Below are 57,671 nucleotides of genomic sequence, written 5' to 3' on the forward strand. Positions count from 1 at the left end.
AGCAATTTGAGTTTGCCCAATATGCGATTTTAGATAAGCATATAAAACCTTTGGATTCATTTTGTCAGAAGTTGTCCTTATCACTATCGCTGATCGGTTTACCATCCAACATCCATCACCTGTTGTTGGTACATCTTCGGGAACAATACCAAGCTTACCAGCAGAACCTTTTAGAATGAAAATTATATCATTTGGCTGTAAAAAACCTGATTGGTTCTTCGCACGCTCTGACTCTGATATGTAAGCCTTTTTAGTTGGTGTAGAGATATCACCAATGTCGTTTAGTTCACTAGCGCCCACTTCTAAGACAGTATAGTCACCTTCATCTGGCTTAACAGATAAGCCGCGCTCAAAACGAACGATACTATCAAGAGTGGCTGTCGTTGACTCGCTAAGAATTTTATCAACAGTCTTTTCTTCTGGATCCAACAGGTAACGTCCGATATTCAAATGATAGTCATTTTCTTGAATTGCGAACACTGGTACTGAAATTGCGCTATCTAGCTGCTCATTAGATGCTAAATACTCTAAAATAATATCTATATTTCTTAAGCTAAGTAGTCGTCTGGTTGTCTTTTTAATGAACGCTTCACCAGTTACATCTATAAATCTTACCGATTGGTTATGACCATTTGGCTCAATGATTAATAACGATGTCTTTACAGCAGTTCCTGTCCAGATCCCTGACGGTAAAGATATGACTGCTTTGAGCATACCGTTAGCAACTAAATGCTCTCTTAAGTCTTTTTCCATAGTGGAATATAAAAACCCTTCAGTTACTGAGACAATGACGGTTTCACGGCATTGTTTAAGCAAATGTAAGATATTAGCTGATTCTACTTTCTTAGTTGGTATGATAAATCGATCGTAAGTATCAATATTATCAGAGATATGCTTTGGTACTGTTACGCCCATTGGTGAGAAGCTGATACCATAATCAAAAGTCTCTAATTCGTTCTTGGACTTTGTATAACTAGGTTTATCTAATGCATCAGAATACGTTACCTCAAACTCATTTTCGCTCATCAATGATAAAGCATCTGCTATCATTCCTGACTGATTGATTGTCTCATAATAAACGCTTTCAGACTCTTCGCTAATTATAGTAACTAGAGGAAGTGAAGCAGGTGACATTAGATAGGTTGTCTTACCACTTTTATCACCTAATAAAGCATTTGCTAGCAGGTATACGCTGAAGTCTGCAAAACCTTCATTAGTCGAGGAGGTGAAGTTTGAAATTATTGTTCTGATTGAATCAACTGCTGGGCTTTCTAGAGTGATGTCTTCATACTTCAACAACGTATTTATCGCGCTATGAAGAAATGGTAATGGCAGATCCTCTAGAGCATTATCGTGTGAGAAAACTCGCTGTATCTGGCTATCCTCACTTGCTTTGAGAGCCTCCACAAGCGCTAGCCACTCGCCTTTATATTCCGCTAAACTTTGACTTAGCTTTAAACCCTTCGGAAGCTTACCTTCTTTTGATAACACTAAAATAGCCGCTAGCTTCAGTGCGATTTCGTTTTCATTGTGTCTTCTAATACCATATTGATGCATTAGATCATATAAGCTTATGACCAGCTCTTTAGTTTTATATTTTTGCATAAGATGAAATTACCTTTAATTTTTAGTGTTGAAAGACATGCTATTTAAAAGCAAGTCTTCGATCATAGCTGTCTAAGTTATAGGTAGTAATCAATGTGTCATTTTCAGAAACGACGACGACTCCACCTTTTTTTAAGATATTCTTCAGTGTCTTAATAGCCGCTTGAATCTCTTTGACATTAAGATCTGCGCCAGAACTTATTTTCTCATAACAGCTTAGTTTCATCTTACTCTCTCCTTTTTACACGCTAGAAGAAACTCGAATTCTACGAGTAGTTCTTTTGCGCGTCGCTTGTTCACAATGACCTTATCCCCGTTTACTTCTCCAAAAGCCATAACAATATCTAGTTCGGCTTTACCTATAGCCCGTTGACCCATCCTCGATACTAAATGCGTTGAAGCTTTCATAAGAATTTCCTTGCGATCATTATTTGATGCAAGTAGTGTCTCATATAAATTCAATAATGTAAATAGTATTGATATAATATTTTTATATTTTATATATAATTTTTTAGATATTGGTGGCTTTATAACTCTGTCAATAGGCTTATCTTCAGTTATCAAGCAAGGCTGTACAGGGTATTACCTAGATTATGAGAGGGTACGTTTGGAGAAGTATTTAGTAGACAAGGGTGATTTTATCGCTTTATATTTATAAGAAAAACATATCATTATTTGCATGCACAGTAAGAATTAGACGTGCTTCTTTGTCAGAAGGTCTCTTGGGTTGCTTAAGGCGGTAGTAAATAGTATTAAGCAATGAGGTAGAAAAATAGATATACTAGAAATGGTTTTTTGGTGATAATATATGTTTGAAATTAAATAGTTGATTGGAAATATCTTGATACAATTAATCGAGAGAAAATCCCATTATCTGCCTTGCCTCCAATACTGTGAAGCTGTTGGTCTATTTGATGGTCTAATAATTAGCTACAGTATATTAAATACATCTATATCAATAACTTAAACATATAGTTAGACTTCCTCCTTCACCGCCAATCTTATTCTATTTTATCCAGCCTTTGTTCTTACTATTCCTTTCTGCTTGATATCATCAAGACCTTTTACATTAAGCTGCTCATAAAAGTCATTTAGTTAAGCTGAGGCGGTACAGAATATGTGCCAACTACATGAGCTACCATATCGCTAGAACCTTCTGAATACAAAGAGACCTCACCTACTATTAGTGTGCGCCCTACTTTTAACAATTTACACTCGGCAATAATACGCGCTTGGGCTGAGGGTTTGCGTAAAAAGTTAATGGTAAGGCTCGTCGTTACAGTCAGCGGGACAATACCTATTTTGCCTAGTATCGCCACATAAATGGCGACATCAGCGATACTCATCAGTACTGGCCCAGAGACCGTACCACCAGGACGCAGCTCGTCTATACCGATGTCATGTGCTAAAGTTGCCCCTTTATCATCTACTGCTTCAATAATGCATTTGGTTTGGGGAAACTCCGATGTTATAAAAGCGACAATCTCTTCTTTGGTTGCAGACATATATCTTCCTTGAGTTTGATTTTTATTACCTTTCTGTCTTTATCTGAACGTTACTTTTCTCAATCATCATAACAAATTTTTAGATCATTACACTTAACTATCTGTTGTCGATGTCTTCGCTATTGTCACACCGCCCCAGGTAACAAGCGCGACACCAAGCGCAATTAGAGAGGCGCCCAATAACAACCCCTCTGGCGGTGCTTCACCTTGCAGAAGAATAGCAACAGGGACGCCAACGATCGCTCCTACTGCGCCTAATAAGCTCAATAAAACTGGACCGCCCGTTTTTTGTAGCAAAAACAGCAGTAAAAATTGGCCAGCAAAGATTAATGCTTGGATAGCGATTAACCAAAGCGACTTAGATTCTGTTAGCGGTACAATAATTGAAAAGTTAGACAACATGCTGACAATGCCAAGCATTATTGCAGCGGCAATGAGCATGCCTGGGGCAAGTGAGCTAGGAGATGCGTTATCTGGCCAGCGTAAGGTACGATAAAGATTGCCGATGGCAAGCAAAACTGGTCCACAAAGCGCCAATAAAATCCAAAATACACTGGCATCTGGTGTAGAGAACTTGCGTGCTGCCAACACACCCACACCCAAAAGTGCTGCCACAACTCCAATAGCACGGAGCGCATTAAAGCGCTCTATCCGCAGCACTAGAGCACCAAGATAAGTAAGCAGTGGCGGCAGAGCAATAATCAGAGCGACAAAACTTGCACCAACGTGTGGAATGGCTGAAAAAAAGATTAGATTGGATCCTGCAACGCTTACCAACGCTGCCACCAAGTAATACTCAAAACTGTGTTTATTTAAAGGCGGTAGCTCATTTCTTATAAAAGCGATGATGAATAAAATAATTGCGGCCCCTGTGATTGACCAAAACAAAAAAGCCAACGGCGTCAAATTAATGACGTTTGCGTATTTCGCTAAATTGGTAGACACTCCTATTAACACACCGCCAGCTAACAGGCATACTAGAGGAATAATCCATTTGGGCTGAGTATGTGATATTCCTTGTTGCCTGTATTCATTCATCGTTTATCCTACTCACTTGAAACATACTTGATTAATCAATGATCGTTAAAACTTTACCTGAATAACAACCAAGTAAAAACCAATACAATGAATATTTTACTTCTCTCTATTAAGGCCTATCATTAATTAGCACATCTATATTCATAGATATCTTAAAATAGTTAATTTTTTTAAAATACGACTTGGCCCTGTAATATTCATGGTCATTATTAGCTAACTATTATCTAATTACCCACCACTGATATGCTAATAATTATTTTTTAACATCTAAGTCGCTATCCCCCATATAAAGGTTTTAAGTCGTTTATTTATATATTAAAATACCTATAACAACTGTCACAAACTTTGTTGACAATAGATATATTAATAAACTATAGTTTGCATTTTTATTCTTATCGTGTATATTCGTTTTTATGGATATTAACGATGAAAAAAGGATGTATGGCAATGGAAAAAAGGGTACATGGCATATCACTCACTGATCATGAAGTATCTTTAATACATACTTCATTGAGTAACTTTCAACGAGATCTGATTAATCGTTTTAAATCATTAAAGGAGGTGACTGAAGAAGGAGAAGAGGTTTGGATTGGTGATTATGACAGAATGCAATTGGACGTCATCGATTCAATACAAAAAAAACTCTCAGAGTTTTGATAAATTTGCATATCATTGTATAGCGGTTGCTTTGCTACAATGATTAAACTTATTAACCATCACTCCCTGATTGGTTAATGAAGATATAAGAGTCTTAAAACCCTGCCTCATCCTGTGTCAGTGGACTAATCTTGATAGGTACCGCGAATAACCATGCCATACCAGCCGTACAATAAAAACCCTTGTCATCAAAAGACATAATGCGAGCTGTAAAGTCGTTGTCGACTTGATCTGACATAGCTTCTTCGTCACTATTATCACTCACTGCACACCATATTTGTGTGTCACCACGATCCAACATTGCACGTGTTAGTTCACTACCAGTTAATTCTTGATACATTCTAATTCCTCCTAATTACAGGTTAGGGTTATTAAACACTAAAATACTCTGTGGTTTAATACTTTTATCAACCTAAGTAGTTAAGCACACCTAAAAATACTTTATATAAAGAATATTTAATATAACAGTATTATAGATATATTGAATTTGAATGTTATAAGTTATTGTTTCTTTTATCTATTTATAATTGTATAAATGGTCCTTTCTTTGGTTCGAACGGTTGTTTGTAGTTGTGGCTACGATTATTGAATCAATATTACTCAAAATCCTATCTCGTTTTGACTCATCTCAACTCTACGAACAGGAACAGCATACTTCCATGGTTTTCCTTCATTACAAATAAAATAGTCATTTGTATAGGTAACAATAGGATAGATGCAGCTATAGTCAGCTTCATTAATAGCAGTCAGAGCTTGTCCATCACTATCATTACTTACTGCGCACCATACTTGCTTATTACCGCGACTTAACATTGCACGTGCTAGATCACTACCTATTAAATTATTGTTCATACATATATCCTTATTAATGGACAATCGTCGTTATTTCTAAGCATACCTTTTGTAATATCGATTTATGTTTATAGAATGTTCACTTTTGTGTCTTAGTTTTTTAGATACACTCACATTAACTATACAAAGCTTAAGCAGATAATTAAAAAATATAGATACTTAAATATAAACGCTTAAACAAATTAATTATTAACGTATAGATACGACTTATCTATATAGACAATTTCTATTAAGAGCAGTACACCTTAGGGAAGTTCTTGCCGTCTTTCAACCTTTAGATGTGGGTACAGAAAACCAATAAGTTTATTAATTTTAATAAATAGACAATAAAAACAGACAAAACACTCCTATTGACAGCCATTACTTAAGTTTAGATTGGTAGTGATATCAACTCGATATGAGTCTATTAATAAAAATCAGACATCACTTATTTAAGGAGTCTAGAATGAGACATATATTACTAAAATCGAGAGGAATCACACGGCTACTAGGAATAGCACTTGTTGCTACAGTTGTAGGAATGAGCGCTTGTAGTAGTGAAACAGAAGAGGCCAATGACACTGTAGCAGTAGATCAGTCTACTGCTAACGTAGAGACGTCAGCGATGACTAAAGAAGAAAGTGTCACCGAGGAGCCATCCGAACTTATAGACAATACTATGCCTGATAAAACAAATACCGAAGAGATGGCAACTGACTCTGCTGAGAACACATATATCGATAAAACAGATGCTGAGGGCTTACAATAAATGGCAATTGAGTAGTAAATAACCAATCGAGCATAACAACTAAAGAGGCATACAAGGTTACACAGTTGTCTGCCTCTTTATTTTAAAATTAATTATATTTTGCTTTGTCTCAGGCAAACGCATGGCAATTTTATTTACCTAACAATGTTGCTATCTATAGTATCTATCGATGTTGTTTGTTTATGAATTAATCTTTAGCATTTAATTGTTCTTTTGAGCGCCGCTCTTCCCAGTACAGGGCGTTTTTAATACCCAGTTTGTTAGGATCAAACGTATAGCGAGACACCCCTGCTTTACGCTGGGTCTCATAATCTTTAAGCGCCTTAAATGCAGGACGTGCTATGAAAAAGATCAGCAAGATGCCAACGATATTTAACCATGCAATCAGACCAACGCCAATATCGCCAACCGCCCAGATGTAGCCGGCCGAATTGAGTCCACCATACGCAATCATCGACATCGTCAATATTTTAACTAAGAATAATCCTATTCTATTGACCCTAGGACTAATAGAGCGTGTCAGATAGGCGACATTGACTTCAGCAATATAATAATTGGCTAAAATGGTAGTAAAAGCAAAAAAGAAGACGGCAACAGCAATAAACGTATTACCAAATGCGCCATAGACTGACTCCATTGCCAACTGCGTAAAAGCAGGAGAGTTGATTTCAGTACCTGCCATGACGTTTTGTACAAGATATTGACCCTCAGGCAACGTTCCTTGAATATTATAGGTTCCCATTGTCAAAATCATAAAAGCCGTTGCTGAGCAAACCAACAAGGTATCGATATAGACAGAAAATGATTGTACCAATCCTTGCTGCGCTGGATGATCGACCTCAGCAGCAGCGGCAGCATGAGGAGTCGTACCTTGACCGGCTTCACTTGAGTAGACACCGCGTTTGACACCCCAACCGAGGGCGGCTCCCAGTCCTGCCTGAGCGGTAAAAGCGTCACCAATGATTAGCCCAAATACTTGCGGAATCAGCTCAAAATTGATGAGCATGATTATTAAAGCTAAGACAATATAGCCGATTGCCATAAACGGTACGACAATTTCGGTAAACGTTGCAATACGCTTAATACCGCCAAAGATGATAATGCCAAAGACAATAAGGATTAGCGCTATTGCCCCAAGTCTCATGCTACTGACGTCTGTGCCTAAGATGTTTAGCGTAGTCCCCTCACCCATCACCTGTGTGACAGCATTGACCACGCCATTTGTTTGAATGCCGGGTAAAAATATACTTAAAGCGGTGATAGCAGCAATCGCAAAAACGATACCGTACCAGCGTTGTCCCAGTGCCTTTTCAAAATAGTAAGCCGGACCACCACGATACTCTCCCGTAGTCGCATCTTGTTCTTTATATATCTGTGCTAGTGTTGATTCAATATAAGCCGTAGTCGCGCCTAAGAATCCGACTACCCACATCCAAAACACAGCACCTGGTCCACCAAAGCCAATAGCCGCTGCCACGCCTGCTATGTTGCCCATCCCTACACGTCCCGCTAACGACAAGGTCAATGCCTGAAAGGAAGAGATACCATTACGACTTGCTTTGCCTTTGAATATGAGACGTAACATCTCTCCAAAGAGACGTACTTGTGCAAACCGTGTCACTATCGAGAAGAATAAACCTGCTCCTAAGCACAAGTAGATTAGCGCTGAGCTCCAAATGATGCCGTTTATTGTATTGACGAAATCTTCCATGTATCTGTTCCTAATACTGTTGCTACAAATATAAATATAACGGCAGTAGTGATTTGTTTGGCTTTTTATTTAATCGTAGACTTTTCATACCGTAAAGAGACTGCAATTTGGCATAGATTTAAAATAATTACTAGACAGTTTTTTCAACGATTGTGTTTGAATTAGCATATATTTAAGTTTGATGTCATAAAAATGCGCATGACGATAGCATTTCTTACCGTTAAAATATTCCATTCGCCGCTATCTAATGCAACAAGCCTACTGCCTTAACCATTTGCTAACCACACCAATGTTTGGAGTAAGTTATACTAAACACCCCACTCAACTCGACAACGCTTTCAAAAACAATAACAACGGATTGCTCTATGGTATTGGATATTTTACTCGTTATTCACTTTATATTATTACTGATCATATCTTTACGAGTACTTTCACGTCCTGAATTAACGTCACCAGCTAGGCTTGCTTGGTTGGTTGTTTTGTTCGTGCTGCCATACATTGGCGTGGTTGTCTACTGGATGTTCGGTGAAGTCCATTTAGGAAATGGCTTTGCACAGCATTATAAAAAAATCATTGACGATCTGCATCACAATAACCCTGAAGTACTCGGCTGCAAGGGCGCGCTAACAGAGGCTGTCAAACCGGAATACCGAGCTGCCTTTGCCTATTCAGCCAATATCACAGGCTTTCATACCACCTTAGGCAATCGGGCTGAGCTGATGAAAGATGCAGCCGATACACGTCAGCGTATGATTGCAGATTTCGATGCAGCGACCGATCATATTCATGTACTGTATTATATTTGGCTCATTGACGGAATGGGAGTTGATACCGCTAAAGCCCTGATACGTGCTGCTAAGCGAGGGGTTACTTGCCGGGCAATGGTCGATGGAATGGGTTCACGCAAAATGGTTGGCTCCAAGATATGGCAAGAAATGAAGGATGCTGGCGTACAAGTCAGCGTTGCCTTGCCGATTAACAATCCAATAAAGGTACTACTATTTAGCCGTATTGATTTGCGTAATCACCGTAAAATCACAGTCATAGACGGGAAGATTGGCTACTCTGGTAGTCGCAACTGTGCGGATCCTGAGTTTCGAGTAAAGCCAAAATTTGCACCATGGATAGACATTATGCTACGAGTTGAAGGACCTGTGGTTGCACAAAATCAAATGCTGTTTGCGAGCGACTGGTTGATTGAAAACCCAGATACTCCTTTTGACAGTTTTCCTTATTATACTGAATCTCATACTAAAACCAGTAACGAGTCTTATCTTGAGTATCAGGAAGATTCAAAACAAAATAGTTTTGCCGCGCAAGTCTTTGCAGATGGACCGACTCAGCAACATGGCTCAACCCCGCAGTTTTTAGGTGCCCTTATCAGTCAAGCTCAGCACACCTTAATTATCTCTACCCCTTATTTTGTACCAGATTATTCGCTAGTCAGTATTTTATGCGCGACGGCCTATCGCGGGGTAGAGGTCACGATGATTTTCCCAAAACACAATGACTCATTGGTAGTAGCAGCGACCAGTCGCAGTTACTACAAGCAGGGGTAAAAATCTATGAATATAGGCCAGGTTTGCTGCACGCTAAAACTTTGACTGTTGATGGTAACATCAGCTTAATTGGCTCGACCAACTTGGATCTTCGTAGCTTTGATTTGAATTATGAAAACAATATTGTGTTTAGTGATACAGCGCTAACTGCTGATATTATCGAGCGCCAAAACCAGTATATCGCTGATTCTGATGAGGTACAGCTTAAACAAGTCAAAGACTGGCCGCTGCCTTATCGGATTTGGAATAATATCGTCGCTACCATGGGACCTATATTATAAATTGACTAATCTCACGATAAAGTTGTGCGTTTTTTTAATACATATACCACAAATTTTGCTTCGGTTATAAATGGTGCGGTCTCAGCACTGGCCAGCAATGCTTGACGATTTTCAGGACGAGCGCGATAAGCATAAGGCGTCATGGTCAGTAGGTCTGCTAATTCACCTGCAGGTAAGCTTAATGATGTATTAATATTATGCGTGTCTACAAGCTCAAAATAAGGCGCTAAAGTGGGCAAAAACTTACTGGAGTCATGCTCACGTACGCTATCAAACAAGGCTTCACGTATACTCGCCAAGTGCCTGACATCCGGCTTGGCGATCAATAGATATCCCTCTTCTTGTAAAACCGTTGCAAATGCCTCTGGTAGAATCGGGCTAAATATACTACTAATACCTGTCATGCTATGAGGACGCAAAGGTAAATGCGCAGCGCTGGTCACTAATGGATAAATAGCTGCTATCTTAGTGTCAGTCTGTTTGCCATCGATATTTTGTTGATACCAAAGATAGTTTGCCGCTTTACTGACTTTAGCCAAGCTGGCAAGCGCAGGCTTACTGATATCGGCAGCGATTAAAGTATCCATACCAGTTTGCGCCATTGCCTGTGTGTAATAGCCTTCTCCGCAACCAATATCCAGCCAATTCATAGCAGTATCGTTTTGCCCCAGTAGCTGGGTCATCTGCTGGCAGATAAGCGTTTGTAGAGGCTGATAGTATCCTGCGTCCAAAAATCGCTTGCGAGCATCAATAGATTGCTGACTGTCACCCGGTGCTTTGGATTTTTTTTGTTGGACCGGTAGCAGATTGACATAGCCTTGCTTTGCCACGTCAAATGGATGCGAAGTTTGCTTAGGGTGTAGGCTACCATCACAGCGCCACGTATCTTTAGCAGGCTGCATAGGTGAGTGGCAAATAGGACAAGTAAATAAGGACACAGGCAACTCAAAATCAGACATAGTTGATGAGCATATTAGCAAAATTCAGCTGCAACGAACGAAATTAACTATTATTAAGTGATAAAAAAGCCATCTCGACAGATCAAAGATGGCTTGTTATTGGATAAATTAAGATTTTAAGTTAACGTAGCTTGAGAGTCATCAAACCTAATACTACTAACACAATAGCAATAATCCAAAAACGGGCGACCACTTGGGTCTCTTTCCAACCGATTTCCTCAAAGTGATGATGCAATGGCGCCATACGAAAGACGCGCTTTTTACGTAGTTTATATGAGCCTACCTGAATCATGACCGACAGTGCTTCAGCGACGAACAGACCACCCATAATAGCAAAAGCAATCTCTTGCCGCGTCATGACTGCAATCGTACCTAGCATCGCACCAAGCGCCAGAGCCCCCACATCGCCCATAAAGACTTGTGCTGGATGCGCATTAAACCATAAGAACCCAAGACCGGCCCCAATCATCGCACCGCAGACAATAATAACTTCAGAGTTATAGGCAATATAAGGCACATGCAAATATGCTGAGAATCTAACATCACCTGACACATATGCCATCGCACCCAAGCCTGCTGCGACGAGCACTATGGGCAAAATAGCCAAGCCATCCAAGCCATCCGTTAAATTGACTGCGTTAGAGGCACCATTAATGACAAAGTAGGTAAAAATAATAAAACCAATACCAAATGGCACTGCCGAAAATGGAATCGCTAAGTTCTTGAAAATAGGAATCAGCAGATCCTGCATCTCACGCGTCGTTGCCATGTCAGGCTGTAACGTAGCTATATAGTAAAGGGAAGCCCCGACAAATAATGCACCAACAGACAACCAAAAATACTTTTTACGGGCAATGAGGCCTTGAGGGTTTTTATATTTAATCTTTAGCCAATCATCTGCCCAACCGACAGCGCCAAAAATAATCATTACAATCAGCAAAATCCAAATGTAAGGATTGCTCAGCCTTGCCCATAATAGTGTGGCAACCCCAATGGAGGTCAGAATCAAAACACCGCCCATCGTGGGCGTTCCAGTCTTGATTAGATGCGACTGAGGGCCGTCATCACGGACCGCCTGACCATACTTAAGTGAGCGTAGATGACGGATAACCCGCCCGCCAAAAAACAAACTAACACTAAGCGCGGTAATGACCGCAAGTAACGCCCGTAGTGTCAACGAAGAAACCGCAAAAAACGGTGTGTAATACTGACCAAGCCATTCAAACAACCAAACTAACACCGTCTACTCCTCAACTAGCGCATCAATAAGTGTTTCCATTTGCATGGAACGAGAACCCTTGAACAACACGGTACAAGGCTTGGCTTGCTGCGCTTGCAAAAACGTCTGCAAGTATTCTAGTAGACTTTCTTTGTCGTCAAAGGCATGAGCACCGATCGCACTCACCTCTTTTGCACCGGCAACACTATAGGCTGCATATTCGCCCACACAGAGCAGTACATCGATACCCGTGGCACCAATAGTCCGTCCAAGGCTTTGATGCTCACTGACAGCGGCATCACCAAGCTCTGCGATGTCGCCCAATACCATGACCTGCGTACCTGTTTGTGCTGCTAATACTTTAGCAGCAGCACGTACTGAATGTGGGTTGGCGTTATAAGTATCATCGATGAGCCTATGCATACCTAAGAGCTGACTGTTTAAGCGCCCTTTAGCAGGTCGGGCATTTTCTAAACCGATGACGATATCGCTGACATCGATGTTCAACGCATGTGCACAAGCAGCAGCAGCCAGAGCATTATTCACATTATGCTCGCCTGCCAGAGGCAAATTAATATCATGAACCTGATTGCTCACATGCAGCTTAAACTCACTGCGCTCAGGCTCTACGTCTAAGTGGCTGGCACTGACATCAGTATTGCCAAAACCAATCACGTGTGAAGTATGCTTTTCGGCGATGCGGCGCAGTTGGTTGGTAAAATCATCTTTATCAGGAACAATAGCAAACTGAGCGTCCGTTAACGTGTGATAAATTTCAGCTTTAGTCTGACATATGCCTTCACGACTACCAAATTCACCTAAATGCGCTGTACCAATATTTAATATACAGGCGACATCAGGTCGGACAATCTCGGTCGTATAAGCAATCTCGCCGATATGGTTGGCGCCCAGCTCTAGTATGGCATAACGATGATGATCAGATAGCTCAAGCAGCATCATCGGTACGCCTAAATCGTTATTAAGATTGCCACGAGTAATAAGTGTCGGTGCCAAACGGCCAAAGATACTACCGAGCATCTCCTTACAAGTTGTCTTACCACTAGAGCCCGTAATAGCGATCACCGTCAAGTTTTGGTGCTGCTGACGACGATAAGCGGCCAAATGCCCCAAAGCCAAACGGGTATCACTTACTACCAATTGTGGAATACTAGTAGAAATCGGACGTGATACGATTGCTGCGACCGCACCTTGAGCAGCAGCGACATTAATATAGTCATGTCCATCAAAATTATCGCCACTTAGTGCTAAAAATATATCACCTGCTTTGATGGTGCGCGTGTCGGTTGTGATACGATTGCTTGTAACGCCAATCTTTGTGCCTGATTGACCTTGTTGCCAGTGACTGCTAAGCGCCTCTGTAGCCGCCAGCAAGTTATCTGCTTGCCAGACATAAAGTCCTTGCGACTGAATGGTGTTGTTGTTGCCAGCTGTCATAGTGATTGCCTTGTATGGTGACTACTGTAATTCGTTGTTTTTGATCGATTTGGCTTGGTGGTTATATTTGGCTAAGCAGAAAACCATATACTTATATGCGTCCCGCTTGTTGTAGCGCTTGCTGCAAGATGACGCTGTCATCAAAATCATGACGAACACCGTTAATCTCTTGGTAAGTCTCATGGCCTTTGCCCGCAATAACCACAATGTCATTGGCGCTGGCGTGACTCACTGCATACTCAATCGCCCGTTGGCGGGCAGGCTCGATATGCGTACGCTGATACTGCTCTTCACTCATGCCAGCCTGCATGTTTTGCAAAATGACATTGGGATCTTCAGTGCGCGGATTGTCGGCAGTTAATATTACTTGATCAGCACCAGACAATCCCGCTTGTGCCATCAGTGGACGTTTGCCAGCATCGCGGTCGCCGCCACAACCAAACACTGCCCATAGCTGGCCTTGGCAATGCGTTCTTAAGCTATCTAGCACTTGTGTCAAAGCATCAGGAGTATGCGCGTAATCCACGATGAAGCAACCATCGGTCGATGGCACGCGCTGCATACGTCCAACTGCACCTTTTAACTGTGGTACCAAGCTTGCAATGTGCTCAAGGCTAATGCCTAATGCTACCGCTGCTGCAATTGCCGCCAGCAGATTGGCCACATTAAAATGCCCTAACAAGGGGCTGATAATATTGATATTATTCACATCGTTACCTTGACTGTCACCTAGTACACTTCGTAAAGTAATTTTTACGCCTTGTAGACTAGGTTCAATCTTAGTAGCAACGAAATTAGCACCCTTTGCCTCATTATCAGCCTGCAAACTGTATGTCCATACAGTCAGATTACTGGCTTTAGCCGTATCAAGCATTACGTTCGCATGCTCATCATCGATATTAATAATCGCGTGCGTCAAGGTTGGAAAATGGGCTTTATCAAATAGTTTGGCTTTTGCAGCGACATATTCTGCCATATCTGCATGATAATCTAAGTGATCTCGGCTTAGATTGGTATAAATGGCAACTTTTATGGGTACACCTTGCAACCGCTTTTGATCCAGTCCATGCGAGCTGGCCTCAAGTGCTAGTAAGTCGACGTTTTGCTCACCCATATGATACAAAAACTGCTGCACTGCTAAGGCATCACCTGTGGTATGGCGGGCTTGTAACAATGCATCAAGCTTACCATTACCTGCTGTTCCCATGACCGCGCTATCGTGACCAGCCAGCTGTGCTAATTGTGCAACAAGTTGACTGATCGTTGTCTTACCATTTGTACCGGTGACAGCGACGACTGTTGGCAACGTTATGAGCTGCTGATATTGCAAACGTGCCTGTATTAAGCTTCCCAAAAAATGGCGAATATCAGGTACGTATAGGACAGGACAAGGTAGTATATCGGTATTATCAAACAGTGCTACTGGATTGATCTCTGAAAAGATAAGAGCAGCCCGTTTGCCAGCTTGTAATAGGTAATCATGAATTTTTTGTGGGTCTTGACCTTGCTGCGTCTGACTCTTTAATAGTATAAATGCATCATTGTCAGCAACATGACGGCTATCCAAACGCAATTTATTGAATGCAGTATTCGCTATCGCTTCTGGATTTTTAGCACTGTGTACCATCTTTGATAATTGCTGCCCCAATGCATTATTATTACTCTCTATAAGTTGTTGCAACGTAATAGCGTCATAGGCTGATGAGGTCATGGGCAAATCCTAAACGATTGAAAAAATGAAAACATAGCAAACATGCATAAGGAATGCTCTAAAACCGCAGGTGTCATTTATAGGTTATAAAAACGACACCTGTTTGCGTGGCTTATTTAGTTTGTAAAGGCTTATCTAAAGGCACATTATACAAGCGCAAAGCTTCTTTCATAACATTGTGAAAGACTGGGCCTGCAGTCAAGCCTGCATAAATTTGACCACGTGGGTCTTCAATCAGGATAACACCGACTAACTTTGGATTTGATGCAGGAGCCATGCCAGCAAATACGTTGCGATACTGGTCAGTATAGTAGCCACCATCTGGGTTAATCCGGCGCGATGTTCCTGTTTTGCCAGCGACGCGGTAACCATCAATAGCTGCAGCCTTCGCAGTACCACCTGGCTCTGTTACTGCCTCCAGCATCTTGACAATCGACATTGCTTGCTCATGCTCCATGATGCGCTTACTGGGCAGTGGCTTATCAGTCTTAGTCAAAGTCAGTGGATGCATTACACCGCCAGCGGCCAATGCTGCATAAGCTTGTGCTACTTGGGCAAGCGTCACTTGTAGGCCATAGCCATAACTGACTGTCGCACGGCGAGCCGTTTCTTTTTCTTTTGGTGTCGTCACCAAGCCTGCGCCCTCACCTGGAAATTCAAGCGGGGTTTTGGACCCAAAACCAAATTGTTTTTGCATGTTGGTAATGGCATCAGGCGGTAGAGACAAAGCAATCTTAGTCGAAGCCACGTTACTCGATTTCTGTAATAGTGTGGCCATGTTAATCATGCCGAGATTGTTATGGTCACGAATCGTATAACCACGGACACGGATCGAACCAGGGTTGGTATCGATTAAAGAGTTGGCTGTATATTTACCAGAATCTAACGCAGCAGCGACGGTAAAGGGCTTCATCACCGAACCTGGCTCAAAAACATCAAGTAGCGCGCGATTACGTTGGTTTTCACCAGTCATCTCATTAAGATTGTTAGAGTTAAACGATGGCCATGTCGATAACGCCAACACTTCACCAGTCTGTACATCGACCACCATACCAGTCGACCAACGTGCTTGCTGCAAGCGCCCTGCCTTTTCAAGCTCTTTATAAAGCAAATACTGCAAACGCGAATCAATGGTCAACGCCACGTCCTGCCCAGCGATTTCTGGTTCAACTTGTTTGATTTCTCTTAAACTGTTTTGTTTGGCATCTTTTAATACCAAGACCTTGCCATCTTCCCCTGCCAATGTTGTTTCGTACTGACGCTCAATACCTGCACGACCCTCGTAACCTCCCTCAGGATCGCTGGCATTTTGTCCCATAAACCCGAGCAGCTGCGAACTGGGCTGCGGCTGGGGATAGTAACGCTGAAAAAAGTTTTTTTCGTAAACACCAGGAAAATCAAGCGAGCTGACACTTTGAGCAATCTCAGGCGTAACCTTATTTAGTAATGGCAGATAATGTGAGCCAGCTCCCGATGGTAATGCCGCTTTTACCGCTTCTTCATCAGTGACATCAATACTGTCATCAATGGCGACTGCTTTTTCAAGCTCGCTGACTGGGATATTGGCGGCAGCTGCTAAGCGGGTTAGATCCATATTGTCTAAACGCTTTTGCATACGTGCTTGTAGCTGCGGACTATCAGGATTGGCGATTTTGACACGATTGAGCTCATAGTATTCGCGCGCATAATCATGCGGACTGAACGACACAGTCGCAAGCGGGGCGCTGACCGCTAGAGGCAAATCGTTGCGATCGGTAATCATACCGCGATAGGATTTTTGTGTACGCACACTCGTGATAAGCTCATTACCTTTATCTTGATAAAACTGTGCGTTGGCTACTTGTAGATAATAGGCGCGTGCTATCAACAAGCCTAATACGACTAAGGCAATACCCCAAATAGTGCGAAAACGGTTTTTGTCGTTTTCAAAACCACCACGCGAGGATGCGCCAGAGGCTTTGCTAAAAATGATCTTTTTGCGGTTTTTGACACTGGTGTAAGCGCCTTGATTATCGTTATTCTTTAGGCGTCCAAATAGCTTACCAGCACGATTGTTCGTACCTGTTTTGGAAGATTTCGTGTTTGAGTTTTTACTATCTGTTTTGGCAGTATTGGCACGGCGTAAAGGCTTAATGACTTTGCCACTGGCTGGTTTTTTGTTGGTGTTTTTTGCAGTGCTTTTTGGTTTTTTATCACTCATTGTCCCGCCTCCTCTGCTGGCACATCAGGAGACAAATCTGTAGAAGCTCTTGGTCCAACATTGTACGAACCATTCTCAGCTGAGTCAGTTACCACTGGTTCCAACGCAGTAGCGACGCCTGGCTGAATAATCAGCTTGTCTTCTAGCGTTGGTGAATACATACCCAGCTCAGCGACCGCACGACTGGCAATCTGCGGCGTGGCGCTAAAGGTTTGCTGCTCAATAAGCAAACGCTGGTGTTCTACCTGTAGCTTACGTTCTTGTTTTTTCATGTCTTGCAAGGTTCTATAGTCCTGATGATATTGCTGAACATTTTCAGCCGTTTTGATACCGCTCCATACGATTGCACCTGCCAATAGCAACAGTACAACCACATAGATACTGACGACATTGAATCGACGCGCGAATAGTTCGCCAACATCGGTCGTATTGGACATAGCGGCGTGGCGGTTTGCAGGTTTGTCAGATATTGCCATGACGATCTCAAAAAGTGGACTTGAAGTATAAAAGCGCTAACTGTTTTAGATTTACAAATAACTTATCAGCACCATCAATAAAACATAAAATCAAATATCTCAGTCAACTGACCAAAAAACAACCAAATAAAAAGTTAACTGCTGAGCCTAGCAGATAATATTTACAGCTTTTTAACAGTGGCGTAGCGATTAACACATTCGCGCACCATCTAGATAAACATTAGCAACCATACGTGGTTCGTCTAATGATTTCACCTAAGGTTTAAGATGCATCTGTCTGCTGATAAGCTGTATCAGTACGCGTTGCCATTCGTAACCAAGCGCTACGAGCACGCGGATTCTGACTCGTCTCAGCTTTACTTGGGCCGATACGTTTGGGCTTACTAAAATAACGTGGGCGCTTGGGCGGCATCGGTAGATTCTCATCTTCTGGATACTGACCTTTACTATGGCGCTGCAAAAACTGCTTAATACGTCGATCTTCTAACGAATGAAAGCTAATGACTGCCAGCTGTCCTCCTGGCTTTAGGATCGGAATACTTTGTGCTAAGAAGTCATCGACATCGCCAAGCTCATTATTAATAAAAATGCGCATGGCTTGAAAGCTTTGCGTGGCTGGATGCTTGCCGCGCTGCCAGTTAGGATGCGCCGCTTTAATCACTTCTGCCAGCTCAAGTGTGGACTCATAGCTGTCCATCTGCTTGATAGCGCGCGCGATACGGCGACTATGACGCTCTTCACCGAATTCATAAAGCACATTGGCCAAAGTTTCATCATCGACTTGCTCGAGCCATTCGGCTACTGACTGTCCACGGCTGGTATCCATCCGCATATCGACCGCGCCATCGCGCATAAAACTAAAACCGCGGCTACCATCATCAATCTGCGGTGAGGAGATACCCAAATCCGCCATGAGCCCATCAACTTGAGTAATACCCAAAGCCGCCAGACTGCCGGTCAATGTAGCGAAGCTATCATGAATGACATGTACGCGGCTGTCTTCACTTGCAAGCTTACGAGCAACGTTAATCGCAGTCGGGTCTTTATCAAAGACAATCAGCTGAGCATCATCGGCAAGCTGTCTTAATAGTAGCCTGCTATGACCGCCACGGCCAAAGGTTGCATCGACATAAATACCACTTAACTGTAAGCTGTTTTGATCATTACCGTCTGTTTGTTTGGGTAAGGATTTTAACCCTAATACCGCAGCGACGGTCTCTTGCAGCAGCACCGCATCGTGCACAAAACTTGCGTCATCAACCATCGTATCATCTTGACTAAGTGCTTGAGTCGTTTGATCACTCTGCTGGTTGACCTCTTTAGTAGGGACGTTTTTCATAGAAGATGGGCTAACCATTGATTCAGACATTCCGGTATTAGAAGAAGGGTTGGCTTTGGTATCTGACTTAGATGTCGGTTTAGGTTTTGGCTTATATTTTGACAATGACACAAACAACTCAATAGATGACGACCACCAAGGCCAATAATTAGATAAAAATAAACAAGTTATGACTTATCTAGCGTTATTATCGCAAGGATACATCTGTAGTCAAGCGCTAGACGGCCTTTTCGTTAAAAATATCATGTCTCTCTGTTATACTAGCGCTATATTTTACGCTATTTTTCTACTTTAACTTCTATTCATTCGTATTTCTTACTCATTCTTATTTTTCATTGTCATTTTTTATCATAAACAACCTTTTTGAGAACTTTATCATGCAAACCTCTACTCAAACTACTCCTAATGGCTCGCGTCCTGTCCGTACTCGTATTGCGCCATCACCGACTGGTTTTCCACATGTCGGTACTGCTTATATTGCGCTGTTTAACTTAGCGTTTGCTAAAGCGAATGGTGGTGAATTTATTTTGCGTATTGAAGACACCGACCAAACCCGCTCAACCGAACAATCTGAACAAATGATTTTGGATGCGCTACACTGGGTCGGCCTGGACTGGAGCGAGGGGCCAGATATTGGTGGACCACATGCCCCCTATCGCCAGAGCGAGCGCGGTGATATTTATAAAGAACATGCCGAAAAATTATTGGATAACAATCATGCATTTCGCTGTTTTTGTAGCAGCGAAGAGCTAGATGCCATGCGCGCTGAACAAATGGCCAATGGCGAAACCCCTCGCTATGACGGTCGCTGTGCCCACCTTGCTCCCGAAAAAACCGAGCAATTGGTCAATGAAGGCAAACCAAACGTCATTCGTATGCGCGTGCCAACCGAAGGCGTCTGCCAAGTACATGACATGCTACGCGGTACTGTTGAGATACCTTGGGCGCAAGTTGACATGCAGGTACTACTAAAAACGGATGGCATGCCAACGTATCACCTCGCCAACGTCGTCGATGATCATTTGATGGACATCAGTCATGTGATGCGCGGCGAAGAATGGCTAAACTCCGCACCCAAGCATCAGCTACTTTATGAGTATTTTGGCTGGGAGATGCCGACCCTTTGCCACATGCCATTACTGCGTAACCCAGATAAATCAAAACTGTCGAAACGTAAAAACCCAACCTCTATCACTTACTACCGTGATGCTGGCGTACTACCTGAAGCGCTGCTCAACTATCTGGGCCGTATGGGCTACTCAATGCCTGACGACACCGAAAAGTTCACCTTAGATGAGATGATTGCCAGCTTTGATATCCAGCGTGTGTCACTTGGTGGGCCTATCTTCGATATCGAAAAGCTTAATTGGTTAAATAGCGAATGGCTACGCGCGCTCACGCCTGAAGAGTTAAAAAACAAGATCCTCGATTGGGCCAGTGACAGCGATAAACTCACTGCTATCGCTACTGCGATTCAGCCACGCATTGAGCTATTGTCTGACGCAGTCAATTGGGGCGGGTTTTATTTCCAGAACCTACCTGATATTAATGCAGAAAGCTTTACCCATAAATCGCTTGAGCCTGAGCAAATCATCGAGATGCTACAACTCGCCCTTTGGCAGCTAGAAACCTTGCCTACATGGACGGAGGCAAACATCTACGCCACGCTTAAAGGTCTTGCGGCCCACCTAGATATTAAGATGCGTGACTTTATGGCACCGTTCTTTATCGCTATTGCGGGTAGCACCTCATCGACGCCTGTTATGAACTCTATGGCGATTATCGGCGCTGATATGACCCTGACTCGCTTGCGTCATGCTGTTGATGTACTAGGCGGCCTCGGTAAAAAGAAACTTAAAAAGCTTGAGAAAAAATCAGCAGAGTTGCCAGATTTTTTGGTGGATGAATAGTTTCGTTAGTATTTTTATTCCTATATTTCTAAAAATCGATCAAATTTCGAATTATTAAAATCTTCTTTGAGCACAATTTATCTTACAACTTAAAACTAATGAGCGTGGGTCTTGAAATGGCAAGGTTCACGCTTTTTATTATCAAAAGTTGTATTTTCCAATAAAACTAAAATGTTGTAGACTATTAATTTAGCTGTTTAATCAAGTTGGAGATTAAAGATTTGAAATTTACTAAACAATTAACAGCATTGATAATAAGTGCTTCTTTGGTTACAGCAAGCCAAGCGGTACAGTTTGTAGTTGCTACATCATGGGAAGAGTCGCAGACTAGCAGTGCTTGGATTAATTACAAAGAACATCATAGCAGTGAAATAAAAACTCTAAAAGCTGAAATAAACCATTCAAGAGCTGGTCAACAAAGGTTATATTTCAGTGATCTATCTTCGCTAGGAAATCAGATATGCAAATATGAAAGTACAATTCCAACTAGTGTAACTATGAACTTTGATAATCAGGCAGTTAAAATGTCACGCTGGTGCAAAAAGTACATAGATTCTGATAATTATTACCTTGATTTAACTCCTGAAACAGAACGTGGTCACAACTATGTAGTTGATCTTTTTAAGAAATCTATAAATCCAGTAAATATTAAATATGATAATGACATAATGCCTTTTTCTGTAGTAGGTTTTACTAAAGCTTGGAATAGCGCAGGTGGTAATGCCATATAATGATGTTTATTCTTAGCTAGCTTAAAAAAAATAATATTTTTTTAAAAAAGTAGTTGACAACGTCGTCACTCTTACCTAAAATACGCACACTCTTAGCGAGGGGCTATAGCTCAGTTGGTAGAGCACTTGCATGGCATGCAAGGGGTCAACGGTTCGACTCCGTTTAGCTCCACCATACTATTTATAGCAAAGCTCAGTACTACTGAATTTTATAATAAATACTCGCTAGTAGAACGATATCAGTACCTAGGCAAGGCTTGCACTATTATCAATAGATAAGCTCTCTGATATTGTGAAGTACCGTTATAACCACAGGTTATGACACTCTATGCGTCCCCATCGTCTAGAGGCCTAGGACACCGCCCTTTCACGGCGGTAACGGGGGTTCGAATCCCCCTGGGGACGCCACTATTCGGCGTCAATTATTAGCACTTTTACAAGCTTGTATTAGATTAGACTAATAATTGCTCCACTAAAAAGCCCATTCACAATTCGTTGTGAATGGGCTTTTTTTATGTCTGCTCAAAACACATGTATAAAGACGCAGACTTATACCTAGTCTCAAAACCCCTTCCAGTTATACATATAAAAGAGTCTAAAAATATAAAATATTTACTTTACAATCAATAGTTTAATTCTAATAACGACAAAGCCACACAAGTTTACACTTAGCGGATTTGGTGACACAAATTAACACCCTTATACACAAAGTCAGTGTTTCTCTACTTAACGCTATTATGAATATATTCATCTATTAATTATGATTGCCTTGTACTTAATGAAGACTTTTACAAGCTTCTTTATAGAAATCAATAATAATGATATGCAAATTAGCGTTTAAACAACATGTGATAAGGAATTGTTATGTTACCTACCTATACGCCTCAACGTCGCCCTTCATGGCGCGGCGTGCTAGCAGGTCTTATTATGGGACTGCTCGTAGTCATGGCGATGATTGCCATCGCTTTAATCCTAAGCTCATTTATACCGTTTGACCTAAAAGGTACTAGTATTGCTGCTGGTATTTATGCTGCTATTACTGCTTTAGTCAGTGCTTATGTTGCAGGCTATTTTGCTATCAAATACTCTGCACCCGAAGCCTTATTCGGTGATGGTACAGATGTCGATCAAAAAGACGCTACGTTGACTGGTATGTTGACTGCTGCTTTAATTGTATTGGTAACCACGTTTTTCACTTTTAGTAGTGCAACTGGTATCCTAGCGACGGCTGGTAATGCTGTTGGTGGTACTGTTAGTACAGTAGCAAAAACTGCAGGTGGTGTAGCAGCAGCTGGTACATCAGCGGCAAGTACAGCAGCCATCGCTGCACCTGATAGTACTGTTACGCAGGTTCAGCAAAAAGCGCAAGAAGTTTATCAAACAGTATCTGGTAACATCAGCAAAGCTGATATCAGTGCTATGGTAGCCAAAAATACTCAAAACTTAAACGATCAACAAATCCAAGCGACGACTAATGTATTGGATGAGATGATTAACGAAACCAAAAGTGATGTTACTGATATGGACTTCACGAGTATTGATACATGGCGTAATATTGATGAGTATGCAAAACAACGCATGGCATCTATCGAACAGACATTAAAAGGTCCTGAGTTGATCAACCGCTTACAGCAAGAAGGATTGAGCGAAGCGCAAGCGACTGAAGTACGTTCAGAAGTAGTACAGTCATTTAATGAGTATAAAACACAAACTGAGCAATATATCGCGCAAGCCCAACAAACCGTTGATCAAAATCTACAACAAGCTGAAGACGTTGCTCGTAAAGCTGCCTTGTATAGTGGTCTATTTTGGTTAATCAGCACTATCTTAACTTTCATCGCTGCTACTATGGGTGCCAAAAGTGCCGCTACTAAGCACCGTTTAGATAAGCCTATTGTTACTTGGGGTGACAACGTTAGATAAGAGCATGTTAGATTATAGATCTAGTAAAACTGATTATTAGTCAATAGTACTTACCCATAATAAGCCCAATCACATACGATGATTGGGCTTGTTTTATGGCTATCATTTCTAAAACACTTTTTAGTTTTATTCGCAATACTTTATAATTACTCGCGCTATTGCCAACCTATCCAATGCTCGCTACTATCTACCCCATAAGTATTTTATACAATATAAAAATGCTCTAGGACGTATGAATTTTTAGAACCATCAAAGGGAAGTGATTGCGATGTTCGGTATCGAGAATTATCTAGGGTTTATTTTAGCGGCTATTTTGTTGAACCTGACACCTGGCACAGATAGCATGTATATCATCACTCGCAGCGTCTCACAAGGGAACAAAGCTGGTTTCTATTCTGTACTGGGCATTGTCACTGGAATACTAGTGCACACGGTATTGGCGGCATTAGGACTATCAATCATTTTAGCCAACTCTCCACTAGCATTTACTATTGTTAAATATATTGGTGCCACCTACTTATGCTACTTAGGGGTCAAGATGCTCACGCAAAAGACGGACTCTGTCATAGCAAAAGGCTTACCCATTAATAACAAGGCCGCGCCAGCAAAGCGACTTGATTACGGCAAAATATATCAGCAAGGCGTCTTAACCAATACCTTTAATCCAAAAGTCGCGCTATTCTTCCTGGCCTTTTTTCCGCAGTTTATTGATGCTAACTATACTTATAGCGCATTATCATTTCTGATTTTGGGTTTGAGTTTTGCTATTACTGGTTTCATATGGTGCTTATGCTTGGCACTACTGGCGTCAAAATTTAGTAAAAAGTTACGCGAAAACCCAGCGATTGAGACTATCCTGAATAAGATCAGCGGCGCGGTGTTTATTGGTTTGGGAATTAAATTGCTTACTGAAAAAGGGTGAGTAAATGCGGATCAGCGATTCTAGAGATAGACTTATAAAGCCATACCAACTTCATCACATGTTAGTTGTATACAAAGCAATTATTAAATTCAGGAGACGTAATGAGCATTTTGCAAAATGCAATCGATTCAATACAAATTGGGGTTGAGGATTTTGAGAGTGATGATGATAGGCGCAGTGTTTCCGCTGTCAGAAATATTGCGGCTGGGATTTTATTACTATACAAAGAAAAACTCTGTCAGTTGTCTCCTAATGACAATAAAGAGTTACTAATAAAGCAGAATATTAGGCCTGTGCAAAATACGAAAGGTGAGATAACTTTTGAAGGCAAAGGTAATAAGACAGTTGATGTTCAGTCCATAAAAGAAAGGTTCAAAAATTTAAACATTACAACAGTAGATTGGGATAGGTTTGATAAAATCAGTAGAATAAGAAACGATTTAGAGCATTATTATACATCTAAATCTCCTGATGCTATCAGAGAAATTATAGCCAAGTCCTTTTTGCTGATTAGAGACTTCCTATCAGAGCATTTGCAAGAAGATCCTCAAGAAATTCTGGGCGATGATTGCTGGGCAACTTTGCTTGAGGTAAGCGAGGTTTATTCGGCAGAAGAACAAGCTTGTAAAGCAAGTCTTGATACAGTTGATTGGAAATATCATTCAGTTGAAATAGCTCTTAAAAATCTTCGTTGCAATCAATGCCACTCTTCATTGATACAAGCTCCGCATAGTGATGATGTTTATCCAATGATTGACTTGCATTGTAAGTCATGTGGGGAGGACTTTAGCTTTTATGATGTGGTCGAACAATGTATCGATGATTCTTTGGCTGGAGAGACAATTAAAAATATAATGGATGGCGGTAACTCTCCTTATGGTTCATGCCATGAGTGCTGGAAAAATACTTTCATTTATGAAGAAGGATGTTGTGTGGCATGCGACTATGAGATGGAATACACTAAATGTGAAGTGTGTGAGGCTCCTCTAGACTTAGAAGATCAGTATAACACAGGCAAATGCAGTTATTGTCAGTATAGATGGGAGAAAGTCATGGCAGAATGAACTAACAAATTGCACTGTCATTTTAATTTTCTAGTTAAATTTAAAGCATAACGTTGTATCAACTACAAGCAAAAAAGCAGAATAAGCTCCTACGCCCAAAAACAACCACCCACAAATAAGCCCAGTCCCCTACATTAAGGAGACTGGGCTTTATATCATTCTAACTCTAATTAATCACTACGCAGCGTCTTTGCTATCACCCGCTAGCTGACGTAATACATAGTGCAATACGCCACCATGACGCACGTATTCGCGCTCTTTTGGTGTCTGCAAGCCGACATTGACCTCAAAGGTTTCGGTCGAGCCATCAGCACGGGTAGCAGTGACTTGAGCGGTTTTGCTCTCACCATTGTTTAGGCCGGTGATGCCAAGTACTTCAGAGCCATCAAGCTTGTAGGTGTCTGCATTCTCGCCGTCTCTAAAGGTCAGCGGCAACACACCCATACCGACGAGGTTTGAGCGGTGAATACGTTCAAACGAGGTGGTCAATACTGCTTTGACACCCAGTAAGATCGTACCTTTTGCTGCCCAGTCACGGCTTGAGCCTGAGCCATACTCTGCCCCGCCGAGGACGACGAGCGGACGCTTATCTTCTTTATACTTCATCGCTGCATCATAGATAGCCATTTCTTCGCCATCTTGTAGCGTTGACTTATCATCTTTGAAGTAGTAGGTATAGCCGCCCTCTTTGCCGCCCATCATTTGGTTTTTGATACGGATATTGGCAAAGGTACCACGGGTCATGACTGCATCATTACCACGGCGTGAGCCATAGCTATTGAAGTCGGCTTCCATGACACCGCGCTCTTGCAAGTATTTACCTGCTGGTGAGTTTGGATCAATATTACCCGCAGGTGAGATATGGTCGGTGGTGATTGAGTCACCAAATAGACCTAAGATACGCGCGCCTTCGATATCAGGGATACCTTCTGGCTCCATGGTCATACCATTAAAGAACGGTGGGTTTTTGATGTACGTTGAGCCTTCATCCCATGGATATAGCTGACTATCGGCTGAGCTAATCGCGTTCCATTCTTTACTACCATCAAACACTTCACCATAGTTTTTACGGAACATATCAGCATTGATGTTATTGGCAATCAGCTCGTTGATCTCATCTGACGTCGGCCAGATGTCTTTTAAGTACACATCGTTGCCGTCTTGGTCTTGACCAAGCGGCTGGGTGGTTAAGTCGATATCCACCGTACCTGCCAGCGCGTAAGCGACGACTAATGGTGGCGACGCCAAATAGCTTGCCTTGACGTGCGAGTGAATACGACCTTCAAAGTTACGGTTACCAGAGAGTACCGCAGCTGCCACTAAATCATTTTCTTCGATACCTTGCTCGATACTTTCAAGCAATGGTCCTGAGTTACCGATACAAGTGGTACAACCATAACCGACTAAATAAAAGCCTGTTTTTTCTAGCTCATCCATCAGTTTGGTTTTTTCTAAGTAATCCGTCACCACTTTTGAGCCTGGTGCTAACGAGGTTTTGACCCAAGGTTTGGCTTTTAGACCTTTTGCCGCCGCTTTTTTGGCGACCAGCCCTGCACCAAGCATCACCGCTGGGTTTGAGGTGTTGGTACAAGAGGTAATCGCAGCGATGACAACCGCACCATCCCGCAGGTTATATTGCTCATCATTGATATCAACGATACTACAGAAGTTACCATCTTCATCACAGTTTTTTGGCTTAGCTGCTAAGTTTTTGGCTTGCTCTTGCTCACCGCCTTCTTGGTCAAAACGCACCTTGCCTTCAACTTCTGCCTTGCGGTCTTTGGTCATCTCCTCAAGCGTTTCGCCAAACTTCTCATGCATATCAGCTAGGTTGATACGCTGTTGTGGTAGGTTTGGCCCTGCAAGTGCTGGCTGTACTGAAGACAAATCAAGCTCTAGTTTACTTGAGTAAGTCGCTGCTGGTGTATCGGCATCATGCCATAAGCCCTGAGCCTTGGCATATTTTTCGACCAGCTCAATTTGCGCTTCGTCACGGCCTGATAGACGCAGATAGTCAATCGCCATTTGATCAATTGGGAAGATACCACAAGTCGCGCCATATTCTGGTGACATATTAGCAATAGTCGCACGATCCGCCAGCGGCATACTGTGTAGGCCTTCACCGTAGAATTCGACGAACTTACCTACCACGCCATGGGCCCGTAGCATTTCAACGACACGTAACACCAGATCTGTCGCAGTAACGCCTTCAGTCAGCTTACCCTTTAGTTCAAATCCAACTACTTGCGGAATCAGCATCGAGGACGGCTGACCGAGCATGGCCGCTTCGGCTTCAATACCGCCAACGCCCCAACCAAGGACACCGATACCATTAATCATCGTGGTGTGACTGTCGGTACCAAATACCGTATCAGGATAGGCGGTCAGCTCACCGTCGACATCTGCTGCCATGACCACGCGCGCAAGGTACTCAAGGTTAACCTGATGCACGATACCCGTCGCTGGCGGGACAACGACAAAGTTTTCAAAGGCATTTCGGCCCCAATGTAGAAACTCATAACGCTCATTATTACGCTTAAACTCAATCTTCTCGTTGAGATCCAGCGCATCTTCGCGACCATAGGCATCGACTTGCACCGAGTGGTCGACGACCAGCTCACTGGGGATAAAGGGATTAATTTGCTCAGCACGACCTCCAAGCTCCACTACTGCATCGCGCATCGCTGCCAGATCGACGACTGATGGTACACCAGTAAAATCCTGTAATACTACGCGTGCTGGCATAAAAGCAATCTCTTTTGAGGCCTCAGCGCCAGCGTCCCAGTTGGCCACTGCTTCGATGTGGTTTTTGCCGACAGACTGACCATCGTCTTCGTTACGCAGCAAGTTCTCTAGCACTACTTTCATACAGTACGGTAGCGTATTGATATTGTCGTAAGTTTCGGCAAGTTTGGGCAAGCTATAATAGGCATGCTCTTTGCCATCGACCGAAATGGTGTCTTTTACATTAAAGATATCACTCATGGTAGCTTCCTTATCGTTGTTATAAATCCTGAACACAAATTATCATGAACTTATGGTTTTGAATGGTGGCTAAACAGTTTATTGATTTATTAAATAAATACTGCGTCAAAGTAGGTACTAAAAACATTAAGCACTAAAGACATTCGACACTAAAAAATAATGCAGAGTAAAACACTAAAGTAATCGACTATAAGTTTTAATTAACCCAAGCTGCAAAGATTTTTTTAAAACTTAGTATCAACTTGTTTTTACCATAACAAATATTGAAGCCTTTGTTAACGCTTAGACGTAGTCAAATCGTGGCACAATCGTAACCGTAACAAGGCTTTAACCACCTGATTATAATTAATTTTATATATTTTGGCTTTTACCCTGTTTACGGCGACCACTACGGAAGACAAATGGATCATCATAAAAATCTGGATCTTCATTCTCGGCCCAAAAATGCGGCACGCCTAAAATGGGCAGTGGCGATAAATGACGCGGTGTGACTTCGTTCTTTGATAGTAATTCATTCATATAATCAGCCAATTTATCATCCAAAAAGGCGATGCGCTGCTGCGTTGACAAGGCAAAGAAATCTTGGCTGACGTTGATGACCACGCTATGCGCGCACAAAGGCTTACGCGGTGCTATCAATTGTTCAAGCAAAGCATGACCAAAAATATAAACCGCCGCTTGCGCCTTTGGACTAGGACTTGTAGGGTCATCCCACTGCGTGCGTGGCTGTACCAAACAGCCCTGCCAATCAAAGTCGATCAACGCCTCGCTAATACTAGGATTGGCGGTAATCAATACCGCGCCGTTTTCATCAAACACAGTGATGGTATCGCGGACGCGGCCCCGACTGGCACCGACCCCTTGCTGCTCAATCTCCAGTATATGATAGTGGTTTAGTAGGGCTTTGGTCTTAGGGAACGTCAGCCAAATACTGCCGTTAAATAAGTCGTGTAAGTTGTCACGCGTCGGAATATTGCCAGTGCTGCCGATAAAACTTTCGTAAGCTTCGCCTTCTGGCAACGCGTCTTGCGAGACAAACTGTAAAGTCTGCGCCTTATGGTTATATGCAGGCTTGGTATGCGGCAGTTGCTGCTGCAAGTCAGCTGCCTGCTGATGCAATGCGGTATTTAATACTTTAGCGATGATGTCTGGCGTGTTTTGGGTGCGGCTGATAAGGGCTTGAGTCTCAGGAGCAGAGCTTTGAGTATCAGCGCGCTCCATGCTCAAGCTTTTTGTCGCACTAAGCTGAGTAATGGCTTGGCTAATGGCATCTAACTGCTGCACATGACCAAGCCACGGCGCGCGCCAGTCAATCTGAGCAAAGCTGTCATCAAGTCTGCTTGCCGCTACGGCTGACGCCTGTACAGACGAATCGTTTGGTAAAGGCTGGTCAAAAAGCACATCTGAACGATGCAAAGAAGGCAAATTACTGGCAGTCATATCAAACTATCTCTCATAGGCGATGGGCGGCTTATGGTATCATGGTGCGCTTTTTTACGGCTAGACGGGCAGCTCGAAACGTTGTGTTCGCGCGCTATTTATTGATGAGTTTTTATGGCAAATTTTAACACCCACTTAAATGTTGCATTTATGGTCAGCGGTACGCTGAGCTTAACGGTCTATAAAGCGGGGCTGGTTGATGACTCTGGGTTTTTGATGTGTGCGGCGCTCGGTACCATCGGTGGCCTCTTGCCAGACTTGGACTCAGACAACTCAACACCGATTAAGCTTGGCTTTAACCTCATCTCTTTTGTCTTCGCTTTTGGGCTGGTGATGCATTGGCGCAGTGAGCTGAGCCTATTGGCATTGATAGTGTTATGGCTGGCTGGCTATGGGTTTATGCGTTATGTGGTGTTTTATGTTTTTACCACGATGACGGTACATCGCGGCGTCATCCATTCTGTGCCTTATATGGCGATATTGGGATTGGCGCTGACGTATTTAAGCTATGATATTTTGCACCTGCCCTTAACGGTGAGCTGGTTTTATGGTTTGTTTTTATTTGGCGGCGCAATGGTGCATTTGGCCCTAGATGAATTATATAGCGTCAATTTGTCCAATATGAAAATGAAGCGCTCGTCGGGTACAGCGATGAAGTTTTATCAACATAAAGACAAATGGTGGTATTTGCTGCTGTACGTTATTCTGGCGTTACTGGTATATATAGCGCCGCCGTTTGACGCCTTTTGGCAGCAGGTCAGTGACCCTGCAGCTTGGGCAAAGCTTAAGCTCGGTCTATGGCCAGAATTGATAAAAGGCTGGCTAAGTTAACGGTCTTTTGCTACCAAATAATAAAGGATAAATAACGAGAGTACACTATGTCGACTTCTGCCGCCCTCCAAACCTGCCCCTGCCAAATCAACCCCGCGTCAGAAACCACCACCGCGCCCCTACTTTATAAAGACTGCTGTCAGCCTTATCATGACAGCGTTTTAAACAAAGAAGTGGATAAAACTGACGGCGTACAGGCAGAAACGGCGGAGCGTCTGATGCGCACGCGTTATAGCGCTTTTGTGCTTATCAAGCCCGAGTATATTGTCAAAACCACACTACCCGCGCAGCAAAGCTTACTTGATGTGACAGCCATTGAGGAATGGGCCACTAAGACCGATTGGGCAGGATTGGAAATCGTAGAACACAGAGCAAAGCTTGGCAAACGACACGCGCAGGTTGAATTTAAAGCTTATTTTAGAACGCCTAATGGCTTGCAAGCGCATCACGAGTTGTCTGCCTTTGTAAAGGTAGTAAATAAAGCCCATCATGATGCGCGTTGGTATTTTCTCGACCCGACCGTTCTTATGTCTGTCACACAGAAACAGCCGTGTATTTGTGGCTCGGGTGAGAAGTTTAAGCGCTGTTGTGGGAAATTATAACAATCTAATCAAGAAGCCGATTTCTTTATTTTTAGAGAACTACCTTTGTTTTCCAACTCCATCCACCTTTGATGTTTCAAAGAAACATTCAACAACTGAGCTATTTTTTGTTTTTCCTTAAAATCTACTGGATACATATAAATATGCTGAATAATTAGCTGCTTCATAAGTCTTTGACATACTACATTATTACTAAAGCATTGATTTAGTCTAATAATTTCCTGAATATTCAGTGTTTTATTGAACTGTAGATCTATAGATAATTTTATTAAAGAATGCACTGGGGTATTCTTTGAACTTTCAATTTGGCGATAAACCTCAAAAGCTTCCTTAGACCCTATAGAGTGCGCTATTTTTTGTATTGTGGCATATAAAACATTATAGGTTAAGTGTAAATACGCTTGCTCAGCGTGCTCTTTAACTTCACTATTTGTCATACGAGAATCCAAAGCGATATTCTCAGCAATGAACCTCACTATACTTTCTTGCGCTTTATCAGATATATTTAAGAAAAAATTCAGAAATCTTAATCCTGCATCAATTCCATCTAGAGCAAGATTAGTTATAACTGATTTTTCAATACTAGCATGCCTGTTGTTTATTATTTGTCCAGCTATCTCCATAGATTTAAAAACTTTATTAATATTGGATAAAATATCGTACGATAGTTCATCTTGCTCAACATCCTCGTTATTCAATTTCTCTTGATTATCTAAGTACTCATTCTTCTTTTTTCGCTCTGTGCTAATCTCTCTTTGCTCAATAACCAGATCAGGAATTCTTTGCATAAAATTTTGTATAAATTTTAACTGATCTCTAGAGAAATTGGTTTCTTTTATAGGTGCAAAGAAGATAATAGAAGGTGAGAACTTATTAACAGTAACAGGAAACAGTTGAAAACCCCGTAAGTCTGAACCTCTCCATGGGGTAATTCTCTTTAACTCCTCGTCAAATTGTTCTTTCAGACACGATCTAATTTCATTCAATATCCAACTATTTTTTGTATGATGTGTGACAAAAATCAGTATATTAGCATAATCTTCTTTATGTAATTTTTTCAATAAATTTTCAGTAGCTTTTCTAGTCTCTGGACTTTCTGTATAAGATTCAGCTATTTTTTTAGCTACAAAAAAATAGTATATATATGGATACTTGAACTTATAGTCAATGCTATCAGTCATCAATATTGAACAACCAATTAAGCTTTCAGTAACTATATTTCTATCTGAAGAAAGAAATTTTCTTTCATACTCATCGAAAAATATATCTATGTCATTATAGTTTGGATTTTTATCATTTTTAAATATCCACCACGAAAGTTCCGTTAATACATTTAAATACTTCTCATATTGCTCCTTATGTATTTTTCCTGACTCGAAATTAGCATATATAAGTTGTTGGTAACAATGCCCGTATGATGTTAGCTCTACATTGAGCTTCTTATGTGCTTCAAACATTTGAAGTATCATTAATATATATACAGGTCTGGCTGGAACTATTTTTTTCTTTAAAACACCATCAATCTTACTTTTTACTAAATCTGTCTGTTTATAGTTTTCTCCTTCTGAAGATATTGATTCCTCCTTTCCTAGAGATACCCATCTACTAATTAGCTCTTCTCTTTTTTGATGACCTAATTCTAGTAGCTTAGGCTTTCTAAAGCTATCAAAGGAAGGTATATCGCTACTTATATAAGAATAATTAGACTCACAAGAAACTATAATTCTTATATTATTTTTCTCCAAATAATTAAAAAATTTATGGATATTATTCTTCTTTAAAGATATTTTTTCAAAGTCATCAATTAGAATAGTTTTCCTTTCATATGAAATAAATTCGGGTAACAATAAGTTAATATACTGCGACTCCAAAGCTTCGTTTATAGCCTTTTCATAGTTATTATTTATGTTTTTAGCTTGTAAATAAACACATACCTCACTATTTTTTAATATTTTAATGTAAAAAAATTTAAATAAAGATGTTTTCCCTATTTGTTCATCGCCAGATAGAATGAAATTTTCACGGCTTTCTAATACGGAAGACGATGTGTGTATATCAATAAGTTTTTCAGTTTTCTCATCATATTCTTGTATATCAGGAATAACATATATATCTTTCAATTTTACCTCACCAACTAAACGATGAGATAGTTTAACGCCAGTATCATTTAACCAAACTAAAAAACTATCTGTAATTGCAGTTCTAGAACTTTCTACAGATTTATCCACTTTGGCTAAAGTTTTTTTTTAGCTATTTCTTCTACAGCATTTTTTATTCCTTTAACAACATCTAACCATGCTTCATCTTCATCAGGCCAGCTCTTAACAGCTTTAGCATCCTTAGGTAAGCCTTGAAAACCTGAAAAGCACATATCTTTCCAGTCACAAGCTCTGACTACGATTGGAATAAGGATAGATTTACCTTCTTCATGCTGTTTGACAGCCGTTTTTACTTCTATATCCTGACTATAATCAGAATTTATAAAGCTTGAACTAACTAAAAATAGAATTATATCTGCTTCTGATAAATTACTATCGATTTCGTCTTTCCATTTTTGCCCAGGCATGATTTTTCTATCATGCCAAGCTTCTATTACGTTATTTCGTCTTAAAGAGGATAGGTGTTCCTCTAAATTTTCTTTGTAGGTTTCATCTTTGTGTGAGTAGCTGATAAATACTTTAGCAGACATATTTTTCTCCTATATAAAATTTACTATTAAACTAAACACTCGCCCCAACCGCGCGTGCCACCGCAATGCCTTCATCAATGGTCAAAAACTTACGCTGACTTGGGCTGTCTTTATAAATAATCTCACCCTCAGAGAATATCAAGCATTCGTTGACCGCCAACTGTTGCCATTTTTCGTTTTCAGTCAATGGCACGGTCACCAAAATCGTCACCTTATCGGTATCGGTGGTGACATCGCTAAAGTTGATCGCCAAATCATCGTCCGCCAATTTTGCCTCACCAAATGGCGCTTGGCGGGTCAGATAAAACAACAAGCTACCGGCATAAGCCAATTGCCAGCGGCCATTGGATATTAGGCAATTAAACAAACCGTTTGCAGATAAATAACGACATTGGGTGGTCAAAAAATTAAACAGCGTCTGGTCGTCAGGACGGGTCTTAAAAGTGCTTTTTAAGCGATTGACCAAATAACAAAACGCCACTTCAGAGTCGGTATTGCCGACAGGCTGGCAGTGCGAGGCGTTGCCATTGTCTTGCAGACGCTGACAGCGCTTGATAAATTCACTATTCATCTGCCCATTGTGGGCAAACACCCACTGCTCGCCCCAGACTTCGCGGACGAAGGGATGGGTATTGGCTAAGCAGTTCTGTCCCTGCGTGGCTTTACGAATGTGGGCGATGACATTCATGGCCTTAATCGGATAATTATTGACCAAATCTGCCACTGGCGACAGATGGCTTGGGCGGTTGTCATGAAACAAACGCAGTCCCGTTGAGTCGTTTCCCACCGCGCCATTATTGGTACAGTCACTACGCTCAAAGAATGCAATACCAAAACCATCTTCATGGCTATCAGTCATACCACCACGACGACGAAACCCTGCAAAGCTAAAACCAATATCGGTTGGGGTATTACAGTTCATTCCTAAGAGTTGGCACATTTATGCTTTACCACCTTTATTACTTTGATTGTCTAAGCTATTTTTATTTTCTTCGATGCCCTGATTGTCTTGTGTCACTGTTGTAATACCAAGGTCTGCATCGCTCATATTATCTAGCAAAACTTCGCCAGCAGTGTCGGTATCGATACTGTCCAAGATACGTTTGGCATGCGCCAGTTCAGTATCTTGTATCCACAACACAATACCTGAGTTCATCCCTGGCATCGCGCTTAGCGGTTGTAGAGACACGGTAATGCCATTATTACGTAGCAGGTTAGCATGCAGCTCACCTTGCATATTGGTGTCATAGCGTGCCAGTTTGTGCCAGTTATCAACTTGATCGGTCATAGGGACACCTTTAAGGTTTTGGTACAGAAATCATTGAGCGAAAATAGTCGAAAAACGTTCTATACTAATTGATCGAGCGCATACTCTTTGATGATAACATTACTATTATCGTTTAAAGTAGCACGTGCCTGCTCAGCTTCAGCAATGTTACTAAATACACCAGCGACTTGATTGTCGCTCTTATCGTTCAATAATACAAACACCTTATCTTGTACTTTTTCGACATGCGACCAGTGATAGGCGGCAAGACGCTTCATAAGATCAGGGTTTTTCACCATGATATTATCGCCAGTCCGTCCTTCGGTACGATTATAATGAATAACGTTTAGACGTAGTAGCCAAAAAATCACTGCCGCTTTGGCTAGCATAACAGGTAACGCACGTTTTTCATCGCTGCTAAGCGCGCGCTTTGTTTCGTAGCCTCTTAAGAACGCCGCCATCTTACTACGGTCAAAATGTACCAGCTCACCTTGCTCGGCATCGCCCCACGTGGTACAAAAATCATTAATGGTGATGGCAATATCCATCACATAATGCTCGACACTCACTTCGGTAAAGTCCAATAGACCCGTTAAACGCTCTTCGCCTTTTTGGCTATTATTTAACGATAAGTCCCATAGTGTATTGTCAGCGAACATATCGAGATGACACAAGCCTTTTGGTAAGCTAGCAAGTGGTAAATTTGAGTAAGCTTGCCAAATATCGCGCATGAGCTTGGCTTCATCGCCTGGCATAAACTGCATTTCCCGGTCACGCACCTCATTCCATGGATAGAGGGGCACGCCGTAGTCTTGTGCAGGTTGTAATGCTTGCAAGGTCTCATGCAGCATCGCTAACGCTGAGCCAATCTCATGACACATCGCAGCCGTGGTCTCTTGCGGATGCGCGCCAGACAAGCACGGCACCAAAGTAATTGCTTTGTTTTCATAATGAATGACATAGCGTTTGTCCGTATCAGCATCTGCATCAACCAATGGCAGCGGCGCAGCGACCGGCAATTTGCCATCTAATTGATTCAGTATCACTGCCATTTTTCCGATATCTTCTGGTGGGCGCTCTTCAAATAAAGTAAATACATAAGAGTGCTCGCCATCGGCATCATCCGTCGTCTGAATAAACCAATTAGAGTTTTTGATACCTTGGGTAATCGGAATGGCTCGCGCAAACGGTACGCCAAAACTTTGACAAAAGGCGGCAAACTGATCATCGGTTAACTGGGTATAGACGGACATGACATCTCACTTATGGCAATGGAATAATGAATTAAATAGGAAGAATGTAGACGCTAATGACAGTAATTGTACCGTGCATTAGCAAACTATAATGAAAAGCGTAATAATCTTGCGAAAACCTGCCTGATATGGCGACGATTTTGCTAGACTAGCGCTTAAAGAATGAATTGATTATAAGGTGAAAGACCCTATGTTAGCAAAGCGTATCATTCCTTGTTTGGACGTGGACAATGGCCGCGTGGTCAAAGGCGTACAGTTTGTCGATATTAAAGACGCGGGCGACCCTGTCGAAGTGGCGCAGCGCTACAACGAACAAGGCGCTGATGAGATTACTTTTTTGGATATTACTGCCACCAGCGATGAGCGTGATACCACTTATCATACTGTCGAGCGTATGGCAGAGACGGTGTTTGTCCCCTTAACTGTCGGCGGCGGCGTGCGCAAAATTGCCGATATTCGTAACCTGCTCAATGCAGGGGCTGACAAAGTGGCGATTAACTCGGCCGCCGTATTTACTCCTGAGTTCGTCGGAGAGGCTGCGCAAAAATTCGGCAACCAATGTATCGTCGTCGCCATCGATGCCAAACGCGTTGAAGATGTAGAGGTTGATGGCATCATTACACCGCGTTGGGAGATTTTTACCCATGGTGGTCGCAAGCCCACGGGCATTGATGCCGTTGCTTGGGCAAGCAAAATGAGCGATCTTGGCGCTGGTGAATTATTAGTCACGTCAATGGACGGTGATGGTACCAAAAAAGGCTATGATTTAGCCTTGATGCAACAAATTACCAGCCGAGTAAATGTCCCCGTTATCGCCTCAGGCGGTGTCGGTAATTTGCAACATTTAGCCGAAGGGGTGTTACAAGGCGGTGTCGATGCCGTGCTTGCGGCCAGTATTTTTCACTTTGGCGAATATACCGTACAAGAAGCCAAAGAATATATGGCAGCGCAAGGTATACAGATGCGCCTGTAATACGTTTGTAAAATACAAATGCCTCTGCAAAAAATGTTATCATAGCGCTAACCACTTATTTTCGTTCATGATTCATATATTTTCATTTACCCCTAATTCAGCGAAGGATTTTTTATGTCGAATTTACAACAGCAGCGCAATGACGTTACCCATATTGATGGCAACTTACATCAAAACGAAGAGGTCCGTATCGGTATCGTCGTTGGTCGCTTTAACGGTTTTGTCGTTGAATCATTGGTAGATGGCGCAATCGATGCCCTACTACGTCATGGCGTTTTAGGTAGCAATATTACTGTCATTCGCGTGCCGGGTGCTTTTGAATTGCCCTTGGTCGCTCAGCGCGCCGCTGAATCTGATCGTTTTGATGCCATCATTGCGTTAGGTGCGATTATCCGTGGTAGCACACCGCATTTTGACTTTGTCGCTAGCGAATCTGCCAAAGGTTTAAGCAGCGTTGCGATTGACTATAACATCCCTGTTGCTAACGGTGTCCTCACCACGGATAGCATTGAGCAGGCGATTGAACGCTCAGGCACCAAAGCCGGTAACAAAGGCTCAGAAGCAGCGATGGTTGTCCTTGAGATGTTGGCCGTTTTATCACAGCTAGATATCGAAGATGAAAGCGACGACGCTTAATGTTATATCTACTAATAGACGTCAATGGCTAATCATATTGATTCGCCTACAAGTATTATTTTTTATGATTTAAGTTGGGGCAATGGTCTAATCATGGCTCCAACATACGTATTGTAAGTATGTAAAACTGACTGACACCATTTGCCAGCCGACTACTATTTAACATCTTTTATTTTTATGCTATTTCTTACAGAATAGTTACTTAAAACCTAGGTATTGACCCCCTATGACTGACCAACTCAAGCGTGCCATTAATGCGGCAAAAACCGAGCAATCCGATACCCAACAAGCAATCAGTGTAGCGAGCAGTAGCGCAGGTGAGCAAAACTTTGATATGAGTGAGTCTTCTTATAAGACCAGTCATACCGCTGTCCGTAAGGCACGACGTTTTGCCATGCAAGGCCTGTACGAATGGCTCGTCACCGACCGTCGTTTCGATATAGACGGCAAACTTGGCTGGAAGGACAATGCACCGCATGATATTGCTGCTCGTACCCGCGCCACCAACGCCATGCATACCGTGCATATTGGCTACTATCACGAAATGATGCGTGATATCCCAGAGCAAATCGAGGCGCTAGACACACTTATTAGTCAACATCTTGACCGCGACATCGACAAATTGGATACCGTTGAACATGCTATTTTATTGATTGGTGCTTATGAGCTGCAAAACCGCTTAGAGATTCCTTATAAAGTGGTGTTAGATGAAGCTATGAAGCTTAATAATCACTTTGGTGCCACTGATGCCCATAAATTGATTAACGCTGTCCTTGATAAAATGGCAGTTGAGCTACGCGAAGTGGAAGTACAAGCAGATACCAAAGCCAATCTACGCACCTCACAAAAAACGGCTGCCAAACCTGTGGTAAAAACCGATACAGATAACACTGCCGATACACATGCCATTGAAGAAAAACCAACTGCTTCAAATAAGCCACGTATCAGTGCTAATAAAACCAACGTCAAACGCAATAGTGCTAGTAAAGCCAGTGCTAATATTAGTGACTTTAAGGCGCGTAAAAAAGATAATGCCGAAAAAGATGACAATACTGATCCAAAAAACCAAGAATAATCATGAATGAATTTGAGCTGATCAAGCGCATATTCTCACAAGTACAAGCAAGATATCGTTTACCTGATGATGTCGAAAAAGGTATTGGTGATGATGCTTCAGTAATGGCATTACCGGCAGGGGCGCGCTTAGTTAGTTGTATTGACACCTTGGTTCAAGGTCGACACTTTAGTGCCGATTGGGATGAAATAAACAAACTGGCCTTCCAAATTGGTTATAAAGCAGTGGCAGTCAATGTCTCAGATATCGCTGCTATGGGCGCAACGCCGCATAGTATTTTGCTGGCGCTAGCACTGCCTGAGCGTTTGGCAACTGAGACTTGGCTTACAAACTTTGCTAAAGGCTTATTTCATGCCTGCCAGCTGTTTGACGTGACCCTTATTGGCGGTGATACCACGCGCAGTGAGAATTTAGTACTCAGTGTTAGCGCGCAAGGGTTACTAGCCGCAAGCACGCCAGCAGTCTACCGCTCAGGCGCCCAAGTCGGCGACAAAGTCTATGTCTCAGGGACGCTTGGTGATGCTGCTTATGCCTTACAACATCCTAATAGCAGCCAAGGCCTAGAGCTTGCTCATCGTTTGCATATGCCCACGCCTCGTATCACATTAGGTGCAGCGCTGACGCAGATTGGTGCGACGGCAATGATAGATATCTCAGATGGCCTGTACCAAGACCTTGGTCACATCTGCGAGCAGAGCGCTGTTGGGATGCGCATTGATTTGGAGCAGCTGCCGACTAGCCAACCCCTAGCAAGTGTTGATTTATCTGAGCGCTTGCTATGTCAACTAGCGGGTGGCGATGATTATGAATTGGCTTTTACCTTACCTGCTAATATCGAGCCACCTATAGATAGCAGCAACACACCTGTGACCTGTATTGGTGAAGTGATAGCCTTAAGCGAGGCAGATACTGTCAAGGGTTTACCACCAAAGCTTTTTTATCAGGGACAGCCAGTAACGCCTACGCACCCTAACCCTTTTGCCACTTGGCCTACTCTTACTGGTTACCAACATTTTGCAGGTTAATCCATGACGGATCATGACTTATCTAAACCCGATATTCGTAAAGCAAACGATTGCCCACCTCTACCTACTAATGCTAGCCTACTTGACCGTATTGTTTATTGGCTTGGTATTGGTCTGGGCAGTGGCCTGCCACGTCGCGCCCCCGGCACATGGGGTACGGTTGGTGGATTAATCGTCGCCATACCACTACTGAGCTTAGGTTTTGTACCGTTTCTGATTATCACAATACTATCTTGCCTCATTGGTATTTGGATATGCGGACGCACCTCTGACTTGATGCAAGGACACGATGATCCGCATATTGTCTGGGACGAATGGGCTGGTATGTGGATTACTCTGTTACCTTTTTCTTATACGGGTATTACTGTGGCGAACTTTTGGCAGGATATTTCACAAAGCTTGTCTATCATTGCTCTTGTCATCGCATTTGTACTTTTCCGCTTCTTTGATATTATTAAACCACCACCAATCGGTTGGGCAGATAAAAAGGTGTCAGGTGGTCTTGGTATTATGCTTGATGACATCATCGCTGGGATTATGGCTGCAGTTGTATGGGTCGTTGTAATGCTTGGTATGCTAGTATAAACAGTTGTTAATTAGTCAAATGATGTTACAAACTAACTCATTACTATAAACTTAACGATAACAAAGCATTATAATATTCACTTAAATGAATATGTTTTTCTCGACAATTGCGTTATAATCCTATCATATTCTGTTACACCTATTATAGAGTACTTATGACAAATTCCCTTTCTGTGATTATCCTTGCTGCCGGAAAAGGCACGCGTATGCAGTCTGCTAAGCCAAAAGTTCTGCAGACATTGGCAGGCAAACCTTTATTAGGACATGTCCTAGATACTTGTGATGAGTTGACTGTTACTAAGACTATTGTGGTTTATGGGTTTGGCGGCGACCAAGTACAGACAGCAATGGATAATCAATACGCACATCTGCCAATTACGTGGGTTGCACAGACTGAACAGCTAGGTACAGGTCACGCTGTTAAGGTTGCCTTAGAGCAATTGCCACAAGATGGTCAAAGCCTTATTTTATATGGTGATGTGCCATTAGTAAGCTGTCAGACTTTAACGACACTAAAAACTGCGAACACTGATGGTATGTCGATGTTGACTTTGACAGTAGACAACCCATTTGGATTGGGTCGTATTAAGCGCGATGCTGCAGGGAATGTTGAAGCTATCGTTGAGCAAAAAGACGCTAGTACCGATGAGCAAAATATCAAAGAGATTAACAGTGGCATTTATTGCGTTGATAATGCTCTGCTTCATAAATACTTGCCTGAATTATCAAATGATAATGCACAACAAGAATACTATTTGACCGATATCGTAAAAATGGCGGTTGCTGATGGTGTGACGATTGCAGCAATCGAGCCTGAACATACGTTTGAGATTGAAGGGGTTAACAACCGTCAACAATTAGCCAGCTTAGAGCGTACTTGGCAAAACAAACTGGTCGCTGACTTGCAAGAAGCTGGTGTACAGTTTGCTGATCCGACTCGCGTTGATATACGTGGTACGCTAAGCGTGGGTCAAGATGTGTTCGTCGATGTCGGTGTGGTATTCGAGGGCGACTGTACTTTGGGCGACAATGTATACATCGAAGCTGGTTGCGTTATCAAAAATACTCAGATTGGCAATGCTTGTCATATCAAACCGTACTGCGTGCTTGATCGCGCAGAAGTCGGTGCTGGCGTTGATATTGGTCCTTTTGCAAACTTGCGTCCTGAAACTGTATTATCTGACAACAGTAAAGTTGGCAACTTTGTTGAAATTAAAAAGTCGACTATCGGTCATGGTAGTAAAGTTAACCACTTAAGTTATGTCGGTGATGCGACCGTCGGTACCGATGTCAATATTGGCGCTGGGGTTATTACCTGTAATTATGATGGCGTAAATAAGTCACAAACTATTATTAAGGATAATGCTTTTGTTGGCTCCAATGTGAGTTTGGTTGCTCCAGTAACGGTTGGCGATACTGCGGTGGTTGCGGCAGGATCTGTAATTACAGAAGATGTCGATAGCAATGCCTTGGCTTTAGGCCGTGCTCGTCAGGTACAAAAAGCAGATTTTCAACGTCCAACTAAAAAGACGAAATAGTTAGCTGATAGTAGTAAGTTTATAGTTAAGCGCTTAGTAGCAAGATTATGACCAACTTGAGCAGCGCGGCAATTTTGCGGTGCTACTTAATAATATGACTTATATATTAAATAACTTTTAAATACTTAAAGCTTATTTACTCACTACTGATTTGTATACATTGTTTTTGATTCACTTTTATTTGTCTAACATCATTAAAAATTTAACTTAAGGAATAGCTATGTGCGGAATTGTAGGCGCAGTTGCTGAGCGTAATATCGCTAATATTTTACTTGAAGGCCTAAAGCGTTTGGAATATCGAGGCTATGATTCTGCTGGCTTAACTGTCATTCGTAACGGTGAATTACATCGTGAACGTCAAGTAGGCAAAGTATTGGCATTGGTTAATGCAGTCGCTAATGATCCAGCCAATTTTGACGGTCATATTGGTATTGCGCATACACGCTGGGCAACTCATGGTGAGCCTGCACAACGTAACGCGCATCCACATGTCTCAGGTAAAATCGCTGTGGTTCATAATGGTATTGTCGAAAACTATGCTGAACTAAAAGAAGAGTTGATTGCCAAAGGTTATGAGTTTACCTCGCAGACAGATACCGAAGTAGTTGCGCATCTGATCAATGATGTTTATCAAAAAACATCGGATCTACTAGAAGCAGTTCGCACAGTTACGCCGTTATTACATGGTGCATTTGCCCTTGGAATCGTTCATGTAGACAGCCCAGAAGAGCTGATTGCCGTACGTTTAGGCTCACCTTTGGTCATCGGCGTGGGTATCGGTGAGAATTTTATTGCTTCAGATCAATTGGCGCTATTGCCAGTCACCAACCGCTTTATGTATCTTGAAGAAGGTGATATTGCCAATATTACGCGTGAACATATTCGTGTTTATGCAGATGGCATAGAAGTCAGTCGCAAAGTTCATGAGATAGATGCCAAGCAGCACAACGCCGATAAGGGCGAGTTTAAGCATTATATGCTCAAAGAAATCTATGAGCAGCCAGATGCGGTCGCTCGTACGGTTGAGATGGCGGTAGATAATGGTGAAACAGCCAAACTACGCGATGACTTTTTAGAGCGTCACGAAACCAAGCTCGCTGGTGTTAAACACATTCAAGTGCTCGCTTGTGGTACCAGCTATCATGCAGGTATGGTCGCAAAGTATTGGTTTGAAAATTTAACACGCCTACCCTGCTCGGTCGAAATCGCAAGTGAGTTCCGCTATCGTAATCCTGTCGTCGTCGACAATTCGCTCGTCGTTTGTATCTCACAATCAGGTGAAACAGCCGATACTTTATCAGCGCTACGTGAGATTCAAAAGCACAAACCAGAAGGGTTAGTCAGTTTGGCACTATGTAACGTGCCAACGTCATCGCTAGTGCGCGAGACGGATATCTTTTTGCCAACGCTTGCAGGCCCTGAAATCGGTGTGGCTTCTACTAAAGCTTTTACCACCCAGCTTGTCGCGCTAGTGCTATTATTATTAAAGATTGGGGTCGTACAACAGCGTATCGATAATGAGCGTTTGACATCATTGTTAGAAAACTTACATAAGCTACCGGGTCAGCTTCATGCCAGCCTAAAGCTTGATACGCCTATTAAAGCGATGAGTGAAAGCTTTGAAGAGAAGAAGAGCTGTCTGTTCTTAGGTCGCGGTTTGCAGTTCCCAATTGCTTTAGAAGGCGCGCTTAAGCTGAAAGAAATCTCTTATATCCATGCTGAAGGCTACGCGGCAGGCGAGCTTAAGCATGGTCCATTGGCATTGGTAGATAAAGACATGCCAATCGTTGTACTTGCACCAAAAGACAGCATGTTTGACAAGCTCAAAGCCAATATGCAAGAGGTACACGCGCGCCACGGTGAGCTATTTGTATTCGCCAGTGAAGCCAGCCAAATGGTGGGCGAGGATAGACTGCACGTGGTCTATGTACCTGATGTCTGCGAGATATTAGCACCGATCGTTTATAGTGTCCCTGTGCAACTGTTGTCGTACCATGTAGCCGTTATGCGCGGTACAGACGTCGATCAGCCACGTAACTTGGCCAAGAGTGTCACAGTCGAATAGTATAAGTTATTGATTTTAAATTAAAATTTATCAATAAATAAGGTTTTATTTTAAATATTACAGTAACATACCGAGTCCTCCGCTATCTTATATAAAACAGTTGGCGGAGGATTTTTTGAGATAATAAAAACAAAACAAGCTCCATCGCAATGGAGCCCTCGATATATTATCAATCGTTTATTACATCTGCTATAACTACAACTACCTGAGCGGTTAAATCAACTCAGCCAAATCAGTCAGTCTTCGCAGCACCATATCTGGCGCATGCTGCTCAAGCTGAGCGCGGGTTTGCGCGCCTGATAGAACGCCAATACAAAGACCACAATTGGCATTTTTACCTTCTTCAATATCGATGCCGCTATCGCCAGCTTTGAGTACTTGCATTGAGTCTTTGATCCCAAAATTTTCCATAGCAAGCGTGATCATATCTGGCGCAGGACGCCCATGGCGCACATCATCCGCTGTGATCAAGGCGTCAATCTCATTACCCACCGACCAACCCAAGATAGTCAATATGTTATTGGCAGTGGTTGCATCATAGCCCGTGTTTAAGACTACCTTTCTACCCGTTTCTTTTAGCTTATTGAACAGCTCCAGCATACCCTCAAAGGATGCCAAAGTCTCTGCGGTATAAGCCTTGGCCAATCGGGTTTTGAAGATCGTAAACGCGGTATCGGTAAGTGATTCAACCTCATCACCTGCGATATCCAATTCATTTAGTATGTCAGTAATGGCTTGGCGTTTTTCCTTGCCAGCACCGAAGGCTAAGCAAATATCCAGATCAACTGCTTTATCCGCTTTATCCTCATCGATAAGCGCTTGATTGATCGCATCACGTACCGTTTTATACACCAGATTGTCTTCATTGACCGTGGTGCCTGCCATATCAAAAACACATAATTTAATATGATTGAATTGTTCTTTAATACTATTTATATCTGTGCTCATTATTTTGACTCCAATACTAGATCAATTAATTCTTCACCAAATGCAAAGCCTGTCGAGGCACCAGTGCCGCCAGTGACAGAGCCGACAACCACGCCTTTTTCTGGAGTGGCTTTAAACACCACATCGTCTGCGCTGGGATAGACACCTAGCCAATGCTGGACGATGTCAATCTCGCCAATACCCATCACTTGATGAAACTCTTTAATGATTAAATCATCAAGACGCACATCTCTAAATGGCAGCTCTCTGTCGCTATAATCATGGCTATCACCAATGATGAGGGAGCCGTCGGCGGATTGCACCACGATCAGATGGACGCCTGCTTTGCGCTCAGCTGACTGAACATCGTCTAATAAAGCAATCAACCCTCTTGCTTCAGGTAATTGGGCAAACCCATCATAACGAGCCAAGCTTAAATCCGACATCACCGCGGCATTTAGCTTAAATGGTTTTTTGGGCATGACGCGCAGCATATTGAGTGTGCAAAGTTTGGCCTGTGCCTGCGCTAACGTCTCAGGATACAAGCTATGCAAATCTGTACCGGGACAGACCACGCAATGCTCTGCTTGCAGCGTACCTCGGCTGGTATAGACCTTGGGCAGCTCAATCGATTGCACAGTGGTTTTATTATAAAAATCCACGCCGTGCACTTGATGTAACCAATTGGCCAATTTACTGATAGCGGTTTTTGACTCGACTCTGAGCTCATGAGGGCTATACAGCACGCCCAAGCCGTCTTTCAGATAAGGGGCATTTTTAGCTATTTCAGTTTGCGTCAGTAATCGACAATCCGCGCCCATCTCTGTCTCTAAAAACGCCTCCGCCACGTCCATCGCTTCTGGGCGCTGAATAAGCATATGCAGGCCTCGATGTGCCACCTCGATATCTGCTTTGGGTGCTACATCTGCCCAGACATCACGCGTATGCATGGCTCGTTGCCAATGCGTCCCGCGCTGCTGTCCACTGACGGTGACAAAACCAAAGTTACGCACCGACGCGTCTTTATTTTGTGACTCACGCTCGACCAGTGCCACACTCAGCCCTTTTTTCACCGCGGCATAAGCGCTGGCAAGACCGATGATGCCGCCACCGACGATTACCACATCGTATTTTTTCTCAGAAAGCTTTTTTATTGATTCCATCATGACTTTCTCTATTTTTAATAATTTGACAAGTTTTAACATTTAGCGAGCGCTGCCTAACTTATAGCTTTTGACCGTGAAAAAACGCCCGATGCCTATCTAATAGCTCAGCGGTAAGCGGCTCAGCATAGGTTTTTACATTTTTGATTTGGTTTTCAGATGCCACCGTCTCGCCGTCGTAGATGATATTTGGGTATATCTCTAGCAGCTTGGGGCGTGCATTCTTGACGATGACTTCAGCCATTTTCATGGCATTTTGATTGGTTTTATCGCCTTTATCGACGACCGCAACGGACTCACTCAGCGTATAGTTGCCTTCGCTTGGATCGATGTAATCAATGGGTAGCCCTTCTGCTTTATTAACGACGGCTTGATGACGCATGCCAAAACCGATTGGCACCTCACCTGCCATGACTTTCTTCAATGGGCCTGATCCTGATAATTCTAAATTTGGTCCGGCGTTTTCACGAATACTATTCATGAGTGTTTGTCCTTCGGCATCCATGCCATAGGCAGCAGTGATATTCTGCACAAATAACCAACCGGTCGATGAGCCATTGGGATCAACCATCGCAATTTTGTTTTTATAAATGGGCTTTGCCAAATCTTTGGCGCTGGTTGGTCTGGGTAGGTTTTGCGCGGCCATCTCTTTGGTATTTAAAATGATTGCTCCAGTAAAGCTTAAAATGGGCGCATAGTAACTAGGTACTGCGACTTGGGGATTGACCTCAAAGCTGACATCCTTAAACATCGAATGTTTGGCTTGTGCGCTCTCTAAATAAAATGAGCTCATGGTCACAAGATCTGCTTCTATATTCTTACCTTCCGCCAACAAGCGCCCGCCAAGCTCACCGGTGCCAAAGGATTGGAAAATATATTGACCTTCATAGCCTGCTTGATCTAATACCGCTTGGATGACTTCTACCGCTTCTTCGTCGGCGTTACTATAAATGATGACTTCTTCTGCGCTATTGTCCTTAGAAGCGGCTGAGCTACAGCCTACCAATGTGAATCCGAAAGCAAGACTCACCATTAACGTTTTGAGTGAAAACATTTTTTATCCTATAGATTTTATTGAGTTTTAATGGGTAAAGTTTGGGTATATTTTCGATAGCTAAATAGTTATCAATTGCTATAGTCGTTTCAATCTAAAAAGAACACAGTACTGCTGGGATGAATTTTTTGAAGCCTCTGGAGTGCAAAGCGCACAGCAAGCGAGAAAAATTTATACCAGCAGAACGCAATTTTTAACGTATCCCTTTTATTTTGAACTGCCTATAACCATGCTTAAGCAGTCGTTGGCGCAATAATCGTATCGTCTGTTGCTTTCGGTATGCCGTAGAGACGTCTGCTATATAGATGACGAATGATGGCAAACAGGATCAAGGCGCAGATATTGGTCAGCAATATCATCAGCGATAAGATAAAAATCTCATCAAAGCGCGCAAAATGCTGCAATTCGACGATTTTGGTGGTAAGCACCATGGTTTTGGCACCAGAGATAAAGATAACCGCGCTAATCGTCACCATGGCACTGATAAAGTAGAAGGACGCCACCTCGATTAAGGTAAAAAACGAGTTGGGAATCACCACGCGCCGCAGCGTCGCAAACCACGAATCACCCAGTAAGCTCGCCGTCGTCTCCCAGCCTAGATTCATCTTAGCCAGCGCATTTTTACTCATCAGATAAGGGGTGGCAAAGTAGTGAATGATGTTGCTTATCACGATAATAAAAATAGTATTGGCGACAGCAGAGCCTGAAAACATCATAAGATAAGCAATACCGACCACCATCCCTGGTACGGTGTTGGTCACCAATGCTGAGCTCTGGATGCTGAATTTACCGATGTTAAATAAACCTGAGCGCTCGCACAACAGTGCTGAAAAGTAAGTGATTAAGGTGCCAAAGACAGCCGTCAATACCGCGACGATGAGCGAGTTTTGGTAGACGCGCATGAGATTGGCAGATTCTAAAACCTTGCTGACGGTTTCTGTGCTGAATTGCATTTGATAAGGCCATGTCTTGATCCATGGAATGATAAATATCACCGCAAAAACCATCAGTAAGCAAAACAAGATAGCGCTCGATAATACGGCTAATACTCGGTCTTTGATTTTCGAAGTAGGCAGGTCGATATTTTCAACCGAATCGTAACGCACATTAAAGCGCGCGACATACCAGAGTATGGCAATGCTCAATATCGATGGAATGAGCATAAACAATGCGACCACTGCCCCTTTTTCAAACGAAGGCGACGCGCCTAGTATTTGGGTATAAAGCTCGGTAGCGATGACTTTATATTGCCCGCCAATGGACGCCGGAATGCCAAAGTCGGTAAAGGCTAAAAAGAAACACTGAATCATGGCCGCGGCAAAAGTACCAATTAACGGGCGAATCACCGTCATGTCAAACTGGCGCAGAGACGAATCGCCCATTAATTCTGAGACGATCACGAACTTTTTGTCTAAATATTGAAAGGTATTGTTGAGTAATAAAAAAGCGATAGGTAAAGTATAAATGGTATAGCCAAGCCACATTCCTTGAAAGCCGTATATATGTTCAAACAACTGAAAGCCGAGTATTTGAGTCAACAGACCTTGCTTGCCAAAGGTATAAATAATGGCAAAACCATAAGTCACCGTGGGCAACAACATAGGCAACAAGGCGGCAACCTTGATGGCCTTTTTAAAGCCCTTTGGTAAATTGGTCCAGTGCACGGTATAAGCTAAGATAAAAGCAAGCACGGTGGCACTCAGCGCACTCATCGTCGCCACAAAAAAACTATTAAACATCACTTGCTGAAAGCCATCACTACTTGCGATGGCGGTATAATTGTCCAAGCCAATACCATCGCCGACATTTAGTGACAGCGCCAGTATCTTACCTAAGGGTACAAATAAAAAAACGATGAATAAAATCGTCACAAATAGCCAAATGGCTTTTGTTTGGGGTGGGTTACTCAGCTTCATAAACGTCCAGAACAATCAAATGGTCAGGTTTTTACTGAATGACAGCTATCGTCAGTCTCTCAGTCACCAATACAGTTACTACAGGCTTTTATCAGCTTAGCCTTTTACCGCGTTTTTTGACTGTTGCTTATCATGAGCGGTGACAGTATGAGAGTCTGTAGGACGGGAACTAACATCAGCCTCATACTGTCCATAGTTTTGAGTTTGCGTGTATTTGCTCAGTGGGTCGATTTCAGAGAGACCATCAGCAAATAAGCTTAAGATATTACGACGTTTGATATTGAGCTGGTTAAGAATAAAGTTGGTGACGAAATCATTGGCAGGGTTGTGTATGATTTCAGCGGGCTGAGCGAACTGCGCCACCTTGCCTTCTGATAGCAGCAAGATACGATCCGATAACGTCATCGCCTCTTCGGGGTCATGGGTGACAATCAAGGTAGTCAGCTGATAGCGCTTTGCAATCTCACGAATACGCGCTTTGACCGTTTCCTTAATTACTCCATCTAGTGCCGATAAAGGCTCGTCTAATAACAGTATCTTAGGTTTCATCACCAATGTACGAGCCAGCGCGACACGCTGCTTTTGACCGCCTGATAGCTGATGAACGCGCTTGTTTAGATGCGCCTTGATATCGAGCAAGTCGACCAGTTCATCGACCTCTTGTTGTGTGCTCATATTCGGATTATTACGCAGACCGTATTCGATATTTTGTTTGACACTCAGGTTGGGAAATAACGCATAATCCTGAAAGACGATATTAAAGCCCCGTTGCCTCATGGAGACGCGGGTAATATCCTCGCCGTTGTAGGCGATCCTGCCACCACTGATATCGGTCAAGCCCAAAATCATGTGCAACAAGGTGGTCTTGCCGCAACCTGATGGCCCCAATATCGAGACGATCTCTCCTTTATTGATTTTTAGTGATATATCTTCAAAGATAACTTTGTCATCATACTTCTTGGTCACTTGCCTGAGCTCTAACATATCCACTCACCTAATCGCGTAAAAGTTTTAGTACTTATCTTGGATAGGTCAGCAGTGTAGTCATTAGTTATGACATTTTGATGAAGGTAATATGACAAGACGATGACTTAACTGAACAATACTACTTAGGATTTACCCACTTAACTTCTCTTTTAGTTCAAAACAACTATCTACATTTAGTATGATGGGTAACTATTTATAGCTAACTCCCCCCTCCTTATAGTTTACTAACACAGTAGATTTTTTTGCATCAAAATATGGAAAATTGTAATAACTTGACGATATTTCAATATAATCACGCATTTATTATTTATAACTTATAAACACGATAAAAATTTGTTATACCGTTATAAATGCGGTAAAAACGATATGTATAAAAGGCAGTAGCTATATAATGATAGTATCTACCGTATAGGCATTTAAGACATGAACATGGATATGGACATCGAAAACGGCAACACTGACCAACATGCCGACCCAATAGAGATCATCTATGAAGATGAGTTTTTGGTAGCGATTAATAAAGAAGCGGGTTTACTCGTCCATCGCAGTTGGCTGGATAAGGGCGAGACGCGCTTTGCCTTGCAGCTGACTCGTGATGCGGTAGGGTGTCATGTATATCCAGTACATCGGTTGGATAGGCCGACATCAGGCGTGTTGCTCTTTGCTAAAAGCTCTGCTGTGGCGCGCAGTCTGACCGAGGCGTTTACTGAACGCAAGGTTAGTAAGCAATACCTGGCCGTGGTACGCGGCTTTATGTCAGAGCAAGGTAGTATTGATTATGCGTTAAGCTTTAAGCCCGATGCCATCGCCGATAAATTTGCTGACTTGGACAAACCTGCGCAAGAAGCGGTGACCCATTGGCAACGTCTAGCACAAATTGAGCTGCCATTTGCGGTATCAAGAAAGCATGATACTAGCCGCTATAGTCTCGTGCGTCTAACGCCAGAGACGGGACGTAAGCATCAGCTGCGCAGGCATATGAAACATCTATTCCATCCTATAGTAGGCGATACTAGCCATGGTGACGGACGGCACAATCGATTTTTTCGTACTCAATATGATTGTACGCGTATGCTGCTGCATGCGCAAAGTTTAGCGCTCAGTCATCCAGTCACTGGTGAGTCATTGGTGCTAAAAGCGGAATTAGACGATCAATGGAGAAACATTTTGGAAGCTTTTGATTGGGTCAAGAGTGCTGAATATTCAAGCTCTTAGTGAGGACTTGAACGTTAGGCTATGAGATATTGCGATCAGTACTCTAAATCTATTTATATAAAATCAATGTACATAGCAGTGTACTTTTCAAAATGAAATGTCGACTATGTTACAAGAATTTATAGGATGAAGATGAGAAAACAATTTTTAATTTTAGCAAGCTTATTAGTCACCAGTTGTACGACAACCACAGTGGCTACACGATCTGAACAAATAAAACCTATTCAAGAAACCATGAAGCCTACGTGGAAGACCAGCATTTTCTATTACTACGTCAATCCGGTAAGACCAGCTCAATCAGCCGTTGTTGTAGAGGGGAGATTTGCATGGAAAGATGGATGTATATACTTAGTAGGTAGAGATGGCATTTATAACACAGCTATGTTTCCACTCTACCCAAAAGATATTGTTAAATGGGATGAATCGAGCAAAACTTTGATTTTAGATGGACGTATTTATAAGATGGGCGATTTTATTTTAACAAATGGTCAGTATTCAGATTACGTACCCCAAAGCCCCATTGGCATAGAATATGAAAAGCAAGGAGATAAAAAGTGTCTAAACCCTACATTGGCTAAAATTGGGACAATGGATATAGAAAATTAAAAGACTGTCTTAGATCAATAAAATTATCAATGATAGCGTTAAGAGAAAAAATTAACTATGCTGGTATACCTCAACGGAACCACTTAATTAAGAGCATTAAACAACAAATAGACCACCTAAAATAGACTGTTATAAGAGAACCCCTTATATTAGACCGCTAAGCCATACCTAAACCAGCCCTTTATAAAGAAAATAAAGCCCCACTACGAATAACAATACCGAAAAACACTTTTTCAACAGAGGCGGTGAAAGCATATGAGCGACTTTAGCGCCAATTTTGGCAGTAAAAAAGCTCATACTCGCAATGCCCAAAAAGGCATAAATATGCACAAAGCCAATGGTATTGGGCACATCAATATGCTGCTGCATACCAAAGAACATAAAGCCTAACGCGCCAGCAATGGCAATAGGCAAACCGCATGCCGCTGAAGTGCCCACTGCTTTTTGCATGACGACCCCATAACGGGTGAGATACGGCACCGTTAAGCTGCCGCCACCAATACCAAAGATGGCCGATGCTACACCAATCACCCCACCCGCTGCCAATTGTTTTGGTTTTGAAGGCAACGCTGGATTATTATCGTTAATATTGGTCGTATTACTGATATTGGCAGCTACTTTCTTTTTGCCACCCATAAACATTCTATAAGCGACCCAAAGTAAAAACACCCCGACGATGAGCTGCAGATATAACCCTGATATTTGCCCTGCTATTCCTGCTCCCAAAAAGCAGCCTAGAGCCAAACCGGGGGCGAGGTTTTTAAAGACCGGCCACATGACACCGCCCTTTTTATTATGCGCCATTAATGAGCTGATCGAGGTGACGATGATGGTCGCAAGCGATGTCCCCAAAGCCAGATGCATGATGGTATCGGCATCGTAGCCCATTTGGGTAAAAACGATAAACAATAGCGGTACAATGATAGTGCCACCGCCCACGCCAAACAGTCCGGCCGCAAACCCTGCTAGTGCGCCGATGATTAAAAAAATGAGAAATTCCACGAGATAGCGTCTTCTTAGTTAGTAAGTAATAAGATGGCTTTGAAAGTTGGATCAATATAAATGAGATACATTGAATCAAGCACTCATTTACATAGTCTCGACTTGACCGACGTAATGATAGGCTCGGTTAAAATATACCAAGCTTTCATCAGGGCCGCCATCAGTGCTGCCTTGTGGCTTAGCGTGTTTAATGGCGACCACTCGGCATATAAACACACTATGCGTGCCCACTTGCTGAATGTCTTCAATCTCGCAGTCAAAGCTAACCAAAGCATCTACCAATACAGGCGCGCCAGTGCTTAGCTCAGTCCAACTACCATATTCAAACCGATCTGTAGAGCATAGCTTGGAGGCAAAGGCATTAGATATGTGTTCATGATGGGCTCCAAGCACATTGACGCTCAAGACTTTGTTATCTACGAAATGCACATGTGAGCGCGCGGCTTGATTCATACAAACCAGCAGCGTTGGCGGCGTATCGGTGACGCTACATACCGCCGAGGCGGTAAATCCATGAGTGCCAGAGAGGCCGTTTGTGGTAATAACATTGACCGCCGTGGGTAATAGCGCCATGGCATCTCTAAAATCAGTGGCTTCAATCATATCTTTAATCCCAAATTTATCGCAGCTTATTTTTAAAGCGCACTTAGCCTGCAATAATTAAATTTTAAAACTATAAGTTCAATAATAACTGAGGTCACTCATAAGCTTAAACAAGCCAGACGCATGGATAAATACTAAGCCGTCAGCTCTTGACGTACGATTGTCGCACCAGCACTCAACGCATGTAGCTTACCGCGCGCCACCTCACGAGACAGTGGCGCCATGCCGCAGTTAGTCGAGGGATAGAGCTTGTCCGCATCGACAAACTGTAAGGCCTTGCGTAGCGTATCAGCCACCTCCTCAGGAGTTTCAATATCATTAGTAGCGACATCGATTGCCCCGACCATCACTTTTTTACCCCGAATAAGCTCTATCAAATCCATCGGCACATGTGAGTTTTGGCACTCAAGCGAGACGATATCGATCGCTGACTGCTGAAGCTTTGGAAAAGCTTGCTCATACTGACGCCACTCTGAGCCCAAGGTTTTTTTCCAGTCGTTGTTGGCCTTAATGCCATAACCGTAGCAGATATGTACTGCTGTCTCACAGTTAAGACCTTCGATAGCACGCTCCAATGTTGCAACGCCCCAATCGTTGACGTCATCGAAGAACACATTAAACGCTGGTTCATCGAATTGGATAATATCTACCCCAGCTGCCTCTAACGCTTTGGCTTCTTGATTGAGAATTTTGGCAAACTCCCAAGCCAGTTTTTCACGGCTTTTATAATGGTCATCATACAGCGTATCAATCATGGTCATGGGGCCTGGCAGCGCCCATTTGATTGGCTGATTAGTTTGTGCTCGTAAAAACTTAGCATCGTCCACAAATACAGGCTTTTGGCGACTTACGCTACCCACCACTGACGGCACACTCGCCTCATAGCGATCACGAATTTTAACGGTTTTACGTTTCTCAAAATCGACGCCATCGAGATGTTCGATAAAGGTGGTGACAAAATGCTGACGGGTCTGTTCACCATCACTGACGATATCAATCCCTGCATGTCTTTGTTCTTGTAGGGTCAGACGTAGGGCATCTTGTTTTGCCTCTATCAGCTCATCACCTTCTAATGCCCAAGGTGACCAGATTTTCTCGGGTTCTGCCAGCCAAGACGGTTTTGGCAAGCTGCCTGCTGTTGACGTTGGTAATAATAGCTTCATGTTGGTTACTCTTTTATATTTTAGTCTTTTAGTCTTTTATATGTCGGTTGATAAGGGTCTATTAAGCCGCGCGTTTTTTAACCGCTTCTTTTTGCACAGTATTGCTTGCAACAACATAGTTTGCAGCCCACTCATCAAGAATCGCTTTGTATGGATTAATGAACTCATTTTCCGTAAATTTACCTTGCGTCACTGCCATCTGGCTACGCTCCTCACGGTCATATTCAATTTGCGTGAGTGAATAATCTTGATAGTTCAAACTTGGCTGAAAGACCCTACCCGCTGCCGAGTTGGCATTATAAATCTCAGGACGGTAAATCTTTTGAAAGGTCTCCATCGTCGCAATCGCGCTGATCAGCTCAAGATCGCTGTAGTCGCTGAGCAGGTCGCCTGCAAAATAAAATGCTAAGGGTGCCACACTGCCTGCAGGCATAAAGTAACGCACGATTAAGCCCATCTTATAAAAGTAATCATCGGTAAGCGAGTGCTCATCCTGCTTATACTCAACACCCAATACAGGGTGCTGATTGCCTGTGCGCTGATAGGTTTTACTGCTGGATACGCTCAGGCAAATGACAGGTTGTTTATTAAAATTGGCTTTATAGGCCTCTGAGTTCAATAAGTGTTGGAACAGTTTGCCATGCAGTTCGCCGAAGCTCTCTGCGGGCGGTGTGCCTGGGTTCTGTTCGAAATGCTCTGGCAGCACAACGCTAAAGTCATAATCGCGCACATACGAAGAAAAACTATTACCAATCATCCCATCGATGCGGGTATTGTCTTTATGATCGACGATCGTTGTTTTTAAGGTTTCGATGACTGGGAAAGTACGGCCATGGCCTTCGATATCTAGGTCAGCTGAGATGATATCAACCTCTACTGAGTAACGATCGGCGGTTGGGTTGTCCCAATGTGCCAGCGCATTAAAACGATTGTCTATCATGGCGAGCGTCTTGCGTAAGTTGTCTTGACGGTTTTCGCCACGCGCCAAATTCGCAAAGTTAGTCGTCAAACGCGTGCTGTCTGCAGGCTGATAGTTTTCATCAAAACGAATGCTCGAGATAGAATATGTAAATTGTTTACTCATGATAATCCACTACCTTAATCTACTCTCATTATTTGAGATAAAACCAAATTTCTGTATGAGATGAATCATACCTAAGGCATTACATGAATAAAAACGATACTATTTTAAGATAAGATGAATATTATTCATGTTATTCATCATAATGATTAGAAGTCAACAATTTCGTTATTCTAAAACTAATGTGCAGCTCTTATTTTAATAATCCGTAAGGTTCTGCCGAATTGTTCATAGCTAAGTAAGTTCCTAATTTTTAAATCAGTAAGTTATGCAAAACACTGAAATAAATTATCCTCTCTTTGGAATAAATATTTAGATACGTTTTCAACCTCTGTAGGCCAATGCACAATAAAATTAGAATAATTAATTAAAAATAACTAACAATAAACAAACATGAAATTATTACTGTACACTTTTATATACAATATAGTAACATATTAAAACCAAACATATTTTAAGAGCTATACCAAAGCAAACCGAACAAAATTCTTCTATCGAAATATTACAAACACCTATGCTTAAATGGAGAAAAAAATGAATCTAAAGTATTTATCGAGAGCAAGTTTGCTCGCTGTTGTAACAGTAAGTATTATTGCCTGTAGCAGCAGCGGTAGTAATAACTTTTCAGACCCATCTACAAAACTACCTCCAATAGTAGAGCAAACTGAGGCTGAAAAAGCCGAGGCAGAACGGTTAAAAAATATCGAAACTAACCGTCTAGAATTGTTGGCAGCCGCTAAAACAGCTGGATTAACTGATCAACAAGCAGCTGCCTATGCTGAAGCGAATAAAGAAGCTAACGCAACAGACGCACAATCTACATTGAATACATTAGTTGCTGAGAAAATAGCTGCCGAAAAAGCCGAAGCCGATAGAATCGCTGCTGAGAAAGCCGCTGCTGAGAAAGCCGCTGCTGAGAAAGCTGCCGCTGAGAAAGCTGCCGCTGAGAAAGCTGCCGCTGAGAAAGCTGCCGCTGAGAAAGCTGCTTCTGAGAAAGCTGCTTCTGAGAAAGCTGCCGCTGAGAAAGCCGCTGCTGAGAAAGCTGCTGCTGAGAAAGCTGCTGCTGAGAAAGCTGCTGCTGAGAAAGCTGCTTCTGAGAAAGCTGCCGCTGAGAAAGCTGAGAAA

49 protein-coding genes, 2 tRNA genes and 1 pseudogene (2 of these 52 running past the window's edge) are annotated in these 57,671 nt (G+C 42.5%); 22 read left to right on the top strand and 30 right to left on the bottom strand.

Annotated elements, in window-relative coordinates:
* The 4 genes from BTV98_RS10065 to BTV98_RS10085 form a co-directional block, all read right to left on the bottom strand.
* Nucleotides 1–1,605 carry the 5' portion of an N-6 DNA methylase gene (locus tag BTV98_RS10065; protein ID WP_075103525.1) on the bottom strand. 192 nt of this gene lie to the left of the window's left edge, so the window shows 1,605 of its 1,797 coding nt (coding positions 1–1,605); the start codon lies at nt 1,603–1,605; its stop codon lies off the left edge, out of view.
* 40 nt (nt 1,606–1,645) lie between these two features.
* Nucleotides 1,646–1,831, bottom strand: coding sequence for a hypothetical protein (locus BTV98_RS10070; protein WP_075103526.1), 186 nt, complete (start codon nt 1,829–1,831; stop codon nt 1,646–1,648).
* An 865-nt stretch (nt 1,832–2,696) separates the two neighbouring features.
* Nucleotides 2,697–3,110 carry a PaaI family thioesterase gene (locus tag BTV98_RS10080; protein WP_058369650.1) on the bottom strand — a complete coding sequence of 138 codons (414 nt, stop codon included), beginning with the start codon at nt 3,108–3,110 and terminating at the stop codon, nt 2,697–2,699.
* Between the two features lie 93 nt (nt 3,111–3,203).
* Nucleotides 3,204–4,148: a DMT family transporter gene (locus BTV98_RS10085; RefSeq protein ID WP_058369651.1), complete on the bottom strand. Its 945-nt coding sequence runs from the start codon at nt 4,146–4,148 to the stop codon at nt 3,204–3,206.
* A 441-nt stretch (nt 4,149–4,589) separates the two neighbouring features.
* On the opposite strand from BTV98_RS10085, the gene BTV98_RS10090 reads away from it, so the two are divergent.
* Nucleotides 4,590–4,805 carry a hypothetical protein gene (locus BTV98_RS10090; RefSeq protein WP_143505732.1) on the top strand — a complete coding sequence of 72 codons (216 nt, stop codon included), beginning with the start codon at nt 4,590–4,592 and terminating at the stop codon, nt 4,803–4,805.
* A gap of 94 nt (nt 4,806–4,899) precedes the next feature.
* Here BTV98_RS10090 and BTV98_RS10095 read toward each other — a convergent pair whose 3' ends face one another.
* Entirely contained in the window at nt 4,900–5,145 is a 246-nt protein-coding gene (locus tag BTV98_RS10095; protein WP_058369653.1) for a hypothetical protein, read from the bottom strand.
* Between the two features lie 260 nt (nt 5,146–5,405).
* On the bottom strand, nt 5,406–5,657 hold the full coding sequence (locus tag BTV98_RS10100) for a hypothetical protein (protein ID WP_058369654.1): 252 nt from the start codon (nt 5,655–5,657) through the stop codon (nt 5,406–5,408).
* A gap of 445 nt (nt 5,658–6,102) precedes the next feature.
* Here BTV98_RS10100 and BTV98_RS10105 point away from each other — a divergent pair, with 445 nt between their 5' ends.
* The gene (locus tag BTV98_RS10105) at nt 6,103–6,405 is read left to right on the top strand and encodes a hypothetical protein (RefSeq protein ID WP_143505734.1); all 303 of its coding nucleotides are present in this window, start codon (nt 6,103–6,105) and stop codon (nt 6,403–6,405) included.
* A gap of 187 nt (nt 6,406–6,592) precedes the next feature.
* On the opposite strand, the gene BTV98_RS10110 is transcribed toward BTV98_RS10105, so the two are convergent.
* Nucleotides 6,593–8,116 carry a sodium:alanine symporter family protein gene (locus BTV98_RS10110; protein ID WP_075103528.1) on the bottom strand — a complete coding sequence of 508 codons (1,524 nt, stop codon included), beginning with the start codon at nt 8,114–8,116 and terminating at the stop codon, nt 6,593–6,595.
* A gap of 365 nt (nt 8,117–8,481) precedes the next feature.
* On the opposite strand from BTV98_RS10110, the pseudogene cls reads away from it, so the two are divergent.
* Nucleotides 8,482–9,956: pseudogene (gene cls / locus BTV98_RS10115) on the top strand (cardiolipin synthase).
* Nucleotides 9,957–9,967: 11 nt separating this feature from the next.
* Here cls and BTV98_RS10120 read toward each other — a convergent pair.
* From BTV98_RS10120 to rsmH, 7 genes are all read right to left on the bottom strand, one after another.
* Nucleotides 9,968–10,915: a putative RNA methyltransferase gene (locus tag BTV98_RS10120; protein ID WP_256713893.1), complete on the bottom strand. Its 948-nt coding sequence runs from the start codon at nt 10,913–10,915 to the stop codon at nt 9,968–9,970.
* 121 nt (nt 10,916–11,036) lie between these two features.
* On the bottom strand, nt 11,037–12,155 hold the full coding sequence (gene mraY / locus BTV98_RS10125) for a phospho-N-acetylmuramoyl-pentapeptide-transferase (RefSeq protein ID WP_058369657.1): 1,119 nt from the start codon (nt 12,153–12,155) through the stop codon (nt 11,037–11,039).
* Nucleotides 12,156–12,158: 3 nt separating this feature from the next.
* Complete coding sequence (gene murF / locus BTV98_RS10130) at nt 12,159–13,589, bottom strand: UDP-N-acetylmuramoyl-tripeptide--D-alanyl-D-alanine ligase (RefSeq protein WP_075103529.1); 1,431 nt, start codon at nt 13,587–13,589, stop codon at nt 12,159–12,161.
* 91 nt (nt 13,590–13,680) lie between these two features.
* Nucleotides 13,681–15,300: a UDP-N-acetylmuramoyl-L-alanyl-D-glutamate--2,6-diaminopimelate ligase gene (locus tag BTV98_RS10135; protein ID WP_075103530.1), complete on the bottom strand. Its 1,620-nt coding sequence runs from the start codon at nt 15,298–15,300 to the stop codon at nt 13,681–13,683.
* A gap of 112 nt (nt 15,301–15,412) precedes the next feature.
* Complete coding sequence (locus BTV98_RS10140) at nt 15,413–17,500, bottom strand: penicillin-binding protein 2 (protein ID WP_075103531.1); 2,088 nt, start codon at nt 17,498–17,500, stop codon at nt 15,413–15,415.
* Nucleotides 17,497–17,976, bottom strand: a complete 480-nt coding sequence (locus BTV98_RS10145; protein ID WP_082638077.1) for a cell division protein FtsL — start codon at nt 17,974–17,976, stop codon at nt 17,497–17,499. The genes BTV98_RS10140 and BTV98_RS10145 overlap by 4 nt, the downstream gene beginning before the upstream one ends.
* A gap of 262 nt (nt 17,977–18,238) precedes the next feature.
* Nucleotides 18,239–19,240 carry a 16S rRNA (cytosine(1402)-N(4))-methyltransferase RsmH gene (gene rsmH / locus BTV98_RS10150; RefSeq protein WP_075103558.1) on the bottom strand — a complete coding sequence of 334 codons (1,002 nt, stop codon included), beginning with the start codon at nt 19,238–19,240 and terminating at the stop codon, nt 18,239–18,241.
* 449 nt (nt 19,241–19,689) lie between these two features.
* On the opposite strand from rsmH, the gene gltX reads away from it, so the two are divergent.
* The 7 genes from gltX to BTV98_RS10185 all read left to right on the top strand — a co-directional run bounded on the left by gltX (nt 19,690) and on the right by BTV98_RS10185 (nt 25,865).
* Entirely contained in the window at nt 19,690–21,225 is a 1,536-nt protein-coding gene (gene gltX / locus BTV98_RS10155) for a glutamate--tRNA ligase (RefSeq protein ID WP_083606183.1), read from the top strand.
* 221 nt (nt 21,226–21,446) lie between these two features.
* Nucleotides 21,447–21,956, top strand: coding sequence for a hypothetical protein (locus tag BTV98_RS10160; RefSeq protein WP_075103533.1), 510 nt, complete (start codon nt 21,447–21,449; stop codon nt 21,954–21,956).
* A gap of 99 nt (nt 21,957–22,055) precedes the next feature.
* A tRNA-Ala gene (locus BTV98_RS10165) sits at nt 22,056–22,131 on the top strand.
* Nucleotides 22,132–22,288: 157 nt separating this feature from the next.
* Nucleotides 22,289–22,364 (top strand) — tRNA-Glu (locus BTV98_RS10170).
* A 456-nt stretch (nt 22,365–22,820) separates the two neighbouring features.
* On the top strand, nt 22,821–23,879 hold the full coding sequence (locus BTV98_RS10175) for a hypothetical protein (protein ID WP_058369704.1): 1,059 nt from the start codon (nt 22,821–22,823) through the stop codon (nt 23,877–23,879).
* Nucleotides 23,880–24,147: 268 nt separating this feature from the next.
* On the top strand, nt 24,148–24,801 hold the full coding sequence (locus BTV98_RS10180) for a LysE family translocator (protein ID WP_058369705.1): 654 nt from the start codon (nt 24,148–24,150) through the stop codon (nt 24,799–24,801).
* A 101-nt stretch (nt 24,802–24,902) separates the two neighbouring features.
* A complete protein-coding gene (locus BTV98_RS10185) occupies nt 24,903–25,865 on the top strand; it encodes a hypothetical protein (RefSeq protein WP_058369706.1) in 963 nt (320 codons plus the stop codon).
* Between the two features lie 177 nt (nt 25,866–26,042).
* Here BTV98_RS10185 and acnA read toward each other — a convergent pair whose 3' ends face one another.
* Nucleotides 26,043–28,850, bottom strand: coding sequence for an aconitate hydratase AcnA (gene acnA, locus BTV98_RS10190; protein WP_058369664.1), 2,808 nt, complete (start codon nt 28,848–28,850; stop codon nt 26,043–26,045).
* Nucleotides 28,851–29,201: 351 nt separating this feature from the next.
* Entirely contained in the window at nt 29,202–30,290 is a 1,089-nt protein-coding gene (locus BTV98_RS10195; RefSeq protein ID WP_075103534.1) for a DUF3025 domain-containing protein, read from the bottom strand.
* Nucleotides 30,291–30,404: 114 nt separating this feature from the next.
* Here BTV98_RS10195 and BTV98_RS10200 point away from each other — a divergent pair, with 114 nt between their 5' ends.
* Both BTV98_RS10200 and BTV98_RS10205 read left to right on the top strand, forming a co-directional pair.
* Nucleotides 30,405–31,121, top strand: a complete 717-nt coding sequence (locus tag BTV98_RS10200; protein WP_075103535.1) for a metal-dependent hydrolase — start codon at nt 30,405–30,407, stop codon at nt 31,119–31,121.
* Between the two features lie 47 nt (nt 31,122–31,168).
* Nucleotides 31,169–31,723: a YchJ family protein gene (locus tag BTV98_RS10205; RefSeq protein WP_075103536.1), complete on the top strand. Its 555-nt coding sequence runs from the start codon at nt 31,169–31,171 to the stop codon at nt 31,721–31,723.
* Between the two features lie 8 nt (nt 31,724–31,731).
* Here BTV98_RS10205 and BTV98_RS10210 read toward each other — a convergent pair whose 3' ends face one another.
* The 5 genes from BTV98_RS10210 to BTV98_RS10230 are packed head-to-tail and all read right to left on the bottom strand — an operon-like array spanning nt 31,732 to nt 36,932.
* A complete protein-coding gene (locus BTV98_RS10210; protein ID WP_075103537.1) occupies nt 31,732–33,951 on the bottom strand; it encodes an NACHT domain-containing NTPase in 2,220 nt (739 codons plus the stop codon).
* Between the two features lie 5 nt (nt 33,952–33,956).
* Nucleotides 33,957–34,412 carry a toll/interleukin-1 receptor domain-containing protein gene (locus tag BTV98_RS10215; RefSeq protein WP_075103538.1) on the bottom strand — a complete coding sequence of 152 codons (456 nt, stop codon included), beginning with the start codon at nt 34,410–34,412 and terminating at the stop codon, nt 33,957–33,959.
* A 31-nt stretch (nt 34,413–34,443) separates the two neighbouring features.
* Nucleotides 34,444–35,352 (bottom strand): class II glutamine amidotransferase, encoded by a 909-nt coding sequence (locus BTV98_RS10220; RefSeq protein WP_075103539.1) that lies wholly within the window; start codon nt 35,350–35,352, stop codon nt 34,444–34,446.
* Nucleotides 35,353–35,700: a hypothetical protein gene (locus BTV98_RS13795; RefSeq protein WP_227511801.1), complete on the bottom strand. Its 348-nt coding sequence runs from the start codon at nt 35,698–35,700 to the stop codon at nt 35,353–35,355.
* A gap of 59 nt (nt 35,701–35,759) precedes the next feature.
* Nucleotides 35,760–36,932 carry a homoserine kinase gene (locus BTV98_RS10230; RefSeq protein ID WP_075103540.1) on the bottom strand — a complete coding sequence of 391 codons (1,173 nt, stop codon included), beginning with the start codon at nt 36,930–36,932 and terminating at the stop codon, nt 35,760–35,762.
* 190 nt (nt 36,933–37,122) lie between these two features.
* Here BTV98_RS10230 and hisF point away from each other — a divergent pair, with 190 nt between their 5' ends.
* From hisF to glmS, 7 genes are all read left to right on the top strand, one after another.
* Nucleotides 37,123–37,905, top strand: a complete 783-nt coding sequence (hisF, locus tag BTV98_RS10235) for an imidazole glycerol phosphate synthase subunit HisF (RefSeq protein ID WP_058369668.1) — start codon at nt 37,123–37,125, stop codon at nt 37,903–37,905.
* 114 nt (nt 37,906–38,019) lie between these two features.
* Nucleotides 38,020–38,541 (top strand): 6,7-dimethyl-8-ribityllumazine synthase, encoded by a 522-nt coding sequence (gene ribE / locus BTV98_RS10240; protein WP_058369669.1) that lies wholly within the window; start codon nt 38,020–38,022, stop codon nt 38,539–38,541.
* 226 nt (nt 38,542–38,767) lie between these two features.
* Nucleotides 38,768–39,616, top strand: coding sequence for a transcription antitermination factor NusB (gene nusB / locus BTV98_RS10245; RefSeq protein ID WP_082638078.1), 849 nt, complete (start codon nt 38,768–38,770; stop codon nt 39,614–39,616).
* Nucleotides 39,617–39,618: 2 nt separating this feature from the next.
* The gene (thiL, locus tag BTV98_RS10250) at nt 39,619–40,641 is read left to right on the top strand and encodes a thiamine-phosphate kinase (RefSeq protein ID WP_075103541.1); all 1,023 of its coding nucleotides are present in this window, start codon (nt 39,619–39,621) and stop codon (nt 40,639–40,641) included.
* 3 nt (nt 40,642–40,644) lie between these two features.
* On the top strand, nt 40,645–41,226 hold the full coding sequence (locus tag BTV98_RS10255) for a phosphatidylglycerophosphatase A (RefSeq protein ID WP_075103542.1): 582 nt from the start codon (nt 40,645–40,647) through the stop codon (nt 41,224–41,226).
* A gap of 155 nt (nt 41,227–41,381) precedes the next feature.
* Nucleotides 41,382–42,764, top strand: coding sequence for a bifunctional UDP-N-acetylglucosamine diphosphorylase/glucosamine-1-phosphate N-acetyltransferase GlmU (gene glmU / locus BTV98_RS10260; protein ID WP_075103543.1), 1,383 nt, complete (start codon nt 41,382–41,384; stop codon nt 42,762–42,764).
* A gap of 220 nt (nt 42,765–42,984) precedes the next feature.
* Nucleotides 42,985–44,829 (top strand): glutamine--fructose-6-phosphate transaminase (isomerizing), encoded by a 1,845-nt coding sequence (gene glmS, locus BTV98_RS10265; protein WP_075103544.1) that lies wholly within the window; start codon nt 42,985–42,987, stop codon nt 44,827–44,829.
* A gap of 213 nt (nt 44,830–45,042) precedes the next feature.
* Here the strand turns inward: glmS and BTV98_RS10270 are convergent, their stop codons facing one another.
* The 5 genes from BTV98_RS10270 to BTV98_RS10290 all read right to left on the bottom strand — a co-directional run bounded on the left by BTV98_RS10270 (nt 45,043) and on the right by BTV98_RS10290 (nt 50,873).
* Complete coding sequence (locus tag BTV98_RS10270; RefSeq protein ID WP_058369674.1) at nt 45,043–45,777, bottom strand: HAD family hydrolase; 735 nt, start codon at nt 45,775–45,777, stop codon at nt 45,043–45,045.
* Nucleotides 45,777–46,922: a TIGR03364 family FAD-dependent oxidoreductase gene (locus BTV98_RS10275; RefSeq protein ID WP_227511802.1), complete on the bottom strand. Its 1,146-nt coding sequence runs from the start codon at nt 46,920–46,922 to the stop codon at nt 45,777–45,779. Before BTV98_RS10275 ends, BTV98_RS10270 begins: the two co-directional genes overlap by 1 nt.
* 58 nt (nt 46,923–46,980) lie before the next feature.
* Nucleotides 46,981–47,973, bottom strand: coding sequence for an ABC transporter substrate-binding protein (locus BTV98_RS10280; protein WP_058369675.1), 993 nt, complete (start codon nt 47,971–47,973; stop codon nt 46,981–46,983).
* A 233-nt stretch (nt 47,974–48,206) separates the two neighbouring features.
* Nucleotides 48,207–49,889 (bottom strand): ABC transporter permease subunit, encoded by a 1,683-nt coding sequence (locus BTV98_RS10285; protein WP_058368513.1) that lies wholly within the window; start codon nt 49,887–49,889, stop codon nt 48,207–48,209.
* Nucleotides 49,890–49,985: 96 nt separating this feature from the next.
* Entirely contained in the window at nt 49,986–50,873 is an 888-nt protein-coding gene (locus tag BTV98_RS10290) for an ABC transporter ATP-binding protein (protein WP_082637986.1), read from the bottom strand.
* 426 nt (nt 50,874–51,299) lie between these two features.
* Here BTV98_RS10290 and truC point away from each other — a divergent pair, with 426 nt between their 5' ends.
* Complete coding sequence (truC, locus tag BTV98_RS10295; RefSeq protein WP_227511715.1) at nt 51,300–52,091, top strand: tRNA pseudouridine(65) synthase TruC; 792 nt, start codon at nt 51,300–51,302, stop codon at nt 52,089–52,091.
* 132 nt (nt 52,092–52,223) lie between these two features.
* Nucleotides 52,224–52,697, top strand: a complete 474-nt coding sequence (locus BTV98_RS10300; RefSeq protein ID WP_058368512.1) for a hypothetical protein — start codon at nt 52,224–52,226, stop codon at nt 52,695–52,697.
* Between the two features lie 168 nt (nt 52,698–52,865).
* Here BTV98_RS10300 and BTV98_RS10305 read toward each other — a convergent pair whose 3' ends face one another.
* The 4 genes from BTV98_RS10305 to BTV98_RS10320 all read right to left on the bottom strand — a co-directional run bounded on the left by BTV98_RS10305 (nt 52,866) and on the right by BTV98_RS10320 (nt 56,549).
* Complete coding sequence (locus BTV98_RS10305; RefSeq protein WP_058368511.1) at nt 52,866–53,699, bottom strand: sulfite exporter TauE/SafE family protein; 834 nt, start codon at nt 53,697–53,699, stop codon at nt 52,866–52,868.
* Between the two features lie 87 nt (nt 53,700–53,786).
* Complete coding sequence (locus BTV98_RS10310) at nt 53,787–54,302, bottom strand: flavin reductase (protein ID WP_058368510.1); 516 nt, start codon at nt 54,300–54,302, stop codon at nt 53,787–53,789.
* A gap of 134 nt (nt 54,303–54,436) precedes the next feature.
* On the bottom strand, nt 54,437–55,465 hold the full coding sequence (locus tag BTV98_RS10315) for a methionine synthase (protein ID WP_058368509.1): 1,029 nt from the start codon (nt 55,463–55,465) through the stop codon (nt 54,437–54,439).
* 61 nt (nt 55,466–55,526) lie between these two features.
* Nucleotides 55,527–56,549 carry a DUF1852 domain-containing protein gene (locus tag BTV98_RS10320; RefSeq protein WP_058368508.1) on the bottom strand — a complete coding sequence of 341 codons (1,023 nt, stop codon included), beginning with the start codon at nt 56,547–56,549 and terminating at the stop codon, nt 55,527–55,529.
* Nucleotides 56,550–57,080: 531 nt separating this feature from the next.
* Between BTV98_RS10320 and BTV98_RS13800 the strand changes: the two genes are divergently transcribed.
* Nucleotides 57,081–57,671: the 5' end (the start) of a Slam-dependent surface lipoprotein gene (locus BTV98_RS13800; protein WP_256713894.1), read on the top strand. The gene runs 1,038 nt beyond the window's last position; 591 of the gene's 1,629 nt are visible here — the first part of the coding sequence; the start codon lies at nt 57,081–57,083; the stop codon falls past the right edge of the window.

The organism is Psychrobacter sp. Cmf 22.2, assembly GCF_001921745.1.
Classification (GTDB): domain Bacteria; phylum Pseudomonadota; class Gammaproteobacteria; order Pseudomonadales; family Moraxellaceae; genus Psychrobacter.

Coding starts and splice junctions, on each gene's coding strand:
- BTV98_RS10070 (WP_075103526.1), bottom strand. CDS start 1,831: ATGAAACTAAGCTGTTATGAGAAAATAAGTTCTGGCGCAGATCTTAAT.
- BTV98_RS10080 (WP_058369650.1), bottom strand. CDS start 3,110: ATGTCTGCAACCAAAGAAGAGATTGTCGCTTTTATAACATCGGAGTTT.
- BTV98_RS10085 (WP_058369651.1), bottom strand. CDS start 4,148: ATGAATGAATACAGGCAACAAGGAATATCACATACTCAGCCCAAATGG.
- BTV98_RS10090 (WP_143505732.1), top strand. CDS start 4,590: ATGGCAATGGAAAAAAGGGTACATGGCATATCACTCACTGATCATGAA.
- BTV98_RS10095 (WP_058369653.1), bottom strand. CDS start 5,145: ATGTATCAAGAATTAACTGGTAGTGAACTAACACGTGCAATGTTGGAT.
- BTV98_RS10100 (WP_058369654.1), bottom strand. CDS start 5,657: ATGAACAATAATTTAATAGGTAGTGATCTAGCACGTGCAATGTTAAGT.
- BTV98_RS10105 (WP_143505734.1), top strand. CDS start 6,103: ATGAGACATATATTACTAAAATCGAGAGGAATCACACGGCTACTAGGA.
- BTV98_RS10110 (WP_075103528.1), bottom strand. CDS start 8,116: ATGGAAGATTTCGTCAATACAATAAACGGCATCATTTGGAGCTCAGCG.
- BTV98_RS10120 (WP_256713893.1), bottom strand. CDS start 10,915: ATGTCTGATTTTGAGTTGCCTGTGTCCTTATTTACTTGTCCTATTTGC.
- murF (WP_075103529.1), bottom strand. CDS start 13,589: ATGACAGCTGGCAACAACAACACCATTCAGTCGCAAGGACTTTATGTC.
- BTV98_RS10135 (WP_075103530.1), bottom strand. CDS start 15,300: ATGACCTCATCAGCCTATGACGCTATTACGTTGCAACAACTTATAGAG.
- BTV98_RS10140 (WP_075103531.1), bottom strand. CDS start 17,500: ATGAGTGATAAAAAACCAAAAAGCACTGCAAAAAACACCAACAAAAAA.
- BTV98_RS10145 (WP_082638077.1), bottom strand. CDS start 17,976: ATGGCAATATCTGACAAACCTGCAAACCGCCACGCCGCTATGTCCAAT.
- rsmH (WP_075103558.1), bottom strand. CDS start 19,240: ATGGTTGATGACGCAAGTTTTGTGCACGATGCGGTGCTGCTGCAAGAG.
- BTV98_RS10175 (WP_058369704.1), top strand. CDS start 22,821: ATGTTACCTACCTATACGCCTCAACGTCGCCCTTCATGGCGCGGCGTG.
- BTV98_RS10180 (WP_058369705.1), top strand. CDS start 24,148: ATGTTCGGTATCGAGAATTATCTAGGGTTTATTTTAGCGGCTATTTTG.
- BTV98_RS10185 (WP_058369706.1), top strand. CDS start 24,903: ATGAGCATTTTGCAAAATGCAATCGATTCAATACAAATTGGGGTTGAG.
- acnA (WP_058369664.1), bottom strand. CDS start 28,850: ATGAGTGATATCTTTAATGTAAAAGACACCATTTCGGTCGATGGCAAA.
- BTV98_RS10195 (WP_075103534.1), bottom strand. CDS start 30,290: ATGACTGCCAGTAATTTGCCTTCTTTGCATCGTTCAGATGTGCTTTTT.
- BTV98_RS10200 (WP_075103535.1), top strand. CDS start 30,405: ATGGCAAATTTTAACACCCACTTAAATGTTGCATTTATGGTCAGCGGT.
- BTV98_RS10205 (WP_075103536.1), top strand. CDS start 31,169: ATGTCGACTTCTGCCGCCCTCCAAACCTGCCCCTGCCAAATCAACCCC.
- BTV98_RS10215 (WP_075103538.1), bottom strand. CDS start 34,412: ATGTCTGCTAAAGTATTTATCAGCTACTCACACAAAGATGAAACCTAC.
- BTV98_RS10220 (WP_075103539.1), bottom strand. CDS start 35,352: ATGTGCCAACTCTTAGGAATGAACTGTAATACCCCAACCGATATTGGT.
- BTV98_RS13795 (WP_227511801.1), bottom strand. CDS start 35,700: ATGACCGATCAAGTTGATAACTGGCACAAACTGGCACGCTATGACACC.
- BTV98_RS10230 (WP_075103540.1), bottom strand. CDS start 36,932: ATGTCCGTCTATACCCAGTTAACCGATGATCAGTTTGCCGCCTTTTGT.
- hisF (WP_058369668.1), top strand. CDS start 37,123: ATGTTAGCAAAGCGTATCATTCCTTGTTTGGACGTGGACAATGGCCGC.
- ribE (WP_058369669.1), top strand. CDS start 38,020: ATGTCGAATTTACAACAGCAGCGCAATGACGTTACCCATATTGATGGC.
- nusB (WP_082638078.1), top strand. CDS start 38,768: ATGACTGACCAACTCAAGCGTGCCATTAATGCGGCAAAAACCGAGCAA.
- thiL (WP_075103541.1), top strand. CDS start 39,619: ATGAATGAATTTGAGCTGATCAAGCGCATATTCTCACAAGTACAAGCA.
- BTV98_RS10255 (WP_075103542.1), top strand. CDS start 40,645: ATGACGGATCATGACTTATCTAAACCCGATATTCGTAAAGCAAACGAT.
- glmU (WP_075103543.1), top strand. CDS start 41,382: ATGACAAATTCCCTTTCTGTGATTATCCTTGCTGCCGGAAAAGGCACG.
- glmS (WP_075103544.1), top strand. CDS start 42,985: ATGTGCGGAATTGTAGGCGCAGTTGCTGAGCGTAATATCGCTAATATT.
- BTV98_RS10270 (WP_058369674.1), bottom strand. CDS start 45,777: ATGAGCACAGATATAAATAGTATTAAAGAACAATTCAATCATATTAAA.
- BTV98_RS10275 (WP_227511802.1), bottom strand. CDS start 46,922: ATGATGGAATCAATAAAAAAGCTTTCTGAGAAAAAATACGATGTGGTA.
- BTV98_RS10280 (WP_058369675.1), bottom strand. CDS start 47,973: ATGTTTTCACTCAAAACGTTAATGGTGAGTCTTGCTTTCGGATTCACA.
- BTV98_RS10285 (WP_058368513.1), bottom strand. CDS start 49,889: ATGAAGCTGAGTAACCCACCCCAAACAAAAGCCATTTGGCTATTTGTG.
- BTV98_RS10290 (WP_082637986.1), bottom strand. CDS start 50,873: ATGTTAGAGCTCAGGCAAGTGACCAAGAAGTATGATGACAAAGTTATC.
- truC (WP_227511715.1), top strand. CDS start 51,300: ATGAACATGGATATGGACATCGAAAACGGCAACACTGACCAACATGCC.
- BTV98_RS10300 (WP_058368512.1), top strand. CDS start 52,224: ATGAGAAAACAATTTTTAATTTTAGCAAGCTTATTAGTCACCAGTTGT.
- BTV98_RS10310 (WP_058368510.1), bottom strand. CDS start 54,302: ATGATTGAAGCCACTGATTTTAGAGATGCCATGGCGCTATTACCCACG.
- BTV98_RS10315 (WP_058368509.1), bottom strand. CDS start 55,465: ATGAAGCTATTATTACCAACGTCAACAGCAGGCAGCTTGCCAAAACCG.
- BTV98_RS10320 (WP_058368508.1), bottom strand. CDS start 56,549: ATGAGTAAACAATTTACATATTCTATCTCGAGCATTCGTTTTGATGAA.